Source organism: Streptomyces sp. NPDC059355 (genome assembly GCF_042752335.1).
Taxonomy (GTDB): domain Bacteria; phylum Actinomycetota; class Actinomycetes; order Streptomycetales; family Streptomycetaceae; genus Streptomyces.
Genome location: NZ_JBHYXN010000026.1, coordinates 18344 through 73617, shown reverse-complemented (window position 1 = coordinate 73617; position 55274 = coordinate 18344). Strand labels below are relative to the sequence as shown.

General features: G+C 71.7%; 52 protein-coding genes, 1 pseudogene and 1 riboswitch. Of the genes and pseudogenes, 25 read left to right on the top strand and 28 right to left on the bottom strand.

Annotated features, from left to right (window positions below):
• Nucleotides 1–29: 29 nt before the first annotated feature.
• Entirely contained in the window at nucleotides 30–1178 is a 1149-nt protein-coding gene (locus ACFXGI_RS24080; protein WP_030865341.1) for an adenosine deaminase, read from the bottom strand.
• A 113-nt stretch (nucleotides 1179–1291) separates the two neighbouring features.
• On the opposite strand from ACFXGI_RS24080, the gene ACFXGI_RS24075 reads away from it, so the two are divergent.
• Both ACFXGI_RS24075 and ACFXGI_RS24070 read left to right on the top strand, forming a co-directional pair.
• Nucleotides 1292–2023 (top strand): alpha/beta hydrolase, encoded by a 732-nt coding sequence (locus ACFXGI_RS24075; RefSeq protein ID WP_384710170.1) that lies wholly within the window; start codon nucleotides 1292–1294, stop codon nucleotides 2021–2023.
• 90 nt (nucleotides 2024–2113) lie between these two features.
• On the top strand, nucleotides 2114–2482 hold the full coding sequence (locus ACFXGI_RS24070) for a cupin domain-containing protein (protein ID WP_384710167.1): 369 nt from the start codon (nucleotides 2114–2116) through the stop codon (nucleotides 2480–2482).
• 39 nt (nucleotides 2483–2521) lie between these two features.
• On the opposite strand, the gene ACFXGI_RS24065 is transcribed toward ACFXGI_RS24070, so the two are convergent.
• Entirely contained in the window at nucleotides 2522–3979 is a 1458-nt protein-coding gene (locus ACFXGI_RS24065) for a CehA/McbA family metallohydrolase (protein WP_384710267.1), read from the bottom strand.
• A gap of 358 nt (nucleotides 3980–4337) precedes the next feature.
• Between ACFXGI_RS24065 and ACFXGI_RS24060 the strand changes: the two genes are divergently transcribed.
• From ACFXGI_RS24060 to ACFXGI_RS24050, 3 genes are all read left to right on the top strand, one after another.
• The gene (locus tag ACFXGI_RS24060) at nucleotides 4338–4850 is read left to right on the top strand and encodes a hypothetical protein (RefSeq protein ID WP_384710164.1); all 513 of its coding nucleotides are present in this window, start codon (nucleotides 4338–4340) and stop codon (nucleotides 4848–4850) included.
• Between the two features lie 34 nt (nucleotides 4851–4884).
• On the top strand, nucleotides 4885–5142 hold the full coding sequence (locus tag ACFXGI_RS24055) for a hypothetical protein (RefSeq protein ID WP_384710161.1): 258 nt from the start codon (nucleotides 4885–4887) through the stop codon (nucleotides 5140–5142).
• Between the two features lie 232 nt (nucleotides 5143–5374).
• Nucleotides 5375–6415 (top strand): LuxR C-terminal-related transcriptional regulator, encoded by a 1041-nt coding sequence (locus ACFXGI_RS24050; protein WP_384710158.1) that lies wholly within the window; start codon nucleotides 5375–5377, stop codon nucleotides 6413–6415.
• On the opposite strand, the gene ACFXGI_RS24045 is transcribed toward ACFXGI_RS24050, so the two are convergent.
• On the bottom strand, nucleotides 6358–7461 hold the full coding sequence (locus ACFXGI_RS24045) for a hypothetical protein (RefSeq protein WP_384710264.1): 1104 nt from the start codon (nucleotides 7459–7461) through the stop codon (nucleotides 6358–6360). The genes ACFXGI_RS24050 and ACFXGI_RS24045 overlap by 58 nt on opposite strands.
• Nucleotides 7462–7553: 92 nt before the next feature.
• A complete protein-coding gene (locus ACFXGI_RS24040) occupies nucleotides 7554–8480 on the bottom strand; it encodes a LysR family transcriptional regulator (RefSeq protein WP_037846497.1) in 927 nt (308 codons plus the stop codon).
• 99 nt (nucleotides 8481–8579) lie between these two features.
• Between ACFXGI_RS24040 and ACFXGI_RS24035 the strand changes: the two genes are divergently transcribed.
• From ACFXGI_RS24035 to ACFXGI_RS24025, 3 genes are all read left to right on the top strand, one after another.
• The gene (locus ACFXGI_RS24035; protein WP_229336804.1) at nucleotides 8580–9863 is read left to right on the top strand and encodes an MFS transporter; all 1284 of its coding nucleotides are present in this window, start codon (nucleotides 8580–8582) and stop codon (nucleotides 9861–9863) included.
• A gap of 149 nt (nucleotides 9864–10012) precedes the next feature.
• The gene (locus tag ACFXGI_RS24030; protein ID WP_384710154.1) at nucleotides 10013–10768 is read left to right on the top strand and encodes a L,D-transpeptidase; all 756 of its coding nucleotides are present in this window, start codon (nucleotides 10013–10015) and stop codon (nucleotides 10766–10768) included.
• A 75-nt stretch (nucleotides 10769–10843) separates the two neighbouring features.
• The gene (locus ACFXGI_RS24025; RefSeq protein ID WP_384710151.1) at nucleotides 10844–11848 is read left to right on the top strand and encodes a sigma-70 family RNA polymerase sigma factor; all 1005 of its coding nucleotides are present in this window, start codon (nucleotides 10844–10846) and stop codon (nucleotides 11846–11848) included.
• Here the strand turns inward: ACFXGI_RS24025 and ACFXGI_RS24020 are convergent.
• A complete protein-coding gene (locus tag ACFXGI_RS24020) occupies nucleotides 11744–12079 on the bottom strand; it encodes an STAS domain-containing protein (RefSeq protein WP_384710149.1) in 336 nt (111 codons plus the stop codon). The genes ACFXGI_RS24025 and ACFXGI_RS24020 overlap by 105 nt on opposite strands.
• A gap of 65 nt (nucleotides 12080–12144) precedes the next feature.
• On the opposite strand from ACFXGI_RS24020, the gene ACFXGI_RS24015 reads away from it, so the two are divergent.
• Nucleotides 12145–12720 carry a ferredoxin gene (locus tag ACFXGI_RS24015; protein WP_384710146.1) on the top strand — a complete coding sequence of 192 codons (576 nt, stop codon included), beginning with the start codon at nucleotides 12145–12147 and terminating at the stop codon, nucleotides 12718–12720.
• Between the two features lie 57 nt (nucleotides 12721–12777).
• Here the strand turns inward: ACFXGI_RS24015 and ACFXGI_RS24010 are convergent, their stop codons facing one another.
• From ACFXGI_RS24010 to ACFXGI_RS23960, 11 genes and pseudogenes are all read right to left on the bottom strand, one after another.
• On the bottom strand, nucleotides 12778–14055 hold the full coding sequence (locus ACFXGI_RS24010; RefSeq protein ID WP_030865301.1) for a thymidine phosphorylase: 1278 nt from the start codon (nucleotides 14053–14055) through the stop codon (nucleotides 12778–12780).
• A gap of 97 nt (nucleotides 14056–14152) precedes the next feature.
• Nucleotides 14153–14551, bottom strand: a complete 399-nt coding sequence (locus ACFXGI_RS24005) for a cytidine deaminase (RefSeq protein ID WP_384710143.1) — start codon at nucleotides 14549–14551, stop codon at nucleotides 14153–14155.
• Nucleotides 14548–15813 (bottom strand): ABC transporter permease, encoded by a 1266-nt coding sequence (locus ACFXGI_RS24000; protein ID WP_384710140.1) that lies wholly within the window; start codon nucleotides 15811–15813, stop codon nucleotides 14548–14550. The genes ACFXGI_RS24005 and ACFXGI_RS24000 overlap by 4 nt, the downstream gene beginning before the upstream one ends.
• Nucleotides 15810–16925: an ABC transporter permease gene (locus tag ACFXGI_RS23995; protein ID WP_384710138.1), complete on the bottom strand. Its 1116-nt coding sequence runs from the start codon at nucleotides 16923–16925 to the stop codon at nucleotides 15810–15812. The genes ACFXGI_RS24000 and ACFXGI_RS23995 overlap by 4 nt, the downstream gene beginning before the upstream one ends.
• Nucleotides 16922–18484, bottom strand: coding sequence for an ABC transporter ATP-binding protein (locus tag ACFXGI_RS23990; RefSeq protein ID WP_234435541.1), 1563 nt, complete (start codon nucleotides 18482–18484; stop codon nucleotides 16922–16924). The genes ACFXGI_RS23995 and ACFXGI_RS23990 overlap by 4 nt, the downstream gene beginning before the upstream one ends.
• Before the next feature lie 283 nt (nucleotides 18485–18767).
• Entirely contained in the window at nucleotides 18768–19835 is a 1068-nt protein-coding gene (locus tag ACFXGI_RS23985; RefSeq protein WP_384710136.1) for a BMP family protein, read from the bottom strand.
• 229 nt (nucleotides 19836–20064) lie between these two features.
• Complete coding sequence (locus tag ACFXGI_RS23980; RefSeq protein ID WP_384710261.1) at nucleotides 20065–21309, bottom strand: amidohydrolase; 1245 nt, start codon at nucleotides 21307–21309, stop codon at nucleotides 20065–20067.
• A gap of 137 nt (nucleotides 21310–21446) precedes the next feature.
• Nucleotides 21447–22658, bottom strand: coding sequence for a hypothetical protein (locus ACFXGI_RS23975; RefSeq protein ID WP_384710133.1), 1212 nt, complete (start codon nucleotides 22656–22658; stop codon nucleotides 21447–21449).
• A gap of 40 nt (nucleotides 22659–22698) precedes the next feature.
• Entirely contained in the window at nucleotides 22699–23610 is a 912-nt protein-coding gene (locus ACFXGI_RS23970; protein WP_384710130.1) for an N-acetylneuraminate synthase family protein, read from the bottom strand.
• Nucleotides 23611–23657: 47 nt separating this feature from the next.
• Nucleotides 23658–24371 (bottom strand): annotated as a pseudogene (locus ACFXGI_RS23965) (cytidylyltransferase domain-containing protein); the annotation flags it as partial.
• Nucleotides 24368–25672, bottom strand: a complete 1305-nt coding sequence (locus tag ACFXGI_RS23960) for a DUF6716 putative glycosyltransferase (RefSeq protein WP_384710127.1) — start codon at nucleotides 25670–25672, stop codon at nucleotides 24368–24370. The pseudogene ACFXGI_RS23965 and the gene ACFXGI_RS23960, both read right to left, overlap by 4 nt.
• Nucleotides 25673–25908: 236 nt before the next feature.
• Here ACFXGI_RS23960 and ACFXGI_RS23955 point away from each other — a divergent pair, with 236 nt between their 5' ends.
• Both ACFXGI_RS23955 and ACFXGI_RS23950 read left to right on the top strand, forming a co-directional pair.
• Nucleotides 25909–26886, top strand: coding sequence for a glycosyltransferase family 2 protein (locus tag ACFXGI_RS23955; RefSeq protein ID WP_384710124.1), 978 nt, complete (start codon nucleotides 25909–25911; stop codon nucleotides 26884–26886).
• Nucleotides 26886–28250, top strand: coding sequence for a polysialyltransferase family glycosyltransferase (locus ACFXGI_RS23950; RefSeq protein WP_384710121.1), 1365 nt, complete (start codon nucleotides 26886–26888; stop codon nucleotides 28248–28250). Before ACFXGI_RS23955 ends, ACFXGI_RS23950 begins: the two co-directional genes overlap by 1 nt.
• Before the next feature lie 24 nt (nucleotides 28251–28274).
• Here the strand turns inward: ACFXGI_RS23950 and leuE are convergent, their stop codons facing one another.
• Both leuE and ACFXGI_RS23940 read right to left on the bottom strand, forming a co-directional pair.
• The gene (gene leuE, locus ACFXGI_RS23945; RefSeq protein ID WP_384710118.1) at nucleotides 28275–28928 is read right to left on the bottom strand and encodes a leucine efflux protein LeuE; all 654 of its coding nucleotides are present in this window, start codon (nucleotides 28926–28928) and stop codon (nucleotides 28275–28277) included.
• A 58-nt stretch (nucleotides 28929–28986) separates the two neighbouring features.
• Nucleotides 28987–30567 (bottom strand): methylmalonyl-CoA mutase, encoded by a 1581-nt coding sequence (locus ACFXGI_RS23940; protein ID WP_384710115.1) that lies wholly within the window; start codon nucleotides 30565–30567, stop codon nucleotides 28987–28989.
• A 176-nt stretch (nucleotides 30568–30743) separates the two neighbouring features.
• Here ACFXGI_RS23940 and ACFXGI_RS23935 point away from each other — a divergent pair, with 176 nt between their 5' ends.
• Nucleotides 30744–31622, top strand: coding sequence for a peptidoglycan-binding protein (locus tag ACFXGI_RS23935; protein ID WP_384710112.1), 879 nt, complete (start codon nucleotides 30744–30746; stop codon nucleotides 31620–31622).
• A 297-nt stretch (nucleotides 31623–31919) separates the two neighbouring features.
• Here ACFXGI_RS23935 and ACFXGI_RS23930 read toward each other — a convergent pair whose 3' ends face one another.
• Nucleotides 31920–32969 (bottom strand): hypothetical protein, encoded by a 1050-nt coding sequence (locus ACFXGI_RS23930; protein WP_384710109.1) that lies wholly within the window; start codon nucleotides 32967–32969, stop codon nucleotides 31920–31922.
• Nucleotides 32969–33712, bottom strand: coding sequence for an RNA polymerase sigma factor (locus ACFXGI_RS23925; protein ID WP_384710258.1), 744 nt, complete (start codon nucleotides 33710–33712; stop codon nucleotides 32969–32971). The genes ACFXGI_RS23930 and ACFXGI_RS23925 overlap by 1 nt, the downstream gene beginning before the upstream one ends.
• Nucleotides 33713–34045: 333 nt before the next feature.
• Here ACFXGI_RS23925 and ACFXGI_RS23920 point away from each other — a divergent pair, with 333 nt between their 5' ends.
• The 7 genes from ACFXGI_RS23920 to ACFXGI_RS23890 all read left to right on the top strand — a co-directional run bounded on the left by ACFXGI_RS23920 (nucleotide 34046) and on the right by ACFXGI_RS23890 (nucleotide 39646).
• A complete protein-coding gene (locus tag ACFXGI_RS23920; protein ID WP_384710106.1) occupies nucleotides 34046–34651 on the top strand; it encodes a 2-oxo-4-hydroxy-4-carboxy-5-ureidoimidazoline decarboxylase in 606 nt (201 codons plus the stop codon).
• A 152-nt stretch (nucleotides 34652–34803) separates the two neighbouring features.
• On the top strand, nucleotides 34804–35184 hold the full coding sequence (gene sdhC, locus ACFXGI_RS23915; RefSeq protein WP_078988574.1) for a succinate dehydrogenase, cytochrome b556 subunit: 381 nt from the start codon (nucleotides 34804–34806) through the stop codon (nucleotides 35182–35184).
• Nucleotides 35185–35189: 5 nt separating this feature from the next.
• Nucleotides 35190–35672, top strand: coding sequence for a succinate dehydrogenase hydrophobic membrane anchor subunit (locus ACFXGI_RS23910; protein WP_030865242.1), 483 nt, complete (start codon nucleotides 35190–35192; stop codon nucleotides 35670–35672).
• A 23-nt stretch (nucleotides 35673–35695) separates the two neighbouring features.
• The gene (gene sdhA / locus ACFXGI_RS23905; RefSeq protein ID WP_384710102.1) at nucleotides 35696–37450 is read left to right on the top strand and encodes a succinate dehydrogenase flavoprotein subunit; all 1755 of its coding nucleotides are present in this window, start codon (nucleotides 35696–35698) and stop codon (nucleotides 37448–37450) included.
• Nucleotides 37450–38208 (top strand): succinate dehydrogenase iron-sulfur subunit, encoded by a 759-nt coding sequence (locus ACFXGI_RS23900; RefSeq protein WP_384710099.1) that lies wholly within the window; start codon nucleotides 37450–37452, stop codon nucleotides 38206–38208. The genes sdhA and ACFXGI_RS23900 overlap by 1 nt, the downstream gene beginning before the upstream one ends.
• 154 nt (nucleotides 38209–38362) lie before the next feature.
• Nucleotides 38363–39004: a Uma2 family endonuclease gene (locus ACFXGI_RS23895; protein WP_384710096.1), complete on the top strand. Its 642-nt coding sequence runs from the start codon at nucleotides 38363–38365 to the stop codon at nucleotides 39002–39004.
• 42 nt (nucleotides 39005–39046) lie between these two features.
• Nucleotides 39047–39646, top strand: a complete 600-nt coding sequence (locus ACFXGI_RS23890; protein WP_384710093.1) for a hypothetical protein — start codon at nucleotides 39047–39049, stop codon at nucleotides 39644–39646.
• On the opposite strand, the gene ACFXGI_RS23885 is transcribed toward ACFXGI_RS23890, so the two are convergent.
• The gene (locus ACFXGI_RS23885; RefSeq protein WP_384710090.1) at nucleotides 39622–42105 is read right to left on the bottom strand and encodes a DUF4132 domain-containing protein; all 2484 of its coding nucleotides are present in this window, start codon (nucleotides 42103–42105) and stop codon (nucleotides 39622–39624) included. The genes ACFXGI_RS23890 and ACFXGI_RS23885 overlap by 25 nt on opposite strands.
• On the opposite strand from ACFXGI_RS23885, the gene ACFXGI_RS23880 reads away from it, so the two are divergent.
• From ACFXGI_RS23880 to ACFXGI_RS23865, 4 genes are all read left to right on the top strand, one after another.
• Entirely contained in the window at nucleotides 42104–43009 is a 906-nt protein-coding gene (locus ACFXGI_RS23880; RefSeq protein WP_384710087.1) for a 5'-nucleotidase, read from the top strand. The genes ACFXGI_RS23885 and ACFXGI_RS23880 overlap by 2 nt on opposite strands.
• Nucleotides 43010–43127: 118 nt before the next feature.
• Nucleotides 43128–43532: a hypothetical protein gene (locus ACFXGI_RS23875; RefSeq protein WP_384710084.1), complete on the top strand. Its 405-nt coding sequence runs from the start codon at nucleotides 43128–43130 to the stop codon at nucleotides 43530–43532.
• A gap of 3 nt (nucleotides 43533–43535) precedes the next feature.
• On the top strand, nucleotides 43536–43979 hold the full coding sequence (locus tag ACFXGI_RS23870) for a thiol-disulfide oxidoreductase DCC family protein (protein ID WP_384710081.1): 444 nt from the start codon (nucleotides 43536–43538) through the stop codon (nucleotides 43977–43979).
• 11 nt (nucleotides 43980–43990) lie between these two features.
• Nucleotides 43991–44758 carry a TetR/AcrR family transcriptional regulator gene (locus ACFXGI_RS23865; RefSeq protein WP_384710077.1) on the top strand — a complete coding sequence of 256 codons (768 nt, stop codon included), beginning with the start codon at nucleotides 43991–43993 and terminating at the stop codon, nucleotides 44756–44758.
• Here the strand turns inward: ACFXGI_RS23865 and ACFXGI_RS23860 are convergent.
• From ACFXGI_RS23860 to ACFXGI_RS23850, 3 genes are all read right to left on the bottom strand, one after another.
• The gene (locus tag ACFXGI_RS23860; RefSeq protein WP_384710075.1) at nucleotides 44745–46307 is read right to left on the bottom strand and encodes an ABC transporter substrate-binding protein; all 1563 of its coding nucleotides are present in this window, start codon (nucleotides 46305–46307) and stop codon (nucleotides 44745–44747) included. The two genes, ACFXGI_RS23865 and ACFXGI_RS23860, sit on opposite strands and share 14 nt — an antisense overlap.
• A 140-nt stretch (nucleotides 46308–46447) precedes the next feature.
• Entirely contained in the window at nucleotides 46448–47767 is a 1320-nt protein-coding gene (locus tag ACFXGI_RS23855; protein ID WP_384710072.1) for a metallophosphoesterase, read from the bottom strand.
• Nucleotides 47764–48024: an SCO4848 family membrane protein gene (locus ACFXGI_RS23850; RefSeq protein WP_030154873.1), complete on the bottom strand. Its 261-nt coding sequence runs from the start codon at nucleotides 48022–48024 to the stop codon at nucleotides 47764–47766. The genes ACFXGI_RS23855 and ACFXGI_RS23850 overlap by 4 nt, the downstream gene beginning before the upstream one ends.
• A gap of 121 nt (nucleotides 48025–48145) precedes the next feature.
• Between ACFXGI_RS23850 and ACFXGI_RS23845 the strand changes: the two genes are divergently transcribed.
• The gene (locus ACFXGI_RS23845) at nucleotides 48146–49405 is read left to right on the top strand and encodes a D-alanyl-D-alanine carboxypeptidase family protein (RefSeq protein WP_384710069.1); all 1260 of its coding nucleotides are present in this window, start codon (nucleotides 48146–48148) and stop codon (nucleotides 49403–49405) included.
• A 60-nt stretch (nucleotides 49406–49465) separates the two neighbouring features.
• On the opposite strand, the gene ACFXGI_RS23840 is transcribed toward ACFXGI_RS23845, so the two are convergent.
• The 4 genes from ACFXGI_RS23840 to glyA form a co-directional block, all read right to left on the bottom strand.
• Complete coding sequence (locus ACFXGI_RS23840) at nucleotides 49466–50395, bottom strand: YihY/virulence factor BrkB family protein (RefSeq protein WP_384710066.1); 930 nt, start codon at nucleotides 50393–50395, stop codon at nucleotides 49466–49468.
• Between the two features lie 166 nt (nucleotides 50396–50561).
• Nucleotides 50562–51182 carry a 2'-5' RNA ligase family protein gene (locus ACFXGI_RS23835; RefSeq protein ID WP_384710063.1) on the bottom strand — a complete coding sequence of 207 codons (621 nt, stop codon included), beginning with the start codon at nucleotides 51180–51182 and terminating at the stop codon, nucleotides 50562–50564.
• Between the two features lie 98 nt (nucleotides 51183–51280).
• Nucleotides 51281–52294, bottom strand: coding sequence for a tryptophan--tRNA ligase (gene trpS, locus ACFXGI_RS23830; RefSeq protein WP_030865198.1), 1014 nt, complete (start codon nucleotides 52292–52294; stop codon nucleotides 51281–51283).
• An 86-nt stretch (nucleotides 52295–52380) separates the two neighbouring features.
• Nucleotides 52381–53649 carry a serine hydroxymethyltransferase gene (gene glyA / locus ACFXGI_RS23825; RefSeq protein ID WP_384710059.1) on the bottom strand — a complete coding sequence of 423 codons (1269 nt, stop codon included), beginning with the start codon at nucleotides 53647–53649 and terminating at the stop codon, nucleotides 52381–52383.
• A 35-nt stretch (nucleotides 53650–53684) separates the two neighbouring features.
• Nucleotides 53685–53775, bottom strand: a riboswitch (ZMP/ZTP riboswitch).
• Between the two features lie 158 nt (nucleotides 53776–53933).
• Here glyA and rocD point away from each other — a divergent pair.
• Nucleotides 53934–55142: an ornithine--oxo-acid transaminase gene (gene rocD / locus ACFXGI_RS23820; protein WP_384710056.1), complete on the top strand. Its 1209-nt coding sequence runs from the start codon at nucleotides 53934–53936 to the stop codon at nucleotides 55140–55142.
• The last annotated feature ends 132 nt before the right edge of the window (nucleotides 55143–55274 follow it).

Here is a 55274-nt window from a genome sequence, read left to right as displayed (position 1 = left end):
CGGGCGCTTTCCGTCTGTTACGCCATGGCCTAGGCCAGGACAGAACCGCTGGTCGAAGCGGTCTGCTGGAACAGCCATTCCGACTTCAGCTCCGCATAACCGGGCTTGATGACCTCATTGATCATGGCCAGTCGTTCATCGAAAGGAATGAACGCGGACTTCATCGCATTGACGGTGAACCACTGCATGTCGTCGAGCGTGTAGCCGAAGGTGTCGACCAGGTGCTCGAACTCGCGGCTCATGCTGGTGCCGCTCATCAGGCGGTTGTCGGTGTTGACCGTCAGCCTGAAGTGCAGCTTTCGCAGCAGGCCGATCGGGTGTTCGGCGTACGAGGCGGCCGCGGCGGTCTGCAGGTTCGAGGTGGGGCACATCTCCAGGGGGATGCGCTTGTCCCGGACGTACGAGGCCAGCCGGCCCAGCTTCACGGAGCCGTCGGCGGCGACCTCGATGTCGTCGATGATCTTCACGCCGTGACCGAGGCGGTCGGCGCCGCACCACTGCAGGGCCTGCCAGATCGACGGCAGGCCGAAGGCCTCGCCCGCGTGGATGGTGAAGTGGTTGTTCTCGCGCTTGAGGTACTCGAACGCGTCCAGGTGGCGGGTGGGAGGGAACCCGGCCTCGGCGCCGGCGATGTCGAAGCCGACCACGCCGTTGTCCCGGTAGCGGTTGGCCAGCTCGGCGATCTCCAGCGCGCGGGCGGCGTGGCGCATCGCGGTGAGCAGGGCGCCGACGCGGATGCGGTGGCCGTTGGCCTTCGCGCGGCGCTCGCCCTCGCGGAAGCCGTCGTTCACGGCCTCGACGACCTCTTCGAGGGTCAGGCCGGCTTCCAGGTGCTGCTCGGGCGCGTAGCGGATCTCGGCGTACACGACGCCGTCCTCGGCCAGGTCCTCGGCGCACTCGGCGGCGACGCGGAACAGGGCCGCCTTCGTCTGCATGACGGCGCACGTGTGCGCGAACGTCTCCAGGTAGCGCGGCAGGGAGCCGGAGTCGGCGGCTTCGCGGAACCAGATGCCGAGCTTGTCGGCGTCGGTCTCGGGAAGGTTCTCGTAGCCGGCCTCCTGGGCCAGCTCGATGATGGTCCCGGGGCGCAGGCCACCGTCGAGGTGGTCGTGGAGCAGCACCTTCGGGGAGCGGCGGATCTGATCCGGGGTCGGCAGGTTGAGGGTCTCGCTCGTCATCCGGGCACTCTACTCCTACGCGCGTAGAGCAACGCGTCGGCGACAGGGGTCGATACGTAACAGAGACCGTACGGACGGGTGGCGTACACCTGTCAGTCTGAGACTGTTCCGCCATGGCACAGCATGCGCCGCCGGCGCGCGGGGCCCGCCTGGGGCGGGCGGCCGGCGCGAACGGGTCGGTCTCAGAAGGCAACACGGTCAACGGAGTCGTCCTCTTACTCCCCGGCACATCCAGATTCTCCACCGGTCCGGTGCGTCCGCTCGCGCGGGCACTGGTCCGGGCGGGCGGGCCCGACGGCCTGGTCACCCACACCGTGCTGCACGGCAAGGGGGCCTGCCGGGAGGACGACGCCCGGTGGGCGGCGGACGAGGTGGTGCGCAGGTACGGGGACGTGCCGGTGTGCCTCGCCGGGTACGACGCGGGCGGCCGGGCGGCACTGCGGGCGGCGGGCCACGAAGCCGTCAACGCGGTGCTGGCGCTTGCCCCTTCTTTGGGAGAGGTGGTCTCGCCGGACTCCCCGGAACCGGTGAAACAGCTGTCGGGCCGGCAGGTGCTGATCGTGCACGGGACGAACGACGCGCACAGCGACCCGGAAGCATCGTTTCGGTTGGCGGCGCAGGCGAAGAAGGCGAACCGTTCCACCTGCCGGTTCGAGGTGCACTCGGACGGCCACCGGCTGCGCGAGCACCGGGCCGAAGTCGTGGCGCTGTCCGTGGACTTCGTCCTGGGGGCGATGTTCTCCGGGCGGTTCTCGCGGCCGGTGACGGACGCGCTGGCGGCGCCGCCTCCGCTGGGGCTGCGGATGCCGCTCGCGACGGGCTTCGGGCGTTCGCTGCGGGGCTGAGCGGGCGGGAGCGCAGGACGGGCAGGCGGGCCGGCCGAGCGTAGAGTGAGGAGTGGACTCGGGGCACTTGTCTGCGGGAGGCGATGCGGTATGGCCGCGATCGTGCGCAAGAGCTTCGACCGGGCCGACGAGAGCCGCCCCTTCGCGGACGGCAAGGGCAGGCTCGACCTCATCCGGACCGACGGCGGCGCCGTGGGCCGCGCGGTCTTCGAGCCGGGCTGGCGCTGGTCGGAGCACATCAAGCCGCTGGCGGGCACGGACAGCTGCCAGGCCGCGCACACGGGCTACATGGTGAGCGGCCGGATGAAGGTCGTCATGGACGACGGGACCAGCGAGGAGTACGGGCCCGGCGACTTCATGCAGATCGATCCCGGGCACGACGCCTGGGTCGTCGGCGACGAGCAGTGCGTGGCGGTCGACTGGACCGGCTTCGGCCAGTACGCGAAGCCGGCCTCCTGACCCCCGCCGTTCTCACCCCGGCGTTCTCACCCGCCGGTCTCACCCCGCGGGCAGCCACACCGGGTTCGTGAACGCAGCCAGGGCGCCCGGCAGCGGCGGGAGGGATGCGGGGTGGCGGACCTCGGCCCGTACGTAGGCCGAGCGGGCCGGGGTCGTGTGCCATTCCAGCGCGGCGTCCGACGAGGTCACGGCCAGGCCCTGGTCGGTGACCAGCCACAGTTCGCAGCCCGGGGCGCCCGTGGCCGTGAGCCGTACGGTCACGTCCGCGTCCGGGGCCACCCGCAGGCACTCCCCGATCCCGGCGTGCTCCCCGCGCGGGCCCACCGCCTCGAAGGCGACCGAGACCTGCGCGGACTCGGCCCCGTAGGAGCGCCCGGCCCGCATCCCCGCGAGGATCGACTCGCGGGTCAGGTCCTCGGCGAGGACCACGGTCTGCGGACCGCCGACGCGGTCCGGATCGCGGTGGTGGTCGCTGTTCGCCACGGCGGGCAGCCACCGCTCGCCGTCGGCGCCGCGCAGGGTGGCGTCCCAGGCGGCCAGGGAGACCTCGTCGTCCGGGGTCCAGGGGCCGTTCCACACCTCCACGGCGTCGGCGTCCGCGAAGCCGAACTTCCAGGCGCAGCCGATGCAGGTGGCGTGCGGGTGGGCCGGTACGACCAGGCCGCCGGCGCCCCGGATCGTGCGGGCGAACCGGCCGAAGCGGTTCTCGCGGGCCCGGTAGCGCCAGTCGACGAAGGTGCCGGGGTCGGTGCCGACGGCCAGGACGTGGCCGGTGCGGGTGGTGACCTCCTCGCCGGTCATGATCAGCAGGTCCGGCGAGAGCGCGTCGGCCCAGGCGGCGTGCGCGCTGTGGGTGTTGTGCTCCGAGGAGTTGATGAAGTCCAGGCCGGCCGCGCGGGCCAGGACCGCTATGTCGGCCGGGGTGCGCCGCCCGTCGGAGTGCACCGAGTGGATGTGGCAGTCGCCGCGGTACCAGGCCCGGCCACGGCCCCGGGCGCGCCCGGGCGGGTAGACCGGGCGGGGCGTGCGGCCCGGCTCGCCGAAGGTGAAGCGCGCGGTGATCTCGTACGGGAGTCCCTGCGGGGCGACGGTGTAGGGGCCGAGCAGGACGTGCCAGCGGCCGGCGCCGATCGGGCCGGGAAGGTAGCCGGGGGTGGCGTCGTCGGCGCGGAGGAAGAACTCGCTGCGGGCGCCGCCGGACCAGCCGCGGAAGCCGCGGCCGCCGAGGGCCGTGCCGTGCTCGTCGAAGATCCCGATGTCGAGGGCGTTCCCGGGGGTGCCGGGCGGTACGGGCGGCTTGCCGTAGGTGTACGCCACTCTCAACTCGCTCACGCCGCGCGGTACGTCGAGGGGTATCTCCACGTAGTCCGGGGCGCCCGGGGGAATCGTGCCGGTCAGGATCCGGGTGTCCGCCGAGGGCACGGACAGGTGCGGGGTGGTGACTGCGGCGGCGCCGGACATCCCGGTCGCCAGAACTTCACGCCTCGTGAGGGCCATGCCTCCAGGGTGGCGGCGGTACGTGAATCCCGTGTGAATCGGGGGTGAGGTCCCCGGTCGGCCGCCGAGCAGGGCCGCGGCCCGGTCCGGTGCGCGGGCCGGGGAGCCCGCCGTCGCGGCGGTGGCGAGGGTGTGGGCGCGGTGCAGCGAGCCGGTCGGTGCCTCGCGCACCGTGGCCCCCTGCGGCACCTCCAGCCCCACCCGGAACACGCCCGGCACGGCGCGGGCGGCGGCCGCCCCGGGGCCGGCCCGCTCGACGCGGGTGCCGGGCGGGAAGTCCACGTACCGCAGCCCGGCGCGCCCGGCGCGCGGACGCTGAACCGGCTCGGGCAGCCCCTGGGGAGAGTACGTCGGTGCCGTGGGCGAGCCGGAGAAGCTGGACGAGCTCCTCGGCGCCGGGGCGGGCGTGGGCCTCGATGAGGCGGGGACCGTACGGGGTGGGGACGAGCTCGGTGCGGGAGGGCCCGTCGCGGTGTCCGGCGAGGTCGAGGACCCCGCGCACGAGGGCCCGTACGGACGCGGCGGTGTCGGCGGGGAGGGCGACGGGCAGCTCGTGCCCGGTGGCGGCGGTGGCGGCCGGCCCCGGCCCTGGGATCCGGCGGGTCCGGCCGAGGACGCGGTGGCGGCCACCGCGGGAGAGGGCCCCGGACGGCGAGCTCGGGCCCTCCGGGTACTCCTCGACGAGGAGGTCGGTGACCTCGGGGTGGTCGTGGACGGCGGCCTCCGCCTCGGCCGGTCCGGCCACCGGCCGCACCCCTCGCCGAGCAAGCCCGACCGGGGCTTGACCACGCAGGGGAAGCCGATGAGGGCGGCGAGGAAGGAGAGCGGCGCGGCCGCAGCGGACGGAGGAGACGGGCCGGGCGGCGTGTAGCGCGTGGGAGCGGGCCCGCACGGCGGCCTCGTCCATGAGGGGGGTGACGGCGGTGGCCGGGGTGCCGGCCAGGCCGAGTTCCTCGTCGGCGCGGCGGCGCGGCCAGCGCTGCGGCGGGGTCGAATCCGAAGACGCGGGCCCGCCCGCGGCGAACGGCGTCCGGCCGGCCGACGGCGCCGACCGGGCGGCCGTGGTCGCGCCGGTCCGCCGGCACCCGCCGCTCCGCCCCCTCACGGTCGGAGGGCGCCTGCGGACCCGGCGCGACCACCACGGTGCGCGCGCCGGCCCGTAGGGCGGCGGCCACCACGGCGGGGCGCGGGCTCGGCAGGACCGCCGTGGGCCCCCGCCCGGTCCTCCGTACCCGCTCCCGCTCCCGCTCCCCCGTCACCGCGTTTCCCCCTTCACCCGGTGTGACCACTGTGCCGGTTCGGCATATGTCCTCGTCGCCCGATCGGGCGTCGTCTTGCCGCCTTGCGGGAACACGAGGGGTTTACAAACATCCGCAAGCCGGGACGAATACGCATATGCCAGCCGACGAAGCCGACCCGCCGTCCGGAGGCGACCTGAGCCGCGCCGCCCGGCGGCTGTACGCGTACGCCGTGGAGCGGCACTCGTTCGCCCAGGCGGAGGCCACCGGGGACCTCGGGGCGCGGGCGGCCGCGGCGATCACCGAGCTGGCGGCCGCGCATCTGCTGCAGCGGGCCCCCGGCGGCGGCCCGGACCGGTGGAGCGCGGTCGCGCCGCGGGCGGCGGCGGCCCGGGCTCTGACCCCACTGGCCCTGCTCGTACGGGAGACCCACGACGAGATGGACCGGCTGCGCGGGCGCCTGGAGGCGCTGGTCCCGGCGTACGAGGCGGGGGCGGCGCACCTCGAACGGAACGGGTCGGGGCGGGCCGAGCTGGAGCTCGTCACCGATCTGGGGGCGGTGCGCGGGCTGATCGCGGAGCTGGTCGCGGGTTGCGGGAGGGAGCTGCTGACCTCGCAGCCGGGCGGAGGCCGGCCGGTGGAGTCGCTGGAGGAGGCGATCGGGCGGGACGAGTCACTGCTGGCGCGCGGGGTGCGGATGCGCACGATCTACCAGCACACGGCGCGCTACTCGCGGCCCACGGCGGCGTACGTGGAGCGGGTGACGGCGCTGGGCGCGCAGGTACGGACGCTGGGCGACGGGCTGATGCGGATGCTGGTCTTCGACGGGCGGACGGGGCTGATGTCGGTGCCGGACCGGGCCGGGGCGGCGCTGGTGGTGCGGGAGCCGGCGGTGGTGCACTTCATGGCGGCGGCGTTCGAGCGGTCGTGGGTGGCGGCGGAGCCGTTCCCGACGACGGTGGGCCCGGAGGCGGCGCACTCGCTCTCGGACGAGCTGCGGCAGATGATCGTACGGCTGCTCGCGGAGGGCTTGGAGGACAAGGTGATCGCCCGCCGGCTCGGCATGTCGGAGCGCACCTGCCAGCGCCACATCGCGGAGATCATGCGGGCGGCGGGCGCCAAGTCCCGCTTCCAGGCGGGCTACTTGCTCGCCCCGACGGCGGCTCCCGCTCCGGCCGGGCCGGGCGGGGCGGCCTGAGCGGGCTGAGCGGGCTGAGCGCCCCCGGCCGGGCGGGGCCGTACGGCGGTCAGCCGGGCGAGGGTGTCCGCGAAGGCACGGCGGTGGATCTCCAGGCGCCACTTCGGCTGGGGCCGCACGGGGTAGTCGTCGCGCAGGACTCCCGCCGGCAGGGTGCCGGTCGCCGGGAACGGCGAGGTCTCGCCGGGGTGGGCGAGGTACGCCCAGATCCCGCTGTCCAGCGGGACGACGGCCGGCGCGCCGGACGGGGGCCGCCACGGTTCCCCGGTCAGCGGGTGGCGCGGTACGAGGAGGATGTCGGGGGCGGGCCGGGGTACGGGGACCCCCGGCCCGGCGAGCCCCAGGGTCCGGGCCGGGAGTCCGGCGGAGGCTCCGGCGGGGACTCCGGCCGGGAGGACCGAGGCGACGGCCCCGGCCAGCAACTCCGCGACGGGACCGGCGGGGAGGACCACGGGCCGGCGCTCGCAGGCCACCACCAGATGGGCCAGCGCCACCCCGACCGCCGCCTCCCAGCGGGCGCTCCACCACCCGTCCTCTTCGAGGGGCGGGATGCGCCGCGGGTCGCGCACCAGGTCGTCCCAGTCGGGCGGCGCGGCGGCGGGCAGGCCGGAGGGGAGACGGTGCACCGCGTCGGGCTCCAGCCACACCGCCTGCCAGAACCCGCAGTCGTCGATGCGGGTCGCCACGGCGCGCCCGCAGCCCTCGCAGCCCAGGTTGGGGCCTTCGCGGCCGTCCACGCCGCAGCAGTAGCCCGCGCACTTCTCGAGGATCAGGGCCATGCCCCGGGAGTCGCCCGGCGCGATGACGATCCGGTCGCGCGCCGCGAAGGGGACCGGGTGCGCCGGCCCGTCGGCGGCGGCGGTCTCGCCCGCCCCGTCCGGCAACCGCCAGGGCGCTCCGGAGGGTTCGGGGTCCACGGCGTACGTCGCCGGTTCCATGAGCGGGGGATGCAGCTTCTCCCATGCCCCGTAACGGGTGTGGACGGGAAGGGCGACCCGGGAGACCGGCACCGTCAGCTCCGCACCGCACCCGGCGCACACGAACACGTCCAAACAAGCTCTCCCTCGCCACCGGTATCCGCGCATTGTCGCGGCCCGGGTGGCGGACGGTCCAACGGATTTCGGGGTGCCGGCCCGGTCTACAGCTCCGGGATGAGCCGGCCGCGGCGGGAGAGGAGGAAGCGTTTGAACTCGGCCACCGGGCGGGTGTCCGGGTGGCCGTCCAGCCAGGCCACGCCGATCTCGCGGACGGCACGGGGAGCCGTCACCGTCAGCTCGACCACGCCGGGGCGGGCCACGGCCGGGGGTGGCAGCAGGGCCACGCCCAGACCCGCCGCGACCAGGCCGCGCAGGGTCTCGGCCTCCTCGCCCTCGAAGGCCACCCGCGGGGTGAACCCGGCCTCCGCGCACAGGTCGTCGGTGATGCGCCGCAGGCCGTACCCGGCCTCCAGGGTGACGAAGGTTTCGTCGGCGGCCTCGGCGAGGCGGATGCGCTTGCGGCCGGCCAGCCGGTGGTCGTCGGGGACGACGAGGCGCAGCCGCTGCTCGTCGAGGCGGCGGGCGACCAGGTCGGGGGCGTCCGGGACCGGCGAGGTCAGGCAGAGGTCGAGCTCGCCGGCCCGCAGCTTCTCCAGCATGGCCTCGCCGTAGTTCTGCACGAGGGAGAAGCGCACGCGCGGGTGGTCGACGCGGAAGGCGCGGATCAGCCCGGGTACGGTCTCGGACCCGAGGGTGTGCAGGAAGCCGAACGCCACCTTTCCGAGGGCCGGATCGGCGTCCAGCTGCACCGACTCGGCGGCGCGGGCGATCTCGGCGAGGGCCCGCTCGGCCGAGGAGAGGAAGGTCCGGCCGGCGGTGGTGAGGGCGACGGTGCGGCCCTTGCGGGCGAACAGCGTGACGCCGAGGTCCTGTTCGAGCCGGACCATGGCGCGGGAGAGGGTGGACTGCGGGACGCCCAGCTCGTGTGCGGCCCGGGTGACGTGCTCGTGGCGGGCGACGGCGGCGAAATACGCCAGGCGCGGGGCCAGCAAACCTGTCACTGCCATGTCTTCTTCGTAACGGTTCATTGACAGGCACCCTTCTGAGCTGCAGTCATGCACCAGTGGATCGATTATCGCGATTCTGTGCATTGGACGCATGAAACGGGGCAGGTCTACGGTCTTTGCATGCCTCCCGTTCATACCGGGGCACCTGTCACCACGGGTGCCTCCACCCCGTCGTCTCCTGCCGCACCGGAAGCCCACGCCCCCGGCCGCCCCGGCTACCGCCGGATGAGCCTCGCGCTCTTCGCCGCCGGACTCGCGACGTTCGCCCTCCTCTACTCCACCCAGGCGCTGCTGCCCGCGATCTCCGACGGGTTCGGGGTGACCGCGGGTCAGGCCAGCTGGACCGTGTCCGCGGCCACCGGCGCCCTCGCCCTGTTCGTCCTGCCGCTCAGCGCGCTCTCCGAGCGCTTCGGCCGGACCCGGATGATGACGGTCTCCATGCTGGTCGCCGTCGGCGTCGGCCTCCTCGTGCCGTTCGCGCCGAACCTGGAGTGGCTGGTGGTGCTGCGCGCCGTCCAGGGCGCGGCGATCGCCGGCATCCCGGCCTCCGCGATGGCGTACCTGGCGGAGGAGGTCAAGCCGAAGGCGCTGGTGGGCGCGATCGGTCTGTTCGTGGCGGGCAACTCCATCGGCGGCATGAGCGGCCGGCTCGTCACCGGCTGGGCGGCCCAGGCATGGGGCTGGCGGGGCGGTCTGCTGGCCGTCGGCGTCATGGCGCTGGCCTGCGCGGCGGCGTTCCTCGTCCTGCTCCCCCGGGCCCGGTTCTTCCGCCCGGCGTCGCTGAACCCGCGCGCGGTGGGCCGTACGGTCGCCGGGCACCTGCGGGATCCGCTGCTGCTGCGCCTGTACGGGATCGGCGCGCTGTTCATGACCGTCTTCGGGGCCGTGTACACCGTCATCGGCTACCGGCTGGTCGACGAGCCGTTCTCCCTCGGGCAGGGCGTGATCGGGTCGATCTTCCTGATCTACCTGGTCGGTACGGTCTCCTCGGCGGCCGCCGGGCAGCTGGTGGCGCGGGCGGGTCGGCGCGGGGCGCTGTACCTGGCGGTGACCACGACCGCGCTGGGCCTGCTGCTGTCGCTCGCAGACTCGCTGGCCGCGATCCTGGTCGGGCTGGTCCTGATCACCGCCGGCTTCTTCGCGGGCCACGCGGTGGCGTCCGCCGCGGTGAGCCGGACCGCGACGTCGGGCCGCGCCCAGGCCTCGGCGCTGTACCAGTCGGCGTACTACCTGGGCTCCAGCGCGGGCGGCACGCTCGGGGCGCTCGCCTACCACTCGGCGGGCTGGGCGGCGACGGTGGGCATCGCGCTGCTGGCCGTGCTCGGCGTCGTGTCGATCACCCTGTACGGCTCGCACGCGGCGCGCGCCGAGCGGCGCCACGGTTCGCTGGCCGCCGCACGCTGATACGGCGGCCTGGGGACCGGTGCATACGGCATCGGTATGAGCGGAATTACGGAGCCCGGAGGCGCAAGCCGCCCCGGGCTCCGGCGCGTTGCCCCTCCCCGCCGGGAAGGAGTGGGGGTGGGAGGGAGTGCGACGTGACATTGATGCGGATGCGTACAGGGTGGATGCGTACGGGGCGGGTGCGTACGGGACGGCGTGCGGGGAGGCGTGCGGCGGCGGTGTTCTGCGGGGCGGCGGTGCTCGCGGTCCCGCTGGTGGCCGGCGGGGGCGGGACGGCGCGGGCCGCCGGCTCGTGCAACGTGACCACGGGCCCGTACCAGCGGCAGGTGGAGCAGTTCCTGGGGCGGCCGGTCGACGGGTGGCAGTCCGCGGCCGACTGCCAGGCGGTCAAGGCGTTCCAGGCGTTCCAGGCGTTCCAGGCGAAGCACGGGATCACCCCGACCGCGGGGTACGCCGGGCCTCTCACCTGGCAGACGATGAACACCATGCTGGCGCAGCGGGCGGCGGGCACGACCCCGAACAAGGACGGGCAGTGCCCGGTGAACCTGGGCCGGATCGCCTGCGTCGACCTGACCCGCCAGCTCAGCTGGGTCCAGGACGGCGCCGCCCTCACGTACGGGCCGGTGCCGGTGCGTACCGGGAAGGACGGCACCGAGACCAGGACCGGGCTGAAGCGGATCTACTACCGCAGCATCGACCACTGGTCGACGATCTACGACGTGTCGATGCCGTACGCACAGTTCTTCGACGGCGGGATCGCCTTCCACTCGGTGGAGAAGAGCATGTGGAACCCGCCGGGGTCGGGCGGCTGCGTGAACATGCGGTCCGCGGACGCCAAGGCGTACTGGAACCTGCTGGCCAAGGGCGACGACGTGTACGTCTACGGCCGCAAGCCGGGTACGTAGCGGGCTCCGTGCGGCTGCCGTTGTCAGACCCCTCCGGTAGCTTCGGGGTATCGGACCGACTGGGGGAAGACAGCCATGAGTGACGTCGCCACGGGCATCGAATCCGACCTGGACGCGGCGATGGACCGCTACCGGGTCGAGCTCACCGGCTACTGCTACCGCATGCTCGGCTCCTCCTTCGACGCCGAGGACGCGGTGCAGGACACGTACGTCCGCGCCTGGCGCAGCTTCGGGAAGTTCGAGGGGAGATCCTCGCTGCGCTCGTGGCTGTACCGGATCGCCACCAACGTCTGCCTGGACCTGCTGAGCGCGGGGAAGAAGCGGGCCCGCCCGATGGACCTCGGCGCCCCGCAGCACCAGGCGTCCGCAGTGCTCAACGAGCGGCCGGAGGTGACGTGGCTGGAGCCGGTGCCGGACGGGCGGGTGCTGCCGCAGACCGCCGATCCGGCGGAGATGGCGCTGGCGAAGGAGTCCGTACGGCTGGCGTTCGTGGCGGCGCTGCAGCACCTCCCGGCGAAGCAGCGTGCGGTGCTGATCCTGCGCGAGGTGCTGGCGTGGAAGGCGGACGAGGTCGCGACCCTGCTGGACACGACGGTGGCCTCGGTGAACAGCGCCCTCCAGCGGGCCCGGGCGACGATGTCGGCGACCCGGATGCGCGAGAGCGAGACGGCGGACCCGCTGGACGCGGAGCAGGTGAAGCTGCTGGAGCAGTACCTCTCCGCCTTCGAGGCGTACGACATCTCGCGGCTGACCACCCTGCTGCACGAGGACGCGGTGCTGTCGATGCCGCCGTTCGACCTGTGGCTCCAGGGCCACGAGGACATCGCCGCCTGGCACCTCGTTCAGGGCATCGGCTGCAAGGGCTCCCGCCTGGTCCCGACCACGGCGAACGGCCTGCCGGCCTTCGGCCAGTACCGGCCGCGCGAGGACGGGGCCCCGGGCTGGACTCCGTGGGCGCTGCAGGTCCTGGAGGTCTCACAGGGGCGGATCACCGGGCTCAACGCGTTCCTGGACACCGACCGCTGGTTCCCGCTCTTCGGCCTCCCCGAGCAGCTGGAGGAGTCCGGCGAGGTGCAGTAGGGACCGGAGCGCGGGCCCGGCCCCGGTCACCCGCAGCGGCCGCCCGCGCGCGGCGATCCGCAGCCGCGCCAGGGCCTCGACGGCGGCGAGGTCCGGGGCGGTGACGGCGGAGGCGTCGCACTCCACGGCCGCGGCCCCGTCGTCGTAGAGCCGGGCCAGGCGTGCGCACAGCGCGGCGGTGTCGCGCGCGGTCGGTCCGGATCCGGGCAGCACGAGTCGGGTGGTCTCCACGAGATGTTGACCTGCGGGCCTCGACCGACTCATCGGTCACCGCATCACCGCACAGAATGGGCCCGGTGATCACGCCTTACTGGGACCCCGTGCCCACGGCCCGCCGTCTCCTCTCGCTCGACGGCTCGCCCTACGCCACCTTCGGCACGCCCGTCTTCCAGGGCGAGTGGGCCGACCGGAACTGGCGCAACGTCCCGGGCCCGTTCTACGGGGCCGACACCGACTGCATGCAGTTCGGACGGGACCATGCACGCGACCACGTCGCCTTCGACGACTTCCACGAGTTCGTCTTCCGCCAGCCGGTGAACGAACGGGAGACCGAGGCCCTCGTGACCGCCGCCGGCTGGGAGCTGTACAACAACTACGCCTGGGACGGCGACGACCACTGGACCCCCGAGGGCGTCCGCGCGTGGTGGCGGGAGCGCGGGCGGGTGCGGGAGTGGGCGGTGGCCGCGGCCGCGGAGTGGTCCTCCTACACGGAGAACCCGATGTACGTCCCGCACTACCACGACGCCGCAGACGGCCACCGGGACTTCGTCGCGTACATCGACGACGGGCTGGAGGCCTACCTGCGCGGCTACCTGTTCTGGCTGGACCTGCGGCGGGAGCCGGCGCCCGGGGAGGCCCTGCCCCGGCTCTGAAAGGACGCCGGCGCGGCTCCGGACGGGGAGCCGCGCCGGCGCGCAGGGGGCCGCAGGTCAGGCGATGCGGTCCAGGACGATCGGCGTGGCGGAGAACGCCGTACCGGCCGGGGCGATGTCGTACGTGCCCTCCAGGGAGGCCAGGGCGTACTCGAACTTCTCCGGGGTGTCCGTGTGCAGGGTCATCAGCGGCTGGCCGGCCACCACGGTGTCGCCCGGCTTGGCGTGGAGCTCGATGCCCGCGCCCGCCTGCACCGGGTCCTCCTTGCGCGCGCGGCCGGCGCCCAGGCGCCAGGCGCCCACGCCGACGCCGTACGCGTCCAGGCGGGTCAGGACGCCCGAGGACGGGGCGGTGACCACGTGCTGCTCGCGGGCGACCGGGAGGGCCGCGTCCGGGTCGCCGCCCTGGGCCGCGATCATCCGGCGCCACACGTCCATCGCGGAGCCGTCAGCCAGGGCCTTGGCCGGGTCGGCGTCCTTGATGCCCGCCGCGTCCAGCATCTCGCGGGCCAGGGCCAGGGTCAGCTCGACGACGTCGGAGGGGCCGCCGCCGGCCAGGACCTCGACCGACTCGCGGATCTCCAGCGCGTTGCCGGCCGTCAGGCCGAGCGGGGTGGACATGTCGGTGAGCAGGGCGATCGTCTTGACGCCGCTGTCCGTGCCGAGGGCGACCATCGTCGAGGCGAGCTCGCGCGCGTCCTCGATGTTCTTCATGAAGGCGCCGGTGCCGACCTTCACGTCGAGGACGAGCGAGCCCGTGCCCTCGGCGATCTTCTTCGACATGATCGAGGAGGCGATCAGCGGGATGGCCTCGACGGTGCCGGTCACGTCGCGCAGCGCGTACAGCTTCTTGTCGGCGGGGGCCAGGCCGTCGCCCGCCGCGCAGATGACCGCGCCCGTGGTGTCGAGGACGTGCAGCATCTCCTCGTTGGAGAGCAGCGCACGCCAGCCGGGGATGGACTCCAGCTTGTCGAGGGTGCCGCCGGTGTGGCCGAGGCCGCGGCCCGAGAGCTGCGGTACGGCCGCGCCGCAGGCGGCGACGAGCGGGGCCAGCGGCAGGGTGATCTTGTCGCCGACGCCGCCGGTGGAGTGCTTGTCGGCGGTCGGGCGGGACAGGGAGTCGAAGTTCATCCGCTCGCCCGAGGCGATCATCGCGGCGGTCCAGCGCTTGATCTCGGCGCGGTTCATGCCGTTCAGCAGGATGGCCATCGCCAGCGCCGACATCTGCTCGTCGGCGACGACACCGCGCGTGTACGCGTCGATGACCCAGTCGATCTGCTCGGGGCTCAGCTCACCGCGGTCCCGCTTCGTTCGGATGACGGAGATGACGTCCATGTGGTGCTTCCTTCTACGCGCATAGAGAGGGTGGAGAGAGAAGAAGAGGGAATCACGACGGCCCTTCGCCCGGCAGGGCGAAGGGCCGTCGGCACGGCTATCTCAAGTGGTCCGGCCCGAAGGCCTGCGGCAGCATCTCGGCCAGCGGAAGGACCCCCTTGGGGGTCTCCACCAGCAGTTCCGGTCCGCCGAACTCGAAGAGCAGCTGGCGGCAGCGGCCGCACGGGACGAGGATGTCGCCCTTGCCGTCCACGCAGGTGAAGTGCGTCAGGCGGCCGCCGCCGGTGGCCTGCAGGGAGGAGACCAGCCCGCACTCGGCGCACAGGCTGAGCCCGTAGCTGGCGTTCTCCACGTTGCAGCCGACGACGATCCGGCCGTCGTCCACGAGGGCGGCCACCCCGACCGGGAAGTCCGAGTAGGGGGCGTACGCCCGGGACATGGCGTCCCGGGCGGCCTCCCGCAGGGCTTCCCAGTCGGGCTGGATCGCCGTCGTCACTTGCCCTGGCCCTTGCGGTACGGAAGGCCGTCCGCCTTGGGCATCCGCAGCCGCTGCGCGGACAGCGCGAGCACCAGCAGCGTGGTGACGTAGGGGGCGGCATCGACGAACTGGCTCGGGACGGAGTCGGTCAGCCCGTACCAGAGGAAGAGACCGGCCGCGCAGGCCGCGGCGATCGCGCCCTGGACGTACTTCTTCTTGTACAGCTGCCATACGAGGACGATCACGAGCAGAATCGCGAGGAGCAGCAGCATCGCGTGGACGTTCTCGGAGCCGCCGCGCAGCCGGAGGCTGTAGGTGAAGCCGAAGAGGCCCGCGCCGAGGGCCATGCCGCCGGGCATCCAGTTACCGAAGATCATCGCGGCGAGACCGATGTAGCCGCGGCCGCCGGTCTGGCCCTCCTGGTAGATGCCGGTGGAGACGATCGCGAGGAACGCGCCGCCGAGGCCGGCCATCCCACCGGAGACGATCACGGCGATGTACTTGTACTTGTAGACGTTGACGCCGAGGGACTCGGCGGCGACGGGGTTCTCACCGCAGGAGCGCAGGCGCAGACCGAAGGAGGTCCGCCACAGCACCCACCAGGTGGCGGGGACCAGCAGCACCGCCACGACCGTCAGCAGCGACAGGTTCGTGACGAGGCCGCCGAGCACACCGGCGAGGTCCGAGATCAGGAACCAGTGCTTGCCCTGGAGCGTGGCCAGCCAGTCCGAGAGCCCTGGGATCGTGATCTCGGTGATCGGGTCGATGCGCGGGGACTGCTTGGAGGAGCCGCCCGGGGCCTTGTCGAAGGTGAAGTTCGACAGGTACTGGGTGAAGCCGACGGCCAGGATGTTGACCGCCACACCGGAGACGATGTGGTTCACGTTGAACGTGACCGTGATGATCGCGTGCAGCAGGCCGCCGAGGGCTCCGCCGACGATGCCCATCAGGACACCGGTCCACGGACCCCACTGGTAGCCGGCCCAGGCACCGAACCAGGTGCCGAGGATCATCATGCCTTCGAGGCCGATGTTGACCACGCCCGCGCGCTCGGCCCACAGGCCGCCGAGGCCCGCGAGGCCGATCGGCACGGCGAGCTGGAGGGCGCCGGAGACCTGACCGACGGAGGTCAGGTCGTCGGCGCCGGAGATGACCCGGGCCAGGGAGATCAGGGCGAGGCCGCCCGCGATCATCAGCAGGATCCAGGGGAGGGTGACCTTGCGGCGGCCGCCTCCCTTCTTGGGTGCGGCGCTCGTCGCGGAAACGGTGCTGGTGCTCACGCCGCGACCTCCTTGTTGTCGGTCTTGAGGGCGTGGCCGGCGGCCAGCTCTTCGCCGACCTTCTGCTGCTGGCGGCGGATGCCGTAGCGGCGGACGAGCTCGTAGCTGACGACGACGGCGATGACGATCAGGCCCTGCATGATCGTGCCGATTTCCTTGGCGTAGCCGTTCTGGTCGAGGCCGGCCGAGGACTTGTCGATGAAGGCGATCAGGAAGGCCGAGAAGAGGATGCCGACCGGGTTGTTGCGGCCGAGCAGCGCGACGGTGATGCCGGTGAAGCCGATGCCCAGCGGGAAGGACAGGTTGTACGTGTGGGATTCGCCGAGCAGCAGCGGCATGCCCGTCAGGCCGGCGACCGCGCCCGAGATGAGCATCGCGGTCATGATCATCTTCTTGGGTTCCACACCGGAGGCCTGCGCGGCGGACTCGCTGGCACCGGAGGCGCGCAGGTCGAAGCCGAAGCGGGTGCGGTTCAGCACGAACCAGTAGACGATGCCGAGCGCGAAGGCCACGAAGGTGAAGCCGTAGATGTCGCCACCGGGCAGGGACAGGGCCGGGAACCAGCCCGAGTCGGGGATGTCACCGGTGGTCAGGTCGTTCGAGCCGGCCGGCTGCACGCCGAGGTTCTTCGGCAGCAGCAGCCATGCGATCACGGAGGTCGCGATGGCGTTGAGCATGATCGTGGAGACGACCTCGCTCACACCGCGGCGGGCCTTCAGGATGCCCGCGATGCCGGCCCAGAAGGCACCGGTCGCCATGGCGACGAGCACGATCAGCAGGATGTGCAGCGGACCGGGCAGCGCGACCTTCGCACCGACCACGGCCGAGATCATCGCCGCGAGGCGGTACTGGCCGTCGACGCCGATGTTGAAGAGGTTCATCCGGAAGCCGATGGCGACGGCCAGGGCTGCCAGGTAGTAGATGCCGGCCTGGTTGACGATCAGGACCTGGACGTCCTCGTAACCGGCCTGGTCGATCATGATGCGCAGCGGGTCGATCGGGTCCACGCCCGATGCGGCCAGCACGATCATGGTCAGCACGAAGGCGCTGACCAGTGCGAGCGCGGGTCCGGCCGCAGCGAGCAGCAGCCGGTCCTTGTCGAATTTCTTCATCGGGCCTCGTCCTCCGTCGTGTCACCGTCGGCAGCGGCGGAAGGGTTGTCGGTGGCGTCCAGGTGTCCGCGGGCGGCACCCGTCATGGCGGTGCCGAGCTCCTCGGGCGTGATGGTCGCCGGGTCGGCGTCCGCGACCAGGCGGCCGCGGTAGATGACGCGCAGGGTGTCGGACAGGCCGATCAGCTCGTCCAGGTCGGCGGAGATCAGGAGCACGGCCAGGCCCTCGCGGCGGGCCTCGCGGATCGCGTCCCAGATCTGCGCCTGCGCGCCGACGTCCACACCACGGGTGGGGTGGGCGGCGATGAGGAACTTCGGGCTGTGGCTCATCTCGCGGCCGACGATCAGCTTCTGCTGGTTGCCGCCGGAGAGGGAGGCCGCGGTGACCTCGATGCCGGGGGTGCGGACGTCGTACTCGCGCACGATCCGCTCGGTGTCCTTGCGGGCGGCCTTCGGGTCGAGGATGCCGCGCTTGGAGTTGGGCGCCTCGGTGACGTGGCCGAGGATGCGGTTCTCCCAGAGCGGGGAATCCAGCAGCAGCGCGTGGCGGTGGCGGTCCTCGGGGATGTAGCCGATGCCGCCCTCGCGGCGCGCCCGCGTCGGCGTGCTGGAGATGTCCTTGCCGTCCAGGGTGATGACGCCGCCGTCCGGGAGGCTCATGCCCATGAGGGCCTCGATGAGCTCCGTCTGGCCGTTGCCCTCGACACCTGCGATGCCGAGGACCTCGCCCTTGTGGATGGTGAAGCCGATGCCGGCGAGCACCTCGCGGACGACGCCGTCGGGGTCGGTGGCGGCCAGCCGCAGGTCCTCGACCTTGAGCATCGCGACGTCCGTGACCGTCGACTCGCGGGTCTCCGGCGTGGGCAGCTCGCTGCCGACCATCAGCTCGGCGAGCTGCTTGGTCGTTGCGGTCTTCGGGTCGGCGGTGCCGACGGTGGTGCCGCGGCGGATGACGGTGATGTCGTCGGCGACCTTCAGCACCTCGCCCAGCTTGTGCGAGATGAAGATGACGGTCAGGCCCTCGGCCTTGAGCTCGCGCAGGTTGTCGAAGAGTGCGTCCACCTCCTGCGGCACGAGCACCGCGGTGGGCTCGTCGAGGATGAGGGTGCGGGCGCCGCGGTAGAGGACCTTGAGGATCTCCACACGCTGGCGGTCGGCGACGCCGAGGTCCTCGACCAGGGCGTCCGGGCGCACGCCCAGGCCGTACGCGTCCGAGATCTCCAGGATCTTCTTGCGGGCCTTGGAGCCGATGCCGTAGAGCTTCTCGCCGCCGAGAACCACGTTCTCCAGGACGGTGAGGTTGTCGGCGAGCATGAAGTGCTGGTGCACCATGCCGATGCCGCGGGCGATGGCATCGCCGGGGCTGGAGAAGGAGACCTGCTCCCCGTCGACGGCGATGGTGCCCTCGTCCGGCTTCTGCATGCCGTAGAGGATCTTCATCAGGGTCGACTTGCCGGCACCGTTCTCACCGATGAGGGCGTGGACCGTGCCCTTGCGGACGCTGATCGCGATGTCCTTGTTGGCGACGACGCCGGGGAAACGCTTGGTAATGCCGTTCAGTTCTACGGCGAGAGGGGGGCTGGACGCGTTGATGACGCACTCTCCTTGGCGCGGAAGGAGCTGGAAATGCCAAGTTGGCAGGAGGACAGGGCGGAGATCGGCCGGGCGGGTGGGCGGGAGGAGGACGGTATCGCGTCCACGATGCCTCTACGCGCGTAGCACTGTCGAAAGTGAAAACTTGCGGCCAACTGGCCACAAGATCACAGAACACGGCTCGGGGTCCGGGAGCGATAGAGACCGCTTCCCGGACCCCGGAGACCACTACTGCATGTCAGAGACGGCCTTACGGGGCGGTCTTGACAGTGATCTTCTTCGCGATGATGTCGGCCTTGGCCTTCTCGACCGCGGCGGTGATGTCGGCCATCTGCTTGTACGCAGGGTTGGAGTCGGCCAGGCCGACACCGTTCTTGTCGAGGCCGTAGCGGATCTCACCGATCTGCGGCTTGCCGTCCTCGACCGACTTGATCAGGTTGTAGACCGCGTCCGGAACGTCCTTGGTGACCGAGGTCAGGATCTTGTCCTTGTACTTCGACAGACCGGCCTGGTTGTACTGGTCGGAGTCGACGCCGATGGCCCACTTGCCCGCGTTGGCGGTGGCCTCGATCGCACCCGAACCGGCGAGGCCGGCCGCGGAGTAGATCACGTCGGCGCCGCCGTCGAGCTGGCCCTTGGCGGTGGCCTTGCCGAGGTCGGGCTTGGCGAAGCCCGAGAAGTCCGGCGGCTGCGTCAGGTAGGCCGACAGCACCTTGGCGTTCGGGTTGGTGTCCTTGACGCCCTGGGTGAAGCCCGCCTCGAACTTCTTGATCAGCGGGACCTCGACACCGCCGATGAAGCCGACCGTGCCGGTCTTCGAGGCCTTGGCGGCGGCGACGCCGGCCAGGTAGGAGCCCTGCTCCTCGTTGAAGACCAGGTTCGCGATGTTCGGAGCGGTCACCGAGGTGTCGTCGATGAGGCCGAAGGTGGTCTTCGGGAACTTCTCGGCGACCTTCTTGATCGCCGGCGCGTAGGCGAAGCCGACGCCGATGACCGGGTTGTTGCCCTTGCGCGCGAGCTCGGTGAGGCGCTGGACCTTGTCCGCCTCGCTCTCGCCCTCGGTGGGCTCCGCCTCGGCGCCCTTGACCTTCAGTTCCTTCTCGGCCTTCTCCAGGCCGGCGAAGGCGGCGTCGTTGAACGACTGGTCGCCGCGGCCGCCGATGTCATAGGCGATGGCTGCGGACTTCGACGACGAACCGGCCGACTCCGAAGAGGACGCGGTGGAGTCGGAAGACTTCTTTCCGCCACAGGCGGTGGCCGAGAGGGCCAGCGCCGCGGACGCGATGCCCACGGTGGCGATCCTGGTGATCCGGCGCAAGGGGAGGCTCCTTCAAAACCTGACCGAAGCGCCACGACCGGCGCTGGTTTCGCGGCGATCGTAACGCGCGTAGATGTCAGTTAAAGGGCCGTTCATGAGTCGTTATCGGATCGTCGCGAATCGGACAGTGACCATTCGGTAACTCCCCAACCGTCCAGCCCTTGTGTACCAAGGGCTGGACAGGTGTGAAGGGAAGCGCTCAGATGTTGTACAAATTTTTGCCCGATCGCTATCCGGCCGGCCTGGTACGCCGTCCGTCGAGCAGGGCGGCGGCCGTGAAGAACTCCACGCCGACCCCGATCGCGGACTCGTCCACGTCGAAGTCGCCCCGGTGCAGGTCCCTCTTGGCGCTCGCGCCCGGGGCGTGCACGCCGAGCCGGGCCATGGCTCCGGGCACGTGCTCCAGGTACCAGGAGAAGTCCTCGCCGCCGAGGCTCTGCTCGGTGTCCTCGATCGACTCCTTGCCGAGCCGGGCCGCCATCGCCTCCCGCAGCAGCTCGGTGACCACCGGGTCGTTGACGACCGGCGGCACCCCGCGCACGTAGGTGATCTCGGACTTGGCCCGGTGCATCCCGGCGATCTCGTCGATCGCGGCGTGGATCTGATCGGGCGCCTCGTGCCAGGCGTTGATGTCCAGGCAGCGGATCGTCCCGGAGAGCTCGGCGTGCATCGGGATCACGTTGCAGGCGTGCCCGGCCTCGATCCGGCCCCAGGTGATCGACATGCCCGAGCGGGCGTCCATCCGGCGCGACAGGACGGCCGGCAGGTCGACGGCGACCCGGGCGGCGGCGGTCACCAGATCGGTGGTCAGGTGCGGCCGGGCGGTGTGCCCGCCGGGGCCGGACAGGCTGATCTCCAGCCGGTCGCAGGCGGAGGTGATGGGGCCGGTGCGCAGTCCGATCTTCCCGGCGTCGACCCGCGGGTCGCAGTGCACCGCGATGATCCGGCCCACGCCGTCCAGGACGCCGGAGGCGATGGCGTCGGTGGCTCCGCCGGGGAGCACCTCCTCGGCCGGCTGGAACAGCAGCCGCACGGGACGGGGCAGCAGGCCCTGCCGGTCGAGGTCGGCGAGGACCAGGCCGGCGCCGAGGACGACGGCGGTGTGCACGTCGTGGCCGCAGGCGTGGGCGCGGTCGGGGAAGGTCGAGCGGTACGCGACGTGGGTCTTGGTGTCCGGAATGGGCAGGCCGTCGATGTCCGCGCGGAGGGCCAGCATCGGCCGGCCCCCGTCCCACGTGCCCACGTCACAGATCAGGCCGGTTCCGGACTTCAGCACGCGGGGCCGCAGTCCCGCTTTCTCCAGCCGGGCCTTGATCGCCGCCGTGGTGCGGAACTCCTGGTGTCCTAGCTCGGGGTGCATGTGCAAGTCCCGGCGGAACTCGATCAGTTCGGCACGCAGGTGGTCCGGAATCTTGCCGGGCAGCTCGGGCCGGTCAGGCGTGCCGGGCAGGGCGGTCTGGGACTCGCGGGACATCAACTGGTTCACCCGTTGAAGGGTAGGCGCACGAATGGCCCAACTGGCTGTGGATCACCAAAAGTTCATGCCGTTAGGGGAAAAAAACCAGACCTCTGGACGCATGACCGGATGCACCCGGGGGTAAACTCGCGCGCTCATCCGGCCGCGGAGGCGGTCTGGGCAGGCAGTCTGTGCACATCACGGGCGGTCTCGGTGACCCCGGCGAGGAAGCTGCGGGCCCGCGGCGAGGCGGAGCCGGTGAGCCAGGCCGGGTCGACATCGCATACGGCGACGGTCACACCGGTTCCGGTCAGCGCGTACGGCAGGGTGTGGACGACGGTGGACGGAAAGCTGACGATCGTACGGCCGACCGGTCCGCGCCGGGCGATCAGCTCCAGCGGCAGGTCCGGCCGGACGATCTCCAGCCCGGTCGCCTCGCCGAGCGTGCGCAGCTTCTCCGCGGACTCGCGGCGGTGCGCGAAGTAGCGGGTCGCTCCGTGTTCCAGCGTCAGGGCGCGTACGGCGTCCAGGTAGCGGGCCGGGTCGACGACGCCGGTCTCCACGAGGGAGGTGCCGACGAGATCGGTGCCCTTGGTCAGGCGCGGCGGGCCGAACCGGGCGCGGGTCCAGGCGAACTCGTTGACCCGGAGCGTCATCCCGCTGTGGACGGTCACCGGCATCGAGCTGAACACCTCGACACGGCGGCCCGTGCCCGCGGCCGGGGTGAAGCGGCGCCGGGCGGTGGCCGAGACCGGCGCGTACGCCAGCTCGCGGACGCGGCCGGGCAGGCCGCCGCTGCCGACCCGGTGCCAGCGTACGAGGCGCTCGCCGCGGGCGGTCTGGGCGACGAACTCCATGGTGGCGGTGCCGTCGTCGACCACCACGACCTCTTCGGCCCGTACGAGGGTGAGCAGGAGCTGCACGTACCGGGAGAAGGGGTCGCCGACGACGACGCGGCGGGCCGCGCGCACGTCCCTGGCGAGCGCGGCGAGCGCCTTGAGCGGGGCGAGCCGGCCGCCGCGGGCCTCCTGCCAGACGACCTCGTACCCCTCGTCCCGGGCCAGGCCGACCATCCGGCGCAGCTGGCCGCGGGACATGGGGTCGGTGGGCGGCAGTACGACGATCCGCAGCCAGGACCCGGCCCCCGCCGGGAGCGCCGGGACCGCGGCGCTCCCTGCGCTCCCGGCCGCGGCGGCGGTCCCGGCCGGGCCGCGGGCGGCGGCCGGGCCGGGCTGGCGCGGGACGGCGCCGAGCAGCGGGGCGCCGCCCGGTGCGGTCGCGGCTTCGGCGTGCGCCCACTCCAGCACGTTCAGGAGTTGGACCGGACTCTCGACGAAAGCCAGGCTGGAGGCAGAGGGGGTCACCACGTACTCCTCGTCAGGTGCGGGGGCGGGGCGTCGTACCGGGTCAGACCGAGGCGAGCTCGCCCTGGAACCGGCGGAGCTTCTTCATGGGGCCGAGCTCGGAGTCGTAGACGCGCTTCACGCCGTCGCCGAGGGCGGTCTCGATGGTGCGGATGTCGCGGACCAGGCGGGCCAGGCCGCCGGGCTCCACGGAGGCGGCCTGGTCGGAGCCCCACATGGCGCGGTCGAGGGTGATGTGGCGTTCGACGAAGGTGGCGCCGAGGGCGACGGCCGCGAGGGTGGTCTGCAGGCCCGTCTCGTGGCCGGAGTAGCCGATCGGGACGTTGGGGTACTCCTCCTGCAGGGTGTTGATCACCCGCAGGTTGAGCTCCTCCGCCTTGGCCGGGTACGTGGACGTGGCGTGGCAGAGCAGGATGTTGTCGCTGCCGAGCACCTCCACCGCGTGGCGGATCTGCCTCGGGGTGGACATGCCGGTGGACAGGACGACGGTGCGGCCGGTCGCGCGCAGGGCGCGCAGCAGCTCGTCGTCGGTGAGGGAGGCGGAGGCCACCTTGTGGGCGGGGACGTCGAACTTCTCCAGGAAGGCGACGGCCTCGGTGTCCCACGGGGAGGCGAACCAGTCGATGCCGCGCTTGGCGCAGTGCTCGTCGATGGAGCGGTACTCGGCCTCGCCGAACTCCACGCGGTGGCGGTACTCGATGTACGTCATCCGGCCCCAGGGGGTGTCGCGCTCGATGTCCCACTGGTCGCGCGGGGTGCAGATCTCCGGGGTGCGCTTCTGGAACTTCACGGCGTCGCAGCCCGCCTCGGCCGCGGCGTCGATGAGGGCGAACGCGTTGCCGAGGTCGCCGTTGTGGTTGATGCCGATCTCACCGACGACGTACACGGGGCGGCCGGGGCCGGCGGTGCGGGAGCCGAAGGTCCGCAGGCGGGAGTTGGGGGTGGCGACGGTCATGGCAGCTGAGGTCCTTCGTTCGGTGCGTGGGGGTGCTGAGGGGAGGTGAACAGCGGGGCAAGGAGGCGGGCGCGCGCCAGGTCGTGCGGGTCGTCGATCTCCAGGACCCGTGCGGGGTCGGTGGCGACGGGGAGGGTCCGCCCGAAGAAGCGGTGCCGCGCGCCGCGGAAGCCGGCGGCGTCCATGGCGTAGGCGGCGCCGGTCTCCAGCAGGTCCTGGGGCCGGTCCTGGCGGCGGGGGCGGACGGCCTTGTCGTGGTTGACGCCGACGCCGGTCCCCCCGTCGCGGTCGGCCGCCTCCCGCCAGAGGAAGCCGTGGAACGGGGCGACGGTCAGGGCCGAGTCGGCCGCGCCGGTGGCGACGGCGGCGGCGACCGACTCGACGTCGGAGGCGGTCAGGAAGGGGCTGGTGCACTGGACGAGGAGGACGACGTCCACGGTGAGGGAGTGCAGTTCCTCGAAGGCGTCGAGCGCGTGCAGCACGGCGGCCTCGCTGCTCGCGGTGTCCCCGGAGATCGCCGCGGGGCGGCGGATCGCGTCGGCGCCGGCGGTGCGGGCGGCGTCGGCGATGGGGTCGGCGTCGGTGGAGACCACGACGTCGGTGACGGTGGCCGCACCCCGGCAGGCCTGGACGGCCCGTACGACGAGCGGGACTCCGGCCACTTCGGCGAGGTTCTTGCCCGGGACCCCCTTGGAGCCGCCCCGGGCCGGGATCACGGCCAGTACGCGGGGGCGGGCGGCGGCGTTCGCGCGGGGGCTCACAGCTCCCCCATCCGGCGGATCATCGGGGCCACGCGCTGGACGCCGTGCCGGTACGCCCCGCGGGCGGCGTCGCGCAGGTGCGCGCGGAGCCGGCGGCGCAGCCGGGATTCCCCGCCGCTCTCGCGGAGGGCGCCGGGCAGCGGGGTGCCGTCGGGGGCGAGGTGGTGGCGGGCCAGGATCCCGGGCAGGTACCCGGGCGCGGTGACCTCCGTGTAGTAGGGGGCGACGGCGGGGAGCACGGGGAGGTCCAGCAGTTCGCCGAGCCGGGCGCGGGCGGCGGCGAAGGGGTTCTGGGCGCCGGACGCGCCGGACGCGCCGGCCGCGCCCGTCACTCCCTGGTCGGCCAGCCACTGCGGGTCGCCCTGCGGCAGCAGGCCCGCGTCGAGCTGGTCCCAGGAGGCCAGGCAGCCCGAGCCGAGGAAGTGGTGGTTGCCGAGCACCTCGCGGATGCCGAGGTCGGTGAGGACCGCCGTCGGGATCCCGCGGTGCAGGGACTCCAGGGCGGCCGTGGAGGAGACGGTGACCAGCAGGTCGGTACCGTCCAGGACCTCGCCCATGTTCCCGTACACCAGGCGGCAGTTGGCGGGCAGTCCGCCCGGGATCCGCTCGGCGAGCCGCTGGTACGGCTGCTCCTCCAGGTGCGTGGTGTGCTCCCCGGGCCGGCTGCGCAGCTTGATCAGCACCTCGCGCTCCGGGTGCAGCCGGGCGTGCCGGGCGGCCCGCTCCAGCAGGTAGGCGCGGTCGGCGCGGCTTTCGGGGACGGAGGGCTGGACGGCGAAGACCACGGTGTGCGCGCGGCTGCCGGCCTTCTCGTACGCCGCTCCGTCCAGGAACGGCAGTGCCGTCCGAGTGACGGCTTCGGCGTCCGCGCCGACGCCCTCGTAGACCGCGCGGAAGCGTCCCGCGTCGTACCGGGAGTTGGCGAGGACGAGATCGGCCCCGTGGCGCAGCAGCAGCCCGTCGGCGAGCTTCTCGTATACGACGCCCACGTACCCGGTGACGAGCACGGGGCGGTCGGCCGGCCCGGGCCACAGCGCGCGGACCCCGTGCAGGACGGCCTGGACGGCCCCGCCGACGAGGGCGAGGACGACGACGTCGTACTTCTCGCGCTCGATCTCCGCGAGGAACTGTGCGCAGGTCACCTCGGAGAGCCGGTCCGCCCGGACGCCCACTTCACCGAGCTGGCGCGCGGTCGGGGTGGCCCGGCCGCGGAGCAGGAACCCGGTGAGGTGCGGCTGCGTCGCGAGGCGGCGGGCGGTGAGTGCGCCCCATTTCCACCGCGTATCGGAATCGGCGAGCACGGCGACGCGGAGGGCGGTCCGGGGATGACTGCGAGATGCTGCGCTATTACTGACTGGCACCCGGCAGAAGCTATTCCGCAATTTCGGTGATCGGCCCAACGAATGCACAACAGCGGGTTAACAACCCGTCTACGTCATGCGAAACCGCACCGGTTAACGCGCCCGCCCCGCTTCGTTCACATGGAATCCGCGTACGGGCCATGGTGAATGCCGGCCAACGCCTTAATGTCTCGCGGGTGCTCAAGCTCTCTGTTGTCGTGCCGTTCTACAACGTGCAGACATACGCGCCGGATGCCCTGAAAAGCCTCGAACTGAACGCCCGGGACGATTTCGAGTTCCTGCTCGTCGACGACTGCTCGACGGACGGCACGCCCGAACTCCTGGAGCGGGCGGCGCGCGAGCTGCCGGGGGCGGTGCTCCTCAGACACGAACGGAACGGCGGCCTGGCCACCGCCCGGAACACCGGCCTGGACGCGGCGCGCGGCGAGTACGTCGCGTTCCTGGACGGCGACGACTGGCTGGCACCCGGCCACCTGGCCCGCACGCTGGCCGCCATAGAGGCTCTGAGCTGCGATTTCGTCCGCAACGACCATGTCCAGGTGACCGGCCGCACCCGCAGCGTGCAGCGCGTCCCGTACGGCCCGCAGCTGGTCGTCGGCGATCCGCGCGCCGGGATCCTGCCCGCCTCCCGGGCCACCTCGGTCGACTACCCGTACGCCTGGGCCGGCATGTACCACCGGCGGCTGCTGGACCGCGGGCTGCTGCACTTCACCGACGGCCTGCGGACGGCGGAGGACCGGCCGTGGATCTGGCGGCTGCACCGGGGGGCCAAATCCTTCGCGGCGGTCGGGCTGCCGGGGATCTTCTACCGGCGCGGGGTCGCGACCTCGCTCACTCAGATCAAGGACGAGCGCCAGCTCGATTTCATCAAGGCTTTCGACCAGGTCCTGGCCGATACGGCCGAAGACCGGGAAAGTGATCTTCTGCTTCCGAAAGCCGTCCGAACATATTGTGCAATTATCGCGCACCATATCGGGACCATCGAAAGGTATGAACCGGCCGTGGCCAAGAAACTCCGTTCGATGAGCACGGCCGCGCTCGGACGCATGCCCCAGGACGTACTCGACCAGGCCCTGAACGCGATGGACGCCGAGCGCGCCGGAGTGCTGCGCCGCCTGCGCCGCCGGCCCGCACGAGCGGGAGCCACGCTCTGATGGCGACTCCCGACACCCCCTGCACGCAGATCTTCCTCGCCTCCACCCTCTACGGGATGGCCACGCTCGCCGCAGGCATCGACGCGGGCGGCTTCCCGCCGGCCGGCCGCCGCATCCTGCTCACCAGCAACCACGCCCTCACCGCCGAGGTCTCCCCCGGCCTCGCCGACATGCCGGGCTTCGCCGCGCTGCGCACCCGCTTCGACGAGGTGCTCGACTGGAACGCCGCCATCGCCCCGCAGCACCCGAGCGCCTGGGCCCCGCGCCCCGAGGACGTCCCGCTGTGGGAGCGGCAGCTCCGGGCGATCTGGGGACTGGGCGAGGACCGCGTCGAGATCATCGTGGAGTCGATCCAGGTCCCGCCCGCCCGGACCCTGTGCACGCTGTTCCCCGGCGCCGCCGTCGACGTCTACGCCGACGGGCTGATGAGCTACGGGCCCACCCGCTTCCGCCTCGACCCGCAGCTCGGCATGCGCGTGCGCCGCGTACTGCACCTGGACCTGGTGCCGGGTCTGGAACCGCTGCTGCTCACCGAGTTCGGCGTACGGCCGGAGCTGGTCCCGACCCCCGAGTTCCTGAAGGTGCTCGCCGAGCTGCCCTCGTACGGGCCCGAGCTCGACGGGGTCGGCGAGGCCCCGGCGCTGCTGCTCGGCCAGTACCTCTCCGCGCTCGAACTCCTCTCCCCGCAGGAAGAGGAGGAGCTCCACGTGGAGATGGTCCGGGGCGCGTACGCCCTCGGCCACCGCGAGCTCGTCTTCAAACCGCACCCCAGCGCCCCGGCCGCGTACTCGCGCCGCGCCGAGGCGGAGGCCGAGCGGCTCGGCGCCCGGCTCACCGTCATGGCCACCCCGGTCCTGGCCGAGACCCTCTACCAGCGGCTGCGCCCGGCGCTGGTCGTCGGCTGCTTCTCGACCGGGCTGCTGACCGCCGCCACCCTGTACGGACTGCCCGTCGCGCGCACCGGGACCGAGGCCATACTGGCCCGCCTCACCCCTTACCCGAACAGCAACCGGATCCCGCTGACGATCGTGGACGCGCTGCTCCCCTCGCTCGGGGACGCCGCGGCCGTGGCCGGCTGGACCGCGCCCGGCCCCGAGGAGAACCGGGACCGGCTGACCGGGCTGCTCACCGCCGTCGGGTTCACCATGCAGCCGCAGATCCTGGCGGCGCGGCGCACCGAGGCCGAACGCCACCTGGCCGCGCATCCGGACGACCGGACCCGGCGCTATTTCAAGCGCCGCCGGCTGACCGCCCTCGGGCTGCCCGGCGGCATCCCGGCCCAGCTGTCCTTCCTGCCGCACAGCCCGGCCGTCCGCCGCGTGGTCCGCCGGCTGAAGCGGCTGCGCGCGGCCCGCACCCGCTGACCGGCGGCCGCCGGCTCGGCCGGGCTAGCCGACTGCGAGCTTGGCGGCGAAGCCGAGGAACAGCACGCCCGCCGCGGAGGTGGCCCCGGCCGAGAGCCGCTTGCGGCGGCGGAAGGCGGCGGACAGCCGGGTCCCGCTGAAGATCAGCAGGGTCAGGTACAGGAAGCTGCCGAGCTGGAGCAGCGCGCCCAGCAGCAGGAACGAGAGCGCCGGGTAGGCGTACGAGGGATCCACGAACTGCACGAAGAAGGAGACGAGGAACAGGATCGCCTTGGGGTTGAAGAGGCTGATCAGCAGCGCCCGGCGGTACGGCCGCTCCCCCTCGGCGGCCTCGCCCGCGGGCGGGGCCTCGGCCTGTTCCTCCCGCTCGGCCCGCGAGCGCCACAGCGCCCACGCCCCGCGCATCATCCCGACCGCGAGCCAGGTCAGGTACCCGGCGCCGAGCACCTTGACGATGCCGAAGGCCACCGGACTGGTCTGGAGCAGCGCCCCGGCGCCCACGGCGGAGAGCACCATGAGCACGGCGTCGCCGGTGAACACCCCGGCGGCGGCCTTGTACCCGGTCCGCACCCCGCGGCGGGCCGCGACGGAGAGCACGTACAGCGAGTTCGGCCCCGGCAGCAAAATGATCAGTATGAGCCCGACGAGATAGGTCGGCAGATCGGTGACACCCAGCATGAGCAGGAGTGTCCCATAGGGTTGCTCCTGTCGTGGCCGGCGCTTTCCATTAAATACGTCACCATGTGGAATCCGTCGGTTCGTACGTCCCCCAGACCTCCCGCAGCGCGTTGCAGACCTCGCCCACCGTGGCCCGGGCGCGCAGGGCCTCCTTCATCGGATACAGCACGTTCGCCGTGCCCGCCGCCGCCTCGCGCAGGCCGGCCAGCGCCGCCGCCACCGCCCCGCCGTCACGCTCCGCGCGCAGCGCCGCCAGCGCCTCCCGCTGCCGGTTCTCGATCTCCGGGTCGACACGCAGCGGCTCGTACCGCTCCTCCTGCTCCAGCGCGAAGCGGTTGACGCCGACCACGACGCGCTCGCCGCCGTCCGTCTCCCGCGCGATGCGGTACGCGTTCCGCTCGATCTCCCCCTTCTGGAAGCCGGCCTCGATCGCGGCCACCGCGCCGCCCAGGTCCTCGACCCGCCGCATCAGCCCGAGCGCCGCCTCCTCCACCTCGTCCGTCATCCGCTCCACCGCGTACGAGCCGGCGAAGGGGTCGACGGTGTGGGGCACGTCCGTCTCGTACGCGAGCACCTGCTGGGTGCGCAGCGCGAGGCGCGCCGATTTCTCCGTCGGCAGGGCGATGGCCTCGTCGAAGGAGTTGGTGTGCAGCGACTGGGTGCCGCCCAGCACCGCCGCCAGCGCCTGTACGGCAACCCGTACGAGGTTCAGCTCGGGCTGCTGCGCCGTCAGCTGGACCCCGGCCGTCTGGGTGTGGAAGCGCAGCATCAGCGACTTCGGGTTCCGGGCCCCGAACTCCTCGCGCATGATGTGGGCCCAGATCCGCCGCGCGGCCCGGAACTTCGCGACCTCCTCCAGCAGCGTGGTGCGGGCGACGAAGAAGAAGGAGAGGCGCGGGGCGAACTCGTCGATCTCCATCCCGGCGGACAGTGCGGTCCGTACGTACGCGATCCCGTCCGCCAGCGTGAAGGCGATCTCCTGCGCGGGCGAGGCCCCGGCCTCGGCCATGTGGTAGCCGGAGATGGAGATGGTGTTCCAGCGGGGGATCTCGGCCTTGCAGTACCGGAAGGTGTCCGCGGTCAGCCGCAGCGAGGGCCCGGGCGGGAAGATGTAGGTGCCCCGTGCGATGTACTCCTTCAGCACGTCGTTCTGCACGGTGCCGGTCAGCTGGGCGCCCGTGATCCCGTGCTCCTCGGCGACCAGCTGGTACATGAGGAGCAGCAGCGCCGCCGGCGCGTTGATCGTCATGGACGTGGAGACCCGGTCGAGCGGGATCCCGTCGAAGAGCACCCGCATGTCGTCGACGGAGTCGATGGCCACGCCGACCTTGCCGACCTCCCCGTGGGCGAGGGGTGCGTCGGAGTCGTGTCCCATCTGCGTCGGGAGGTCGAAGGCGACCGAGAGTCCGGTGCCGCCGCCCTCGATGAGCTGCCGGTACCGCGCGTTGGATTCGGCCGCCGTCCCGAACCCGGCGTACTGCCGCATGGTCCACGGCTTGCCGGTGTACATCGTCGAGTAGACGCCTCGCGTGTACGGATACGCCCCTGGTTCGCCCAGTTTGCCCCCGGGATCCCACCCCGTCAGATCGCCCGGCCCATACACGGGTTCGATCGGGATGCCGCTCTCGGTACTCGCCATGTGACCAAACCCTCCATGGAGCAAACGGGCTCGGGGCTGATACAACTCCCCGCGGCGGCTCCGGCTGTCGTCCGACGGCCGCTGGTCACAATGGCGCAACATCCCCGGACCGTCTGCAACTGTCCACGCCCGCCAGGCATCACCTACATACACGACGTAGAAATCGGGGGACTGCAATGCTTCGCCAGAGAGTCATAATCCGCACGCTCGGGGTGGCCACCGCCGTCGCGCTCGCCGCGACCGCCTGCGGGCCCCAGAAGACGGAGCCGGCCGGCTCCGCTTCGAAGGTTCCGTCCGCGTCCGCGGCGGGTTCCACCCCCGAAACCTCCCCGTCCACGGACAACAAGCCCGCCGACGCCTCGCCCTCACCCTCGGCGTCCGCCTCGGAGTCGGCCTCGCCGTCCGCGTCCCCCTCGCCGGCGGTCAAGGCCGTCATGGCGAACGGCGACGAGAGCGAGCAGGTGCGCGAGCTCCAGGCCCGCCTGAAGCAGCTCAAGTACATGACGGTCGCGCCGACCGGCTTCTACGGCTCGAAGACGACCGCCGCGGTCAAGTCATTCCAGTCGAAGAGCGGCCTGACGGCCTCGGGCGCGGTCGACGACGCCACCTGGAAGAAGATCCAGAGCGTCAGCAAGAAGCCCACCGCCGACGAGCTGCGCCCGCCGACCGTCAACGAGGTCGACGCCCCGGACCCGCGCTGCATGACGGGCCGCGTCATGTGCATCAGCAAGGAGAGCCGCACGCTCGCCTGGATGATCGACGGCAAGATCGTCTCCACGCTGGACGTCCGCTTCGGCTCCGAGAACACCCCGACCCGTGAGGGCCAGTTCAAGGTGGAGTGGAAGGCCAAGGACTGGACGTCGACGATTTACCACACGCCGATGCCGTACTCGATGTTCTTCAGCCAGGGCCAGGCGGTGCACTACTCGGCCGACTTCGCGGCCCGCGGCTACGCCGGCGCCTCGCACGGCTGCGTGAACGTCCGGGACAAGGGCAAGCTCGCGTCGCTGTTCGAGCAGGTGCAGGTCGGCGACAAGGTCGTCGTCTACTGGTGATCCCCGATGGCCGGGCGGCGCCGGTGATCCCGGTGTCCCCGGTGATCCGGTCTGTGAAGTAAATGGCGCGGGCAGGGCCGGGGGAACGAACCCTGCCCGCGCCGGGTGCGCAGAGCCCAGGGGTACGGGGGGAACCCCGGCTCATGCGCGGCCGATGACCAGTCGGCTCGATATGTACTGCGCCGCAGGTTCGAAAAGTGTTACAGCCCGTTCATGACGTCGTCCGGAACCTTCCCGGTGCGCTCGTACGGACCACCCGAAAGGTGGCCGGAAACCGCCGTCCGGGCCTTCGGGACCTCAGCGCGACGGCAGGCGGGCGGGCGCCGACATCCCCGGGCTGGCCGGGGCCAGCGTCGGGGCCTTGAACACGTCGCCCCCGGTGTCCGAACCGCGCGGAACGGTCGGGGTGGTGCTCCTGACCGGCCCGTCGAGCAGTTCCTCGCAGAAGTGCGGGATGCGCGCGAGGCCCTTCGCCAGCTCCGAGAGCTTGTCCCGGCGGTCCGAGTTCATCTCCCCCGAGCGGTAGGCCTCGCACAGGTCCACCGCCTTGAGGCGGGTCTGCTTGTCCCCGTCCTTCAGCGAGGTGGTCCCGCCGGCGAGCGCGTCCTTGCCGTCCCGCGTGCCCTTGCCGTCCCGGCCGTCCGGGTCGGCGCCGCCGCCGGACGCCGCGTCGGGGCCCGTCACCGTTCCGGTTCCGAACCCCTGCAGCGCGCCCGAGTCCAGGCCGCCGGGCGTCTGCCCGCCGCCCGGGCTGGGCTGCACTCCGTCGGCGCCCCGGAACGGGGTGGGCCGCAGCTGCGGGCCCGGGGTCGGGTCGCCGGTGTCGCCGGGCGGCGAGGGGTTCTCGTCGGCACTGAGGGAGACCGCCGGCACGGGACCCGCCGAGTCGTGCGTGCTCCGGTCCAGCAGCCCGGCTCCCGCGGCGACCGCGAGGCCCCCGACGGCGACGCCCGCCAGCGCGGCGACGAGCCCGAAACGCACCGGGCGGCCGCGCCGGGCCGGGGACACGGGAGCGGCGAGAGGAAGGATCCTGCCGAGTTCCACGAGGGGGGAGGTGTCACCGCCGAACGACGCCGGCGTCCCCGATATCCCAGACATCCCGGACATCGCCGGCATGCCGGATGCCTCGGCCCCGCCGCGCGCCGCACGGAAGGCGGCCACCGCGGCGGCCTCGCCGGGCAGTTCCGCACCGGCGCACGGCTGCGGCCCGGCCAGCATGTCGAGGGCGGCCCTGAGCCGGGCCTCCGCTTCGCGGGCGCTCCGGTCGCCGCCAGATACGGCCTGGCCGCCGCCGAGCAGTCGTTCCGCCGCGGCCCGGTCCAGCCACCTGTTGCGCTCGTCGGCCATCACATGTCCTTCTGCGTCCGCCAACGTGAATGCGTCACACCGGTTTGCCGTACGAGACCGCCGCCCCGGCCGCGTTGTGCGGGCACGGCGTCGAGATCCCTCCCGCCCCCGCCGTCCCGCGCCTGGCCACCGGCATTATGACCGACCGGGTCCACCGGATCCGAGCCCGGATCCGACTCCGGCGCGAAGCCGCCGTCCGCGCCGAGCAGCTCGGCCAGTTTCTTCAGGCCCCGATGGGCCGCGGTGCGTACGGCCCCGGGCCGCTTGCCCAGGGTCTCGGCCGCGGTCTTCGCGTCGAGGCCGACGACGACCCGGAGCACCACGGCCTCGGCCTGGTCCTGCGGAAGCTGCGCGATCAGCGCCATGGCCCGGCCGGTCGACAGGGCCTCCATCGCCTCGCCGGCGGTGTCGCTGTCGGCGGCGCGCCCCGTCAGCTCGGTCTCGTCACCGCCGATGGCGGGACGGCGTCCGCGCATGCGGATGTGGTCGAGCGCGCGATTGCGGCCGATGCGGGCGGCCCAGCCGCGGAAGCGGTCGGCGTCGCCGGTGAATGAGTCGAGGTCGCGGGCGATCTGCAGCCACGCCTCCGAAGTCACGTCCTCCGCGTCGCCGTCTCCGACGAGCGTGCGTATGTAACCGAGCAGGCGCGGGTGCACGGCGCGGTACACAGACCGGAACGCGCTCTCGTCGCCGCCCTGTGCCGCGAGCACCGCGGCGGTCAGCTCCGCGTCGTCCCCCAGCAAAGTCCCCAACCGTTTCACTGTCCTGTATCTGTGGCGCAAATCAGCACGTTACGGCTTTCAAGTACCTTCGTCCACGAGTTGTACGGGGAGCAACCAATCGTGCGCGAAGCGGGGTGTGACACAAAACGCACTCGCGGCGCTGACAGGGGTACGGGCTTGTCGCACGAGCCCGTACGGACGGCGACCGGGGCCTCTCCTGTGGGGGGTGGCGGCCTCGGTCGTCTTCCTCCCTCCCCCACCAGGCCGTTCCCTCGCCACGCCCGTCATCCTTTCGGCTCACTTCCTGGTGAAAACCTCGTATCGGTACGACACACCCGGCCCGGCGTCGCTAGCGTGGCGGTACACCCACGCCACGCCCCGAGGAGCCCCCCGCTGTCCAGCCACCTTCCGGCGCAGGCCCGCGGCAGCTCCGATCCCCTCCCCGGCTCCGGACTGGCGCGGTTCAACGCCCTCTCCCCCGAAGCCGCCGAGGCCGTGCTGCTGCACTGCTGCGGGAGCCGGCGCTGGGCGCAGCGGGTGGCCACGCACCGCCCGTACCCGGACCCGGGCGCGATGCTGGCCGCCGCCGACGAGGCCTCGTACGACCTCTCCCAGGCGGACCTGAGCGAGGCGCTGGCCTCGGAGGTCCCGGTCGAGCTGGACCACGGGGCCTCGTACGCCGCGCTGCTGGCGCTCGACGCCGCGCACGCCGAGTACGAGCGCAACTTCGGCCACGTCTTCGTGATCTGCCTGGACGGGCACCCCCCGGAGGAGCAGGCGGACCAGCTGCTCGCCGCGATCCGGCGGCGGATGGGACTGGAGGCGGACGAGGAGCGGTCGATCTCGGCGGACGAGCTGCGCCGCCTCGCCCAGGTGCGGCTCGCCGACCTGACACACTGGCTGACCTCCCAGGACGGGGTAAACGCCGAGGATTCAGGGCTATTCGCCCCTGTGGGATAGCCCGTCCGTGCCTGTTTGATCACACCGATGGACCCGGCGCGAGGGAACCGACAAAGCGTCGCTACGATGTCCGGGGCCGGAGGACCGTACCCGGCCGGGCCCGACCGACAAAGAAGCCGGCTGGCCCCCGCCCCGCTTCCGGAGGGTTTTCCGTGCCGGCTGGAACGTTGTACCGCGGCCGGGAAGGAATGTGGTCCTGGGTGGCTCATCGAGTCACCGGCGTCCTCATCTTCTTCTTCCTGTTCGTACACGTCCTCGACACCGCTCTCGTCCGCGTCTCTCCCGAGGCGTACGACGATGTCGTGGCTACCTACAAGACTCCGATCGTCGCGCTGCTGGAGTACGGCCTCGTGGCCGCCATCCTGTTCCACGCGCTCAACGGTCTCCGTGTGATCGCCGTGGACTTCTGGTCCAAGGGCCCCCGTCTCCAGAAGCAGATGCTCTGGGGCGTCATGATCGTCTGGATCATCCTGATGATCGGGGCCCTGTACCCCGTCCTGGGCCACGCAGCTGCCGAACTGTTCGGGAAGTGACACGCATGTCTTCTGACACTTCTTCCGCCCAGGCCATCGGCGACGTGGAGGGCGTAAGCCTCTACGACGTCGACAACCCGGCGCCGTACATCGAGGCCCCGCGCAAGCGCACGGGCAAGACGCCCCGCTCGACCCGCGGCAACTTCGAGATGGCCGCATGGCTGTTCATGCGCCTCTCGGGCATCGTCCTCGTCGTCCTCGTCATCGGCCACCTCCTCATCCAGCTGGTGCTGGACGGCGGCGTGTCCAAGATCGGCTTCGCCTTCGTGGCCGGCCGCTGGGCGTCCCCGTTCTGGCAGGTCTGGGACCTGCTGATGCTGTGGCTCGCCATGCTGCACGGCACCAACGGTCTGCGTACCGTCATCAACGACTACGCGGAGCGCGCCAACACGCGGCTGTGGCTGAAGGGCCTGCTCTACACCGCCACGGTGTTCACCATCATTCTGGGCACGCTGGTGATCTTCACCTTCGACCCGAACATCCGCTAGGCAACGGGGCTGAGGCGAAACCAATGAAGATCCACAAGTACGACACCGTCATCGTCGGCGCGGGTGGCGCGGGCATGCGCGCCGCCATCGAGTCGACGAAGCGCAGCCGCACCGCCGTGCTGACGAAGCTCTACCCCACCCGCTCCCACACGGGCGCCGCGCAGGGCGGCATGGCCGCCGCGCTGGCGAACGTGGAGGAGGACAACTGGGAGTGGCACACCTTCGACACGGTCAAGGGCGGTGACTACCTGGTCGACCAGGACGCCGCCGAGATCCTGGCGAAGGAGGCCATCGACGCCGTCCTCGACCTGGAGAAGATGGGCCTGCCGTTCAACCGCACCCCGGACGGCACCATCGACCAGCGCCGCTTCGGCGGCCACTCGCGCAACCACGGCGAGGCGCCGGTCCGCCGGTCCTGCTACGCCGCGGACCGCACCGGCCACATGATCCTCCAGACGCTGTACCAGAACTGCGTCAAGGAGGGCGTGGAGTTCTTCAACGAGTTCTACGTCCTGGACCAGCTGCTGGTCGAGGAGGACGGCGTCAAGAAGTCGGCCGGCGTGGTCGCGTACGAGCTCGCCACCGGCGAGATCCACGTGTTCCAGGCGAAGGCCGTCATCTACGCCTCCGGCGGCACCGGCAAGTTCTTCAAGGTGACCTCCAACGCGCACACCCTCACGGGTGACGGCCAGGCGGCCTGCTACCGCCGCGGCCTGCCGCTCGAGGACATGGAGTTCTTCCAGTTCCACCCGACGGGCATCTGGCGCATGGGCATCCTGCTGACGGAGGGCGCCCGCGGTGAGGGCGGCATCCTCCGCAACAAGGACGGCGAGCGCTTCATGGAGAAGTACGCGCCGGTCATGAAGGACCTCGCGTCCCGTGACGTCGTCTCGCGCTCCATCTACACCGAGATCCGCGAGGGCCGCGGCTGCGGTCCGGCCGGTGACCACGTGTACCTGGACCTGACGCACCTCCCGCCGGAGCAGCTCGACGCGAAGCTCCCGGACATCACCGAGTTCGCGCGTACGTACCTGGGCATCGAGCCGTACACGGACCCGATCCCGATCCAGCCCACCGCGCACTACGCCATGGGCGGCATCCCGACGAACGTCCAGGGTGAGGTCCTGTCGGACAACACCACCGTCGTCCCGGGCCTGTACGCGGCCGGCGAGGTCGCCTGCGTCTCCGTGCACGGCGCCAACCGCCTCGGCACGAACTCGCTGCTGGACATCAACGTCTTCGGCAAGCGCTCCGGCATCGCCGCGGCGAAGTACTCGCAGGAGAACGACTACGTCGAGCTCCCCGAGAACCCGGCGCAGCAGGTCATCGACCAGGTCGAGCACCTGCGCAACTCCACGGGCAAGGAGCGGGTCTCCGACCTGCGCCTGGAGCTCCAGGAGACGATGGACGCCTGCGTGATGGTGTTCCGTACGGAGCAGACCATCAAGACCGCGGTCGAGAAGATCGCGGAGCTGCGCGAGCGCTACAAGAACGTGTCCGTCCAGGACAAGGGCAAGCGCTTCAACACGGACCTGCTGGAGGCCATCGAGCTGGGCAACCTGCTCGACCTGGCCGAGGTCATGGCCGTGTCCGCGCTCGCGCGCAAGGAGTCCCGCGGCGGTCACTACCGCGAGGACTACCCGAACCGCGACGACGTCAACTTCATGCGCCACACCATGGCGTACCGCGAGGTCGGAGCCGATGGCTCGGACTCGGTCCGGCTCGACTACAAGCCGGTCGTGACGACCCGCTACCAGCCGATGGAGCGTAAGTACTGATGGCTACCCCCACCCTGGAAAAGATGGAAGAGGCGGCCGCGGCCTCCCCGTACATCACGGTCACTTTCCGGATCCGCCGCTTCAACCCCGAGATCTCGGACGAGGCGCAGTGGCAGGACTTCCAGATCGAGATCGACCCGAAGGAGCGCGTGCTCGACGGTCTCCACAAGATCAAGTGGGAGCTCGACGGCACGCTGACCTTCCGCCGGTCGTGCGCGCACGGCATCTGCGGCTCCGACGCGATGCGGATCAACGGCAAGAACAGGCTCGCCTGCAAGACGCTGATCAAGGACATCAACCCGGAGAAGCCGATCACCGTCGAGGCCATCAAGGGCCTCACGGTGATGAAGGACCTTGTCGTCGACATGGAGCCCTTCTTCCAGGCGTACCGCGACGTCATGCCGTTCCTCGTCACCAAGGGGAACGAGCCGACGCGTGAGCGCCTGCAGTCGGCGGAGGACCGCGAGCGGTTCGACGACACCACGAAGTGCATCCTGTGCGCGGCGTGCACCTCGTCGTGCCCGGTGTTCTGGAACGACGGGCAGTACTTCGGCCCGGCGGCGATCGTCAACGCCCACCGCTTCATCTTCGACTCGCGTGACGAGGCCGGCGAGCAGCGGCTGGAGATCCTGAACGACAAGGACGGCGTGTGGCGCTGCCGCACGACCTTCAACTGCACCGACGCGTGCCCCCGCGGCATCGAGGTCACGAAGGCGATCCAGGAAGTCAAGCGCGCCCTGATCACGCGCCGCTTCTGACCTGGCGGTCTGCGTTCGTACGAGGGCCCCGCACCCCGGTTCCGCACCGGGGGGCGGGGCCCTCGCCCGTTCGGGTCATCACGCGGCTTCCGGCCGCGGGGCCCTGCCCCGTCCTACGATGATGCTCTCGACAGCGGCCCACGGGAGGCACGTGATGTCCGCAGCACCCGCTGAGCAGCCCCACGGCGAACCGGAGCCCGAGCGCACGCTCCTCGAAGAGGCCAACGCGCTCATGGAGCGGCTCCCCGGCTACCGAGTCGAGATCATCGGGGGACAGATCCTCGTGTCCCCACCAGCAGACGGCGCCCACGCGCGGGGCCTGACCGACCTCATGTTGCCCTTCCTCACGGCCGGGCTGCACGGAGAACAGTCGAAGGTCCTCCAAGCGATCGGCCTCTGGCTCCCCGACGGGGGCGAGGACTACGCCGTCCCGGACCTCTCCGTGGTCGACGCCGATTTCGAGGACCACCTCGTCGAGAACAACTGCTACGACCCCGTCACCTTCCGCCTGGTCCTGGAGGTAACCTCCAGCAACTACAGGACGGACCTGCGGACGAAGGTCGCCGCCTACGCGATCGCCAAGGTCCCGGTCTACGTGATCGTCGACCGTCGGCACGACCGGCTGCACGTGCTCACGGACCCGGTGGCGGACGAGTACCCCACCCACCGCGTCCACGCCCCCGGCGAGCTCGTCACGCTGCCCGAGTCGCTCGGCGCCAAGGTGACCCTGGACGTCGAGGCCGTGCTCGCGGCGGCGCGGCGCAAGCCCGAGGGCGAGGACGACGGCAAGTCCTGATCGGGGTACTCGCCCGGGAGCGGCTGTGGAAAGATCGAGCGCATGAGCGAGCAGCAGCCCAATCCGTACGCGAAGGACAACGGGGCTCCGGGGGGCCCGGGTTACGGGTACCCGCAGGGGTATCCGGCGACTCCGGGAACGCCCGGCTACGGGTACCCGGCCACTCCGCCCGCGCCCGGTTACGGCTACCCGCAGGGGACTCCGGCCGCGCCCGGATACCAGCCGACCACGGGCGGCGCCGGCATTCCGGCCCCCGGGCAGCCCCCGATGATGCCGCCCGTACAGCCCCAGGCGCACGGCGGGTCCGGGCTGGCCCTCGGCGACATCACCATCGCCGGAGACCAGATCATCACCCCGTCGGGCCCGATGCCGCTCAAGGGCGCGATGTGGAACGCCACGGACTTCTCGCGCACCGAGACGAAGATCCCGACGCACGCCGTCGTGCTCGCGATCGTCTTCTTCCTGTTCTGCCTGCTCGGCCTGCTCTTCCTCCTCATGAAGGAGAAGACCACCACCGGCTACATCCAGATCACCGTCACCAGCGGCGGCCGCCACCACTCCACGATGATCCCGGCGGTGGACGCCAGCACGTACCCCTGGGTCATGAACCAGGTCAACTACGCCCGTTCCCTCAGTATCTGACGGGTGATCGTCGGGTCGGTGATGCCGGTGTCGTCCGCCAGCATCACCGCCTTGCTGAGGATCAGCGCGAGCGTCCGGTCCCCCTCGAAGGGCAGGTACCCGGTCTCCGCCCCGGGGGCCGTGTGCCCCGCCGGGACGATGCACAGGTACTGGTCGCCCGGGTCCATGAGGATGTTCCCCGACCCGAGGTGGATCCGGTACCCGCGCAGCTCGCCGCGCACGTGCAGGAACCGGCCCTCGATCCGGCACCGGTCGGCGATGGCGAGCCTGGGGACCAGCCGCTCCAGCAGGAGCCGGCGGGTCTCGGCGCTCTGGTTCAGCTCGCCGAAGCCGTACGAGGTCCAGTACTCGCGGTAGCGGCCCTCGGGGCCGCCGTCCTGCCACGTCGGGTCGTTGCCGACGCTCGCCACGCCGACGAACAGGTCGACGTCGCGCAGGACTTCGCTGAGCACGAGCGCCGGCACCTCGGCCAGCGGAAGCGGGTCCACCGGGTCCGCACCGCCGCGCAGGTACATCGTGTACTCGCCGCCGCAGGCGTGCGCCCGGTTCTGCGGGGCGCCGATCGGGTAGAAGCGCACCTGGTCGGTGCGCAGCCGCAGGAAGCTGCCCGAGTCGGTGATGTCCTCGTACTCGCCGTCCCCGGTGTCCCCCTCGATCCAGTACTCGGCGCGCAGCCCCCACTGCGGCAGCTCGCGCACGGCGGGCGGCACGGAATCGTCCACGGCGAGGCGCAGCTTGTTGTGCCAGCCGCGGACGGCGGCCAGCGAGTGGAACTGGTGCTGGCGCAGGTAGTGCGCGGCGAACCGGTTCGAGTACGTGCCGGTGCGCAGCTCGGCGTCGGTCAGCGGGTACACCTCGCGGTGGGCCTGCTTGAACGGCTGGGTGATGTCGTGCCGTTCGATCCAGTCCCGCCAGGCGGCGGCCTCGGCCGGCTCGTGGTCGACGGGGTGCCAGAGGGTCACCTCGGCGCCCTCGGTGACCGGGGTGTCGGCGAGGGTGCGCAGCTCGCCGTCGGCGAAGCCGACCGGGGTGCCGTCCACCACCCACAGCAGGCGCCGGGCCAGGGTCCCGACCAGGGGGTGGTCGACGTACCGCTCGCGCCACTTCCCGTACGACCAGGCGCGGCGGGCGAGGAACTGCCGGTCCAGCCGCTCGGCCTGCGCCCCGAGCATCTTGTCGATGTCCTTGACGGCGGCCTTGAGCTCCTTGAGCTCCTCGGCGTGGTCCCGGCGCACCGCGGCGGGGACGCTCTTGACCGCCTTGCCGGCGGCGCTGCGCCAGGAGAGCACCGCCCTGGAGCCGCGGACCTCCACGAGGGCGGTGGTCTCGCCCAGCAGGTGCTCGGCGCGGCCGACGCCGGTCAGTCCGTACGCCGGGACGGCGAGCTCCTCGATCTCCTCGCGGCTGAGCCCGAGGGCGGCGGCCCGCGCCTCCAGGGCCGAGTCCAGCATCTTGAGGGTGCCCTTGAAGGTCACGCGGGTGGCCAGCCGGGCCAGCTCGGCCAGGGCCGCCTCGCCGTCGATGCGGGAGAGGGCGGTGACGCCCGCGTTGGCCACCTTGGGGCCGCGCGGGCCGAGTCCCGCGACCTTGCGCAGCGAGGTCTCGACGAGCGCGCCGAGCGCCCGCGCGGTGTCCGGGTGCGGGGGCAGGAGGGAGAGCAGCCAGGCCAGGCCGCGCAGGGCGTTGGCGTTGTGGGTGTCGTACGTGTCGTTCGGGTTCGGCCCGTAACGCTCCTCGTCCAGGGCGAGGGTGCGGGGCGCGCCGACGAGCCGGAGCCAGCCGAGCAGCCGCTCGCGCACCGCCTCCTCCCCGGCCTCCTCGACGAGCGCCCGGCCCGTCTTCTCCCACTTGGCGGTCGGCTTGGCGGCCGTCGCGGTCACGGCGTGCGCGAGGAGGGAGTGCCAGCGCTCCCCGTCCGCCAGGGCCCGGTCCGCCCAGGCCTCGCCGATGTTGAGCACGGGCTCCGCCAGCCGGGGGGTGAGCTCCGTGAGCGGCTTGTAGGAGTACGCGCTCATGGCGCTGCGGCGCAGGGCGGCGACGACGGCCGGCGGGACCGTACGGCCCTCGTCGAGCTCGGCACGGACCAGCTCCGGCACCCACCCGAGGTAATGGACCTCGCCCTTGCGGCCGATCTCGGCGAGCTTCTCGCGCCGGGCGGCGGTGAGCGGTTCGCCCCAGGCCAGGTCCCGCCCGACGGCGGCGGTGACGGCCAGCGCGTTCACCCGGGCCGGGGAGTCGTCCGCGAGGGAGGGCAGGAGCTCGGCGAACGCGTCCACAAGCCGCTGTCTGAACGCGGCGGGCCGGGCGTTCACGGCGGCCAGGAGGGCCGCCGCCTCCTTGTTGTTCCGCCAGTGGCCGCTGTACTGGAGGGCCGCCTTCAGCAGTGCGGTCCCGAGCTCCGGGGCGTTCTCCTCCTCCAGCGCGCGGTACGCGGCTTCGGCGTGGCTGCGGTTCGCCATGTCAGCCACCCACCAGGGCGACGAGCTTCAGGAAGGTGACCTCGGTGCCGAGCGGCAGGTCGACGACCTCGTCGATATCGGTGACCTGCCGGTCTCCGACGAGCACGAGGAACCCGTTGCGCCGGAAGGCGGCGAGCGCCGTCTCGGTCTCCTCGTCGCCGACTGGGCCCTGTGGGCGGGCAGCCGCCCGACCGACCCCGAGAACGACGCCAACGTCCATCCCAACGTCGCCGCCCAGCTGGCCCTGGTGGCCGTGGCTCCACGCGTCGGCGTGACCGTGATCGCGGGCGATCTCGTACGGGACGCGGCCTCGGGCGGCGCCGTCACCTTCGGCCGCTGCTGGAGGGCCGTCGGCTTCGGCGACCCGATCGTCAGCGCCACGGTCACAGGGCAGCAGATCCACGACGCGCTGGAGCAGCAGTGGACGACCGCGGCCAGCGGCGAACTCCTCTTCGCGCCGCTGGCCGTGTCCAGGAACGTCCGCTACACCTTCAACACCCTGGGCGGCGTCGGCGACCGCGTGGACCCGGCCGGTGTGTTCATCGACGGCGTCGCGCTCAGCCTCACCGGCACCTACCGCCTCGCCGCCCCCTCGTACACCTTCCTGGCGAACGACGGCTACGGAGCGCTGAGCGGCTTCGAGGCCCCGTACCGCCACCAGCGCGACTTCGAGAGCTTCGTCGCGTACGTCCGCGAGATCCAGACCCTCACCCCGGCCGCCCTGAACCGCGTCACCGCCGCCAACACCACCCGCCGCGGCGCCGACGCCGGCATCGTCCTGGACCGCGGCCCCCTCCTCTACCCCGACGGCACCCCGCTGCCCCGCCCGGAGGCCGCGATCCTCTCGGCCGACCCGGCCCACACCGACCACACCGACCCCCGCGGCCTCCGGCCGCCCTGCTGACCGCAGCGGCTCCGCCCACGTCGGGGACCACCGGCACCAAGAAGGCTTGAACCTGTTCAAAAAGAGGTCTACAGTCAGTCCTGCCAACGAGTTGAACACGTTCAAGGGGGCAGAGGCAATGGACCTCACCGTCGTCGCATACGTCATCTACCTGCTCATCAGCATCGGACTGACCGTCTGGGTCGCCCGCACGCTGAGCCGCAACGGCCGCATCTTCATCGCCGACGTCCTGCACGGGAACGAGAAGCTCGCGGACGCCGTGAACCACCTCCTGGTGGTGGGGTTCTACCTCGTCAACATCGGCTTCGTGACCCTCTACCTGCGCTCGGACGCGGGCATCGACTCGGCCCGCAAGCTCTTCGAGGCCCTGTCGGTCAAGCTCGGTGTCGTCCTGCTCGTCCTCGGCGTCATGCACCTCGGCAACGTCTGGGTGCTCAACAAGATGCGCCGTCGCGGGATCATGGAGCGCCAGCAGACCCCGCCGGTCGCCCCGCAGGCGTGGACCGCTCCGGCCGGGGCCTGAGCGATGACCACGGCGACGACGGCGCAGGCGACCCGGCACCTGACGGTGCTGTACGACGCCGACTGCCCGCTCTGCGTCCACATCCGGCACTGGCTCCTCGGGCAGCGCTGGCTGGTGCCGCTCCGGCTGATCCCGGCCGGGTCCTTCGCGGCGCAGGGGAAGTTCCCACAGCTCGACCACGCGTCGACGCTCCGCGAGATCACCGTCATCGGGGACTCGGGGCAGGTGTGGACCGGGACGGATGCGTTCATCGTGTGCCTGTGGGCGCTGGCGGAGCACCGGCCGAAGGCGAACTGGCTCGCCACCGCGGCGGGCCGGCCCTTCGCCCGGGCCGCCATGTACACGGCCTCCGCATGGCGCCAAGCCGTGCGGACCGGGCCCGGCGCGGACGGCGAAGCGGAGCCGCAGGCCCCGGCCTGTGGCGACCACTGCTCCGTACCCGGCTAGGCTCGTGCACCGTGACTGATCAGAAGGCTCCCAAGAGCGAGCAGACCCGCACGCTCATCCTCGAAACCGCGCTCCGTCTCTTCCAGGAGCGCGGCTTCGACAAGACGACCATGCGGGCCATCGCCAAGGAGGCAGGGGTCTCGGTCGGCAACGCCTACTACTACTTCGAGTCGAAGGAACACCTGGTCCAGGGGTTCTACGACCGGATCGGCGCCGCTCACCAGGCAGCGGTCCGGCCCATCCTGGACAGCGAGACCGATCTGCAGAAGCGGCTCGCGGGCGTCCTGACGAGCTGGCTCGACATCGCGGCGCCGTACCACGAGTTCGCCTCGCAGTTCTTCAAGAACGCCGCGGACCCGGAAAGCCCGCTCAGCCCCTTCTCCCCCGAATCGGAACCCGCCCGCAAGGCGGCGATCGACATGCACCGCGAGGTGCTGGGAGGCGCGAAGACGAAGGTCCCGGCCGAACTGGCCGACGTGCTGCCGGAGCTGATGTGGCTCTCGCAGATGGGGCTCGTCCTGTACTGGGTCTTCGACCGGTCCCCGGACAGCGAGAAGACCCGGCGGCTCGCGGAGCGCGGCGCGCAGCTGACGACGCGGGGCATCGTCCTGGCCCGGTTCCGGGTGCTGCGGCCGCTGGTGCGCGAGGTCCACGAGCTGTTCGCGGACTTCCTGCCGGGGATGGCGCAGGCGGCGGTGTCCAAGAAGAAGCGGGCATCCGACCCGGACGCCGACTTCGACCCCACGGCCGGCGCCGACGGACCGGCTACAGCCAGTTGAGCTCCCACAGGCGCCAGACGCCGGTCCCGTCGGAGAGGTACTGGGCTCCGGAGACGGAGTCGCGGGACATCACGTAGTCCTTCTTCTGCCAGATGGGCAGCATCGGGACCTGCTGGGAGACCAGCTTCTGGAGCTCGCGGAAGTCGGCGGCGGCCTGGCCGCGGTCCGAGAAGGACTGGGTCCGTGCGATGAGGCCGTCGATGGCCTTGTCGGAGAAGCCGTTGTTCATGCTGGAGTCGGCGCCGACGAGCGGGGCGAGGAAGTTGTCCGCGTCCGGGAAGTCGGCGATCCAGCCGATGGTGTAGGCGTCGAACTCGCCGGCCGCGTACGCCTTCTGGAAGTCGGCCCACCGGTCGACGGCCTTGATCTTGATCTGGAAGAGCCCGGTGGCCGTGAGCTGCTTCACGATCTCGTCGGCCTCCGCGACGTTCGGGCCGCGCGTGTTCACGCCGAGGGTGAGGGAGACCGGGGCGGTGATCCCGGCGTCCTTGAGCAGCTTCTTCGCGGCCGCACCGTTGGGCGCCGGGTAGGTGTCGAAGAACGGCGTGCTGTGCGAGGAGATGCCCGCCGGGACGAGGGAGTAGAGCGGGGTCACCGTGCCGTGGTGGATCTCGCCGGCCACCTTGGAGCGGTCGATGACCGCGGAGATGGCCTGGCGCACGGCGAGCGGCGCGGTCGTCGAGCCGGGGCGGACGTTGAAGACCATGCTGCGGGTCTCGGAGCCGCCGGAGGCCTGGTACTTCGTGTCCTTCAGGCCCGGGTTGAGGCCCGCGAGCACCTCGGGCGGCATGTCGCGGTGGGCGACCTCGACCTCGTGGCCGGTCCAGGCCTGGTTGAGCTGGACCGAGTCCTTGTAGTACCGGACGGTGACGGCCGTCTTGGCGGGCTGCTTGGACTGGCCGCGGTAGGCCTGGTTCGGCTTGAGCTCGGCACTGGTGCCGGCCTCGTACGCGCCGAGCGTGAAGGGGCCGGAGCCGTCGACCTTGCCGTCCTCGCGGAGGGACTTCGCCGGGTACTTCTCCTTGTCGACGATCGAGGCGGCGCCCGTCGCGATCTTGAACGGGAAGGTGGCGTCCGGCGCGGAGAGCGTGAAGGTGACGGTGCGGCCGTCGGCCTTGACCGACTGCAGGGTGTTGAACAGGGGCGCCGGACCCTGGTCCGAGTTGATCGCCTTGATCCGGTCGAAGGAGTGCTTGACGTCCTCCGCGGTGATGGCGCGCCCGTTCGAGAACTTCAGGTCGGGGCGGAGCTCGCACTGGTACGTGGTGAGCTGCGCGCCGGTGAACTTGCAGGCGGAGGCCGCGTCCGGGACCGGGGTGTCGGAGCCGGTCTTGATGGTCAGGAGCGACTGGTAGACATTGCTGAACAGGGCCCAGGAGCCCGCGTCGTACGCCCCGGCGGGGTCGAGGGACGAGACCACGTCGCTCGTCCCGACCCGCAGGGCGGTGCCGCTGCCGCGGCCCTCCTCCGGAAGCAGCTGCCAGGCGCCGACACCGGCCACGCCGATCACCAGCCCCGCCGCGATGACCTTCGAGCGGACAGACTTCACCCTTGACCCCACCCCACCCATGAAAATGCCATGGTTTGACTCGCCCACCGGATCCCCATGTCCGATTAACGGTCATCCCATCACGGAATTTCAGCCTCGGGAAGGCTGATTCACGGCGGGTCGTTACCGGTTGCGCCCGGTCACGCCTGGTATGAGGCGAGTTCGACGACCGTGATGTCGGACGGGGCCCCGACCCGGACCGGCGGCCCCCAGGCGCCCGCGCCGCGCGAGACGTAGAGCTGGGTGTCGCCGTAGCGCTCCAGCCCGGCGACGGTCGGGTTGGCGAGCTCGGCGAGGTAGTTGCCGGGCCAGAGCTGGCCGCCGTGGGTGTGGCCGGAGAGCTGGAGGTCGACGCCGTGGCGGACGGCGTCGTGGATGACGACCGGCTGGTGGGCCATGAGCACGGCGGCGCGGGACGGGTCACGGTCGCCGAGGGCGGCCGTGAAGTCCGGACCGTGGCCCTCCGTCTCGCCCGCCACGTCGTTGACGCCGGCGAGGTCGAAGTACGGCAGAGGTCGGCGGGCGTTCTCCAGCGGGGTGAGGCCGAGCTCGCGGACGTGGTCGATCCACTGCTGGGCGCCGGAGAAGTACTCGTGGTTGCCGGTGACGAAGAACGAGCCGTGGCGGGCGGAGAGCCGGCGCAGGGGTTCGGCGGCGGGGCCGAGGTCGTGGACGCTCCCGTCGACGAGGTCGCCGACGACCGCGATGAGGTCGGGCTGCGTGCGGTTGATCGTCTCGACGATGCGGGTGGTGTGGGCGCGGCCGAGGACGGGGCCGAGGTGGATGTCGCTGACGACGGCGATGCGGAAGCCGTGGGCGGCCCGGGGGAGTTTGGCCAGGGGGACCTGGACGCGCTTGACGCGGGGGCCGCGCAGGACGCCGTACGTACCGGTGGCCACGGTGCCGGTGGCCACGAGGGCTGCCGCGCCGCCCACCGCTCGCGCGACGAACTGGCGGCGGGTGGCTCCGCCGGGGGGCGGGGTCGGCTCGGCCGCTGCGGCGGGCGCTTCCGTCGGCGGGGCCGGGGTGTCGAGGTCCGGGCCGGGGCCGGGGCCCTGCGGGGCGGGTCCAGTGCCCGCCCTTCCACCGTTCCCCGGGGCTTCGCCCCGGACCCCGGAAAGAACAGGGGGCTTCGCCCCCGTGCCCCCGCGCCTCAGCAGGAGTGCGCGTACCGGCTCCGCCACCAGCATCGCGAGGCTCAGGTACAGGAGGACCGCCAGCCACATGTAACCCGGCCAGGCCACCGACTGTTGGAGCCAGAAGGGGGCGCCTGCGCGGCCCGTGGTGAGGGCGGCCAGCGAGAGGAGCGGGAGTGCGAAGGCGAGGGTGGTGCCGATGCGGCGCGCCGTGCCGCGCGGGCGCGTCGTGTCGCGGACCAGCCGGATCCACAGCCAGCGGTGGACCAGGACCAGCAGGGCCAGGACCGCCAGCGCGATTCCCGCGAAGAGCAGGATTCTCATGCGTCCGGGCCCCGGCGTGATTCACGCCGCAGCGCGAGGACTCCGCGCAACCCGATCACACCAACGGCCGTCCCCAGGAGAAAGGAGGCGATGGCCAGGAGAAGGTGTACCCAGAAGTAGGCCGTCGGCTCGCCCGCCGCGTCGAATGCCAGACCACTGGCGTCCTTCCACAGGTTCCGGACGAAAGTTGCCCAGATGAACCAGCTCCACACTCCGAAGGCGAGCAGGAACCAGGAGACGGCGCGGCTGAGTTTCATGCCCCCAGTATCGGTTTGGTCCCCAGGACGGACGCGTCGGGGTGGGCTGTACCGGCGGTGGTTCGGCCACGTTGGCCGGTCCCTGACGGTCGAGCGCCGATCGGGATGTACTTTCACCTGCGTGTCTGCAAAGAAGACCGCGCTGACGGTCCTTTCCGCCGGGCTGCTCGTCCCCGCCATGCTCGTGGTGCCCGCGCACGCCGCGCCCACCCCTCCGACGGACGCGAAGGGGCAGCCGCCCAAGGCTCCGGCCGCGGCCGCGCCGCCGGCGTCGATGTCCACCGTCGGAGGAGCCCTGCTCGGCAAGCCGGGCGTGCAGGTCAACCTGCTCGCCGGGGCCCCCGCGCTGCCGACGAGTCTGACGGGGCGTTCGTGGATCGTCGCCGACGCCGAGACCGGCGAGGTGCTGGCCGCCAACAACGCGCACTGGCGGCTGCCCCCGGCCTCCACCCTGAAGATGCTCTTCGCGGACACGGTGCTGCCGAGCCTGCCGAAGGACCAGGTCCACAAGGTCACCGAGCAGGAGATGGCGGGCGTCGGCGCGGGCTCCAGCCTGGTCGGGGTCAAGGAGGACCACGAGTACTCGGTGCACGACCTGTGGCTCGGGGTGTTCCTGCGGTCCGGGAACGACGCCGTGCACGTGCTGGCCTCCATGAACGGCGGCATCGACAAGACCGTCAAGGACATGCAGGCGCACGCCGAGGAGCTCCAGGCCCTCGACACGCACGTGGTGTCCCCGGACGGGTACGACGCCCCGGAGCAGGTGTCGAGCGCGTACGACCTCACCCTCATCGCCCGCTCCGGACTGCAGAAGCAGGACTTCCGGGAGTACTGCGGGACGGCGGAGGCGAAGTTCCCGGGGCGCCAGGAGGCCGGGAAGCCGCGCGAGTACTTCGAGATCCAGAACACCAACCGGCTGATGACGGGCTCCAGCGGGCTCTCCCCGTACAAGGGCATCGCGGGGGTGAAGAACGGCAACACGACCATGGCCGGGTCGACCTTCACCGGCGCGGCGCAGCAGGGCAACAAGAAGCTGCTGGTCACGGTGATGAACCCGGCCTCGGGCGGGCTGAACTCGGTCTACGAGGAGACCGCCGACCTCTTCGACTGGGGGTTCGCGGCGATCGGCAAGGTCAAGGCGGTGGGCGAGCTGGTCCCGCCGAAGAGCGCGGACACCTCCTCGCTGGGCTCCCCCGCCCAGTCGCACGAGCACAACTCGTCGGCGGCCGGTGAGGGCGCGGGCGGCGGTGTCGGCACCGCGCTAGGGGTCGCGGGCGGTGCGCTGGCCGTGATCGCGGTCGGGGCGTACGCGGTCAACCGGCGCTGGCCGCGCGGCCCGCGCGGCCGCCGCAGCGGCGGCGGCGACGACCAGGTGGCCTAGGGAGTGTCGTCAAAGTAGCGCCGGCCAGACGGGACTTTGACGACACGACCCAGGCGCGCCCTAGGTGGTCCGGGCCGCCGCCTGGTTCCCGGGCTCCTCGGGCTCCGCGGGCCCCACGGGCTCCTGCGCACGGCCGTCCGCGTCTGCGCGGGTGGCCGTCCAGGCGGAGCAGTACAGCAGCAGCTTCGCCATGAGGTTGATCCAGATCAACAGGGCGACCGGCACGCCGAAGGCCCCGTACATGCTCTTCGCGGCGACCCCGCGCATATAGCCGCTGAGCAGCAGTTTCAGCAGCTCGAAGCCGGCCGCTCCGAGGAGGGCGGCCTGGACGAGGCTGCGGCGCGGCGGTTCGACGCCGGGCAGCAGGGTCAGCACGTACAGCAGGATCAGGAAGGCGGCGAGGACACCGACGAGGAAGGCTCCGGTGCGCAGGAGCGCGCCGCCCGCGCCGTGCTGCGGCACGCCCAGCCAGCCGCCGAACTTGCCGACCGCGCTGGAGCCGAGGATCGAGGCGGCCGCCGAGGCCAGGCCCACGCCGCCGAGGCCGACGAGGACGAGTGCGTCCTTGCCCTTGCGCAGGACGGGGTTCCCCAGGTCCTCGTCATCCTTCTCCCACACCGCGCGCAGGCAGTCCCGCATCGAGCCGACCCACCCGATGCCGGTGACGAGCAGCAGGGCGCCGGCGACGAGGCCGACCGTGCCCGCGTTGGCGACGAGGCCGTTGATGTCGAGCTGGTCGGAGATGCCGGGGACCTGCTCGGCGAGGTTCTTCTGGAGCCGGTCCAGCTGCTCCTGGCTGAGCAGCGCCGCGCCGATGACGGCGGCCACGGTGATCAGAGGGAAGAGCGCGAGGAAGCTGATGAAGGTGATCGCGGAGGCGAGGCGGCTCCAGTGGACCCGGTCGAGGCGTTCGTAGGCGCGCCAGGCATGGGTCCGCATCAAACGGACCACGAGCGGGCCGATCACCGGGAGTTTCGTCAGCCAGTCCATGGGGTCACGGTAAATGAGGGGGCGGAAATAGCCGGGATTGCCGGGTTCGGGCGCTACGGTCGTCGATTGTGACTTTTCGCGAAGTGCTTCCGACGGGCTGTTCATTCCCCACTCTGGTCCTACGTACGCTCCGCTTCCACGCCCGCAAGACCCTCAGGCCACTGCGTCAGGAGCGCGCTGCGGCGCCGTCGCCCGCGGCTCCCGCGGCAGGCGCCGCCTCATCGACCGGTGAGCCCGGCTGCGCCGGGACCCCGGCGATCGGGCCCGCGCCGAAAGGGTATTCACGCAGCTTGCGCCAGACCCCGTCCGAGCCCTGCTCGTAGAGCGCGAAGCCGGTGCAGGTCCACTGCGCCGCGTAGTCGGCGAGGGTGGCGGACGCCAGGTCCATCGCCTCCTCGGAGATCCCGTGGGCGACCGTGACGTGCGGGTGGTACGGGAACGCCAGCTCGCGGCCGAGCGGCCCGTCCGGGTCGCGGACCAGGCCCTGGAGCCGGGTGCAGCCCGTACCGCCCTCGACGACCTGGACGAAGACGACCGGCGAGAGCGGGCGGAAGGTTCCCGTCCCCTCCAGCCGCATCCCGAAGGGGCCGAAGGCGGCCGCGACCTCGGCCAGGTGTGCCCTGATCTGCGGCAGCCGGTCCGCCTCCACCTCGGTGGGCGGGACGAGGGTGACATGCGTGGGGATGCCGTGCGCGGCAGCGTCCCCGAAGCCGGCGCGCAGCTGCTGCAGCCGGCTGCCGTACGGCTCCGGGACCGCGATCGAAACGCCGAGCGTTACGGTCCCCACGTATGTCTCCTCCGTCGTCTGGTGTGTACGGGTTGCGTACGGGTCCTGCCGACCCAGTGTGGGGCCAGCACCCCCCGGATTGCCAGGGCCTCCGGCGGTCAGTGCTTCGCGGGCACCAGGCCGAGGCGGTCGTAGGCCTGTGCCAGGGTCTCGGCGGCGACCGCGCGGGCCTTCTCCGCGCCCTTGGCCAGGATGGAATCCAGGGTCTCCGGGTCGTCCAGGTACTCCTGGGTGCGCTGCTTGAACGGTGTGACGAAATCGACCATCACGGCCGCCAGGTCGGTCTTCAGCGCGCCGTAGCCCTTGCCCTCGTACGAGGCCTCCAGGGCCGGGATCGACTCGCCCGTGAGGGTGGAGTAGATCGTGAGCAGATTGCTGACGCCGGGCTTGTTCTCGGTGTCGAAGCGGACCTCGGCCTCGGTGTCGGTGACCGCGCTCTTGATCTTCTTCTCGGTGGCCTTGGGCTCGTCGAGGAGGTTGATCAGGCCCTTCGGGGAGGACGCCGACTTCGACATCTTGATCGACGGGTCCTGGAGGTCGTAGATCTTCGCGACCTCCTTGACGATGTGCGCGGCGGGAACCGTGAAGGTCTGGCCGTAGCGCTGGTTGAAGCGCTCCGCCAGGTCGCGGGTCAGCTCGATGTGCTGGCGCTGGTCCTCGCCGACCGGGACGGCGTTCGCCTGGTAGAGCAGGATGTCGGCGACCTGGAGGATCGGGTACGTGAAGAGCCCGACGCTGGCGCTGTTGACGCCGCCCTTGGCGGACTTGTCCTTGAACTGGGTCATCCGGCTGGCCTCGCCGAAGCCGGTGATGCAGTTCATCACCCAGCCGAGCTGTGCGTGCTCGGGGACGTGGCTCTGGATGAAGAGCGTGCAGCGGTCCGGGTCGAGGCCGGCGGCGAGGAGCTGGGCCGCGGAGAGGCGGGTGTTGGCGCGCAGGTCCTTCGGATCCTGCGGCATGGTGATCGCGTGCAGGTCGACGACCATGTAGAACGCGTCGTGCGTCTCCTGCAGGGCGACGTACTGGCGGATGGCTCCGAGGTAGTTCCCGAGGTGGAACGAGCCGGAGGTGGGCTGGATGCCGGAGAGCGCGCGAGGACGATCAGAAGCCATGGCTTCATTCTCTCAGGTACGGCGGCCGCGGCGGCCCGCACCCGTCCGGAAATCCCCCGGGGCCGAGGCCCCGGGGAGGGGACCGGTCAGGAGAGCGGGAGGCCCGGGGCGGGGAAGGCCGCCATCAGGTCCGCGACCTCGGCGCGGACCGCCGCGAGGGCCGGCTCGTCCGACTTGGCGGCGGCGTCCACGGCGCGGGACATCCACTCCGCCACCAGCGGCATGTGGTCCGTCCCCAGGCCCCGCGAGGTCAGGGACGGGGTGCCGATGCGGATGCCCGACGGGTCGAACGGCTTGCGGGGGTCGAACGGGACCGTGTTGTAGTTCACGACGATCCCGGCGCGGTCCAGCGCCTTGGCCGCCACCTTCCCCGGCACCCCCCGCGAGGTCAGGTCCATCAGGATCAGGTGGTTGTCCGTACCGCCCGACACCAGGTCGAAGCCCCGGTACAGCAGCGCCGCCGCCAGGGCCTTGGCGTTGGCGACCACGGCGTGCGCGTACGTCACGAAGGACGGCTGCGCCGCCTCGTGCAGGGCCACCGCGATGCCCGCAGTCGTCTGGTTGTGCGGCCCGCCCTGGAGGCCCGGGAAGACCGCCTTGTCGATGGCCTTCGCGTGCTCCTCCCGGCACATCAGCATCGCGCCCCGCGGGCCGCGCAGCGTCTTGTGCGTGGTCGTGGAGACCACGTCCACGTGCCCGACCGGCGAGGGGTGCGCCCCGCCCGCGATCAGGCCGGCGATGTGCGCCACGTCCGCGACGAGGACCGAGCCCGCCTCCCGGGCGATCGAGGAGAACGCCTCGAAGTCGATCGTGCGCGGGAGCGCCGTACCGCCACAGAAGATGATCTTCGGCCGCTCCGCCAGCGCGAGCTCGCGCACGGCGTCGTAGTCGATCAGGCCCGTCTCGGCGGACACCCCGTACTGCACGCCGCGGAACCAGGACCCCGTCGCCGAGACCCCCCAGCCGTGCGTCAGGTGCCCGCCCATCGGCAGGGCCATGCCCATCACCGTGTCGCCCGGCTCGGCGAAGGCCAGGTACACCGCGAGGTTCGCCGGGGAGCCGGAGTACGGCTGGACGTTGGCGTGATCCACCCCGAACAGGCCCTTCGCCCGCTCGACGGCCAGCGCCTCGACGCGGTCGATGTTCTGCTGGCCCTCGTAGTAGCGGCGGCCCGGGTAGCCCTCGCTGTACTTGTTCTGCAGCACCGTGCCGGAGGCTTCGAGCACGGCGGCGGACACGTAGTTCTCGCTCGGGATCAGACGCAGGGTCTGCGCCTGCAGGGTCTCCTCGGCGGCGACGAAGGACGCCAGCTCGGGGTCGACTGCGGTCAGGGCGGGGTGGCGGCTCGCGCTCATGGCGGCTCCTCCGGGGTCGATGTCGGCTCTCGTCCCCGCGAGGCCCAGGCGAGCGGCCCTGTATGCGGTCGTGCGCGCACGACTCCCCCGGAGTTGGTTCTCCGTACGCCAGTCGCCGTGCGTACCGCTCACCTTAGCGGGCGGTCCACAAGAAAGGTTTCCCCGTCCGGTATACGAGCGACGTATAGCCGTATACAAGGTGACGTGACGCAGGTGACGCCACCCCCGTCACCTCCATCGCCCTCGTCACGTCCATCACGCCCGCACCGACGATCGGAGACCCCGTGTCGACAACTGCTGAAGCGCTGCGTTCCGCCGAGGCGCACAGTGCGCACAACTACCACCCGCTGCCCGTCGTCGTGGCGTCCGCGGAAGGCGCGTGGATGACCGACGTGGAGGGCCGCCGGTTCCTGGACATGCTCGCGGGCTACTCGGCGCTCAACTTCGGCCACGGCAACCGCCGTCTGCTCGATGCGGCCAAGGCGCAGCTGGAGCGCGTCACCCTCACCTCGCGGGCCTTCCACCACGACCGGTTCGCCGATTTCTGCGGTGAACTCGCCGCGCTGTGCGGCAAGGAGATGGTGCTGCCGATGAACACCGGCGCGGAGGCCGTGGAGACGGCGGTGAAGACCGCCCGCAAGTGGGGTTACGAGGTCAAGGGCGTGCCGGACGGCCAGGCCAAGATCGTGGTCGCGGCCAACAACTTCCACGGCCGTACGACGACCATCGTGAGCTTCTCGACGGACCACGAGGCGCGCGACCACTACGGGCCCTACACCCCCGGGTTCGAGATCGTTCCGTACGGGGACCTCACCGCGCTGGCGGCGGCCGTCACGGCGAACACCGTGGCCGTGCTGCTGGAGCCGATCCAGGGCGAGGCCGGGGTGCTCGTGCCGCCGGCCGGCTACCTGCAGGGCGTACGGGAGCTCACGCGCGAGCGGAACGTCCTGTTCATGGCGGACGAGATCCAGTCAGGGCTGGGCCGGACCGGGAAGACCTTCGCGTGCGAGCACGAGGACGTCGTACCGGACGTGTACATCCTCGGCAAGGCGCTGGGCGGCGGCGTGGTCCCGGTCTCGGCCGTCGTCGCCGACCGGGACGTGCTCGGGGTGTTCCGGCCCGGCGAGCACGGCTCCACCTTCGGCGGCAACCCGCTGGCCTGCGCGGTCGCCCTGGAGGTGATCGCGATGCTGCGCTCCGGCGAGCACCAGCAGCACGCCGCCGAGCTCGGCGACCACCTGCACCGGGAGCTGAACCTGCTGGTCGGCGGGGGCGCCGTGACCGCCGTACGCGGGCGGGGGCTGTGGGCGGGCGTCGACATCGACCCGGCGCACGGCACGGGCCGGGAGATCTCCGAGGCGCTGATGGAGCGGGGCGTGCTGGTCAAGGACACGCACGGGTCGACGATCCGGATCGCACCGCCGCTGGTGATCGGCAAGGAGGACCTGGACTGGGGCCTGGACCAGCTGCGCGAGGTGCTGGCCGCGGGCTGACGCGTCCGCCGTGGGGGGGGGCCCGCCGGCCCGCGCCCCCACGGCCGGGCACCCCCACAACTGGTGAGGGGGGCGAGGAGCCGGGGTGAAAGTACCGGAAACGGCCCGCCCCATGGCCGGAGAGCAACCCCC

Excerpts from the sequence above, each read along its gene's own strand:
- ACFXGI_RS24050 (WP_384710158.1), top strand. The coding sequence starts at position 5,375 with ATGCCAGCCGACGAAGCCGACCCGCCGTCCGGAGGCGACCTGAGCCGC.
- ACFXGI_RS23900 (WP_384710099.1), top strand. The coding sequence starts at position 37,450 with ATGGCTACCCCCACCCTGGAAAAGATGGAAGAGGCGGCCGCGGCCTCC.
- sdhA (WP_384710102.1), top strand. The coding sequence starts at position 35,696 with ATGAAGATCCACAAGTACGACACCGTCATCGTCGGCGCGGGTGGCGCG.
- ACFXGI_RS23850 (WP_030154873.1), bottom strand. The coding sequence starts at position 48,024 with ATGAAACTCAGCCGCGCCGTCTCCTGGTTCCTGCTCGCCTTCGGAGTG.
- ACFXGI_RS24075 (WP_384710170.1), top strand. The coding sequence starts at position 1,292 with ATGGCACAGCATGCGCCGCCGGCGCGCGGGGCCCGCCTGGGGCGGGCG.
- ACFXGI_RS24040 (WP_037846497.1), bottom strand. The coding sequence starts at position 8,480 with ATGAACCGTTACGAAGAAGACATGGCAGTGACAGGTTTGCTGGCCCCG.
- ACFXGI_RS23970 (WP_384710130.1), bottom strand. The coding sequence starts at position 23,610 with ATGACCGTCGCCACCCCCAACTCCCGCCTGCGGACCTTCGGCTCCCGC.
- leuE (WP_384710118.1), bottom strand. The coding sequence starts at position 28,928 with ATGCTGGGTGTCACCGATCTGCCGACCTATCTCGTCGGGCTCATACTG.
- ACFXGI_RS24025 (WP_384710151.1), top strand. The coding sequence starts at position 10,844 with ATGAGTGACGTCGCCACGGGCATCGAATCCGACCTGGACGCGGCGATG.
- ACFXGI_RS23950 (WP_384710121.1), top strand. The coding sequence starts at position 26,886 with ATGGCGACTCCCGACACCCCCTGCACGCAGATCTTCCTCGCCTCCACC.
- ACFXGI_RS23910 (WP_030865242.1), top strand. The coding sequence starts at position 35,190 with ATGTCTTCTGACACTTCTTCCGCCCAGGCCATCGGCGACGTGGAGGGC.
- ACFXGI_RS24010 (WP_030865301.1), bottom strand. The coding sequence starts at position 14,055 with ATGGACGTCATCTCCGTCATCCGAACGAAGCGGGACCGCGGTGAGCTG.
- ACFXGI_RS23895 (WP_384710096.1), top strand. The coding sequence starts at position 38,363 with ATGTCCGCAGCACCCGCTGAGCAGCCCCACGGCGAACCGGAGCCCGAG.
- ACFXGI_RS24055 (WP_384710161.1), top strand. The coding sequence starts at position 4,885 with ATGAGGGGGGTGACGGCGGTGGCCGGGGTGCCGGCCAGGCCGAGTTCC.
- ACFXGI_RS23885 (WP_384710090.1), bottom strand. The coding sequence starts at position 42,105 with ATGGCGAACCGCAGCCACGCCGAAGCCGCGTACCGCGCGCTGGAGGAG.
- ACFXGI_RS23890 (WP_384710093.1), top strand. The coding sequence starts at position 39,047 with ATGAGCGAGCAGCAGCCCAATCCGTACGCGAAGGACAACGGGGCTCCG.
- ACFXGI_RS24080 (WP_030865341.1), bottom strand. The coding sequence starts at position 1,178 with ATGACGAGCGAGACCCTCAACCTGCCGACCCCGGATCAGATCCGCCGC.
- ACFXGI_RS23995 (WP_384710138.1), bottom strand. The coding sequence starts at position 16,925 with ATGAAGAAATTCGACAAGGACCGGCTGCTGCTCGCTGCGGCCGGACCC.
- ACFXGI_RS23980 (WP_384710261.1), bottom strand. The coding sequence starts at position 21,309 with ATGTCCCGCGAGTCCCAGACCGCCCTGCCCGGCACGCCTGACCGGCCC.
- ACFXGI_RS23930 (WP_384710109.1), bottom strand. The coding sequence starts at position 32,969 with ATGGCCGACGAGCGCAACAGGTGGCTGGACCGGGCCGCGGCGGAACGA.
- ACFXGI_RS23875 (WP_384710084.1), top strand. The coding sequence starts at position 43,128 with ATGGACCTCACCGTCGTCGCATACGTCATCTACCTGCTCATCAGCATC.
- ACFXGI_RS24065 (WP_384710267.1), bottom strand. The coding sequence starts at position 3,979 with ATGGCCCTCACGAGGCGTGAAGTTCTGGCGACCGGGATGTCCGGCGCC.
- ACFXGI_RS23840 (WP_384710066.1), bottom strand. The coding sequence starts at position 50,395 with ATGGACTGGCTGACGAAACTCCCGGTGATCGGCCCGCTCGTGGTCCGT.
- ACFXGI_RS23870 (WP_384710081.1), top strand. The coding sequence starts at position 43,536 with ATGACCACGGCGACGACGGCGCAGGCGACCCGGCACCTGACGGTGCTG.
- ACFXGI_RS24030 (WP_384710154.1), top strand. The coding sequence starts at position 10,013 with ATGCGTACAGGGTGGATGCGTACGGGGCGGGTGCGTACGGGACGGCGT.
- ACFXGI_RS24035 (WP_229336804.1), top strand. The coding sequence starts at position 8,580 with ATGCCTCCCGTTCATACCGGGGCACCTGTCACCACGGGTGCCTCCACC.
- ACFXGI_RS23935 (WP_384710112.1), top strand. The coding sequence starts at position 30,744 with ATGCTTCGCCAGAGAGTCATAATCCGCACGCTCGGGGTGGCCACCGCC.
- ACFXGI_RS23940 (WP_384710115.1), bottom strand. The coding sequence starts at position 30,567 with ATGGCGAGTACCGAGAGCGGCATCCCGATCGAACCCGTGTATGGGCCG.
- ACFXGI_RS23855 (WP_384710072.1), bottom strand. The coding sequence starts at position 47,767 with ATGAGAATCCTGCTCTTCGCGGGAATCGCGCTGGCGGTCCTGGCCCTG.
- glyA (WP_384710059.1), bottom strand. The coding sequence starts at position 53,649 with ATGAGCGCGAGCCGCCACCCCGCCCTGACCGCAGTCGACCCCGAGCTG.
- ACFXGI_RS23880 (WP_384710087.1), top strand. The coding sequence starts at position 42,104 with ATGTCAGCCACCCACCAGGGCGACGAGCTTCAGGAAGGTGACCTCGGT.
- trpS (WP_030865198.1), bottom strand. The coding sequence starts at position 52,294 with ATGGCTTCTGATCGTCCTCGCGCGCTCTCCGGCATCCAGCCCACCTCC.
- ACFXGI_RS24070 (WP_384710167.1), top strand. The coding sequence starts at position 2,114 with ATGGCCGCGATCGTGCGCAAGAGCTTCGACCGGGCCGACGAGAGCCGC.